This window comes from Thalassospira sp. SM2505 (assembly GCF_054901115.1).
The window spans coordinates 1,735,172-1,792,842 of the sequence record NZ_CM142731.1 but is presented as its reverse complement, the minus strand read 5'-3'; the positions used below and the strand labels follow the sequence as shown (position 1 = coordinate 1,792,842).

The 57,671-nt window shown below is 55.4% G+C and carries 54 protein-coding genes (2 of these 54 running past the window's edge); 26 read left to right on the top strand and 28 right to left on the bottom strand.

The features are described from left to right. Window positions 1-620, top strand: the end of a protein-coding gene (locus tag ACTU44_RS08070; RefSeq protein ID WP_462097160.1) for an MFS transporter. The gene continues 721 nt to the left of window position 1, outside the view; 620 of the gene's 1,341 nt are visible here — the last part of the coding sequence; the start codon falls outside the window, past its left edge; it ends in the stop codon at window positions 618-620. A 93-nt stretch (window positions 621-713) separates the two neighbouring features. Here the strand turns inward: ACTU44_RS08070 and ACTU44_RS08065 are convergent, their stop codons facing one another. Beyond that, complete coding sequence (locus ACTU44_RS08065; RefSeq protein ID WP_462097159.1) at window positions 714-1,637, bottom strand: LysR family transcriptional regulator; 924 nt, start codon at window positions 1,635-1,637, stop codon at window positions 714-716. Window positions 1,638-1,750: 113 nt separating this feature from the next. Between ACTU44_RS08065 and ACTU44_RS08060 the strand changes: the two genes are divergently transcribed. Then, a complete protein-coding gene (locus ACTU44_RS08060) occupies window positions 1,751-2,452 on the top strand; it encodes a hemerythrin domain-containing protein (protein WP_462097158.1) in 702 nt (233 codons plus the stop codon). A gap of 183 nt (window positions 2,453-2,635) precedes the next feature. Here ACTU44_RS08060 and ACTU44_RS08055 read toward each other — a convergent pair whose 3' ends face one another. Continuing rightward, on the bottom strand, window positions 2,636-3,328 hold the full coding sequence (locus tag ACTU44_RS08055; protein ID WP_462097157.1) for a glutathione S-transferase family protein: 693 nt from the start codon (window positions 3,326-3,328) through the stop codon (window positions 2,636-2,638). A 155-nt stretch (window positions 3,329-3,483) separates the two neighbouring features. Here ACTU44_RS08055 and ACTU44_RS08050 point away from each other — a divergent pair, with 155 nt between their 5' ends. The 4 genes from ACTU44_RS08050 to ACTU44_RS08035 all read left to right on the top strand — a co-directional run bounded on the left by ACTU44_RS08050 (window position 3,484) and on the right by ACTU44_RS08035 (window position 7,425). Further along, window positions 3,484-4,185, top strand: coding sequence for a glutathione binding-like protein (locus ACTU44_RS08050; RefSeq protein ID WP_462097156.1), 702 nt, complete (start codon window positions 3,484-3,486; stop codon window positions 4,183-4,185). A gap of 121 nt (window positions 4,186-4,306) precedes the next feature. Next, window positions 4,307-5,518: a zinc metallochaperone GTPase ZigA gene (zigA, locus tag ACTU44_RS08045; RefSeq protein ID WP_462097155.1), complete on the top strand. Its 1,212-nt coding sequence runs from the start codon at window positions 4,307-4,309 to the stop codon at window positions 5,516-5,518. Window positions 5,519-5,736: 218 nt separating this feature from the next. After that, a complete protein-coding gene (locus ACTU44_RS08040) occupies window positions 5,737-6,888 on the top strand; it encodes an alpha/beta hydrolase (protein WP_462097154.1) in 1,152 nt (383 codons plus the stop codon). A 21-nt stretch (window positions 6,889-6,909) separates the two neighbouring features. Next, on the top strand, window positions 6,910-7,425 hold the full coding sequence (locus ACTU44_RS08035; RefSeq protein WP_114099243.1) for a TspO/MBR family protein: 516 nt from the start codon (window positions 6,910-6,912) through the stop codon (window positions 7,423-7,425). Window positions 7,426-7,437: 12 nt separating this feature from the next. Here ACTU44_RS08035 and ACTU44_RS08030 read toward each other — a convergent pair whose 3' ends face one another. Continuing rightward, window positions 7,438-8,280, bottom strand: coding sequence for a DUF3750 domain-containing protein (locus tag ACTU44_RS08030; RefSeq protein ID WP_462097153.1), 843 nt, complete (start codon window positions 8,278-8,280; stop codon window positions 7,438-7,440). 166 nt (window positions 8,281-8,446) lie between these two features. Continuing rightward, entirely contained in the window at window positions 8,447-9,421 is a 975-nt protein-coding gene (locus ACTU44_RS08025) for a helix-turn-helix domain-containing protein (RefSeq protein WP_114099241.1), read from the bottom strand. Between the two features lie 316 nt (window positions 9,422-9,737). Between ACTU44_RS08025 and ACTU44_RS08020 the strand changes: the two genes are divergently transcribed. The 6 genes from ACTU44_RS08020 to ACTU44_RS07995 all read left to right on the top strand — a co-directional run bounded on the left by ACTU44_RS08020 (window position 9,738) and on the right by ACTU44_RS07995 (window position 15,864). Continuing rightward, window positions 9,738-10,955 (top strand): amino acid ABC transporter substrate-binding protein, encoded by a 1,218-nt coding sequence (locus ACTU44_RS08020; RefSeq protein ID WP_462097152.1) that lies wholly within the window; start codon window positions 9,738-9,740, stop codon window positions 10,953-10,955. Between the two features lie 109 nt (window positions 10,956-11,064). Next, window positions 11,065-11,937: a branched-chain amino acid ABC transporter permease gene (locus ACTU44_RS08015; RefSeq protein ID WP_114099239.1), complete on the top strand. Its 873-nt coding sequence runs from the start codon at window positions 11,065-11,067 to the stop codon at window positions 11,935-11,937. Next, window positions 11,934-12,914: a branched-chain amino acid ABC transporter permease gene (locus ACTU44_RS08010; RefSeq protein WP_336083567.1), complete on the top strand. Its 981-nt coding sequence runs from the start codon at window positions 11,934-11,936 to the stop codon at window positions 12,912-12,914. The genes ACTU44_RS08015 and ACTU44_RS08010 overlap by 4 nt, the downstream gene beginning before the upstream one ends. Continuing rightward, complete coding sequence (locus ACTU44_RS08005; protein ID WP_114099237.1) at window positions 12,911-13,645, top strand: ABC transporter ATP-binding protein; 735 nt, start codon at window positions 12,911-12,913, stop codon at window positions 13,643-13,645. Before ACTU44_RS08010 ends, ACTU44_RS08005 begins: the two co-directional genes overlap by 4 nt. Next, window positions 13,638-14,354, top strand: a complete 717-nt coding sequence (locus tag ACTU44_RS08000; RefSeq protein ID WP_114099236.1) for an ABC transporter ATP-binding protein — start codon at window positions 13,638-13,640, stop codon at window positions 14,352-14,354. The genes ACTU44_RS08005 and ACTU44_RS08000 overlap by 8 nt, the downstream gene beginning before the upstream one ends. A 52-nt stretch (window positions 14,355-14,406) precedes the next feature. After that, complete coding sequence (locus ACTU44_RS07995) at window positions 14,407-15,864, top strand: aldehyde dehydrogenase (RefSeq protein WP_114099235.1); 1,458 nt, start codon at window positions 14,407-14,409, stop codon at window positions 15,862-15,864. Between the two features lie 174 nt (window positions 15,865-16,038). On the opposite strand, the gene ACTU44_RS07990 is transcribed toward ACTU44_RS07995, so the two are convergent. From ACTU44_RS07990 to ACTU44_RS07965, 6 genes are all read right to left on the bottom strand, one after another. Then, window positions 16,039-16,512, bottom strand: coding sequence for a YaiI/YqxD family protein (locus ACTU44_RS07990; protein ID WP_336083573.1), 474 nt, complete (start codon window positions 16,510-16,512; stop codon window positions 16,039-16,041). A gap of 41 nt (window positions 16,513-16,553) precedes the next feature. After that, window positions 16,554-17,858 carry an MFS transporter gene (locus ACTU44_RS07985; RefSeq protein WP_462097151.1) on the bottom strand — a complete coding sequence of 435 codons (1,305 nt, stop codon included), beginning with the start codon at window positions 17,856-17,858 and terminating at the stop codon, window positions 16,554-16,556. A 71-nt stretch (window positions 17,859-17,929) separates the two neighbouring features. Further along, the gene (locus tag ACTU44_RS07980; protein ID WP_114099233.1) at window positions 17,930-18,658 is read right to left on the bottom strand and encodes an amino acid ABC transporter ATP-binding protein; all 729 of its coding nucleotides are present in this window, start codon (window positions 18,656-18,658) and stop codon (window positions 17,930-17,932) included. Next, window positions 18,645-19,298, bottom strand: coding sequence for an amino acid ABC transporter permease (locus tag ACTU44_RS07975; RefSeq protein ID WP_114099232.1), 654 nt, complete (start codon window positions 19,296-19,298; stop codon window positions 18,645-18,647). The genes ACTU44_RS07980 and ACTU44_RS07975 overlap by 14 nt, the downstream gene beginning before the upstream one ends. Then, a complete protein-coding gene (locus ACTU44_RS07970; RefSeq protein ID WP_114099231.1) occupies window positions 19,291-19,962 on the bottom strand; it encodes an amino acid ABC transporter permease in 672 nt (223 codons plus the stop codon). Before ACTU44_RS07970 ends, ACTU44_RS07975 begins: the two co-directional genes overlap by 8 nt. Window positions 19,963-20,013: 51 nt before the next feature. Beyond that, window positions 20,014-20,796, bottom strand: coding sequence for a transporter substrate-binding domain-containing protein (locus ACTU44_RS07965; RefSeq protein ID WP_114099230.1), 783 nt, complete (start codon window positions 20,794-20,796; stop codon window positions 20,014-20,016). A 211-nt stretch (window positions 20,797-21,007) separates the two neighbouring features. Between ACTU44_RS07965 and ACTU44_RS07960 the strand changes: the two genes are divergently transcribed. Then, window positions 21,008-21,685, top strand: a complete 678-nt coding sequence (locus tag ACTU44_RS07960; RefSeq protein ID WP_114099229.1) for a FadR/GntR family transcriptional regulator — start codon at window positions 21,008-21,010, stop codon at window positions 21,683-21,685. 103 nt (window positions 21,686-21,788) lie between these two features. On the opposite strand, the gene ACTU44_RS07955 is transcribed toward ACTU44_RS07960, so the two are convergent. The 6 genes from ACTU44_RS07955 to ACTU44_RS07930 form a co-directional block, all read right to left on the bottom strand. Beyond that, on the bottom strand, window positions 21,789-21,998 hold the full coding sequence (locus tag ACTU44_RS07955) for a cold-shock protein (protein WP_008892034.1): 210 nt from the start codon (window positions 21,996-21,998) through the stop codon (window positions 21,789-21,791). A 78-nt stretch (window positions 21,999-22,076) separates the two neighbouring features. Continuing rightward, a complete protein-coding gene (locus tag ACTU44_RS07950) occupies window positions 22,077-23,897 on the bottom strand; it encodes a DEAD/DEAH box helicase (protein ID WP_462097150.1) in 1,821 nt (606 codons plus the stop codon). Between the two features lie 325 nt (window positions 23,898-24,222). Beyond that, a complete protein-coding gene (locus ACTU44_RS07945) occupies window positions 24,223-24,837 on the bottom strand; it encodes a hypothetical protein (protein ID WP_462097149.1) in 615 nt (204 codons plus the stop codon). After that, window positions 24,834-26,045: a YeeE/YedE family protein gene (locus ACTU44_RS07940; protein WP_462097148.1), complete on the bottom strand. Its 1,212-nt coding sequence runs from the start codon at window positions 26,043-26,045 to the stop codon at window positions 24,834-24,836. The genes ACTU44_RS07945 and ACTU44_RS07940 overlap by 4 nt, the downstream gene beginning before the upstream one ends. Window positions 26,046-26,151: 106 nt before the next feature. Then, window positions 26,152-27,075, bottom strand: a complete 924-nt coding sequence (locus ACTU44_RS07935) for a sulfurtransferase (RefSeq protein ID WP_462097147.1) — start codon at window positions 27,073-27,075, stop codon at window positions 26,152-26,154. Between the two features lie 152 nt (window positions 27,076-27,227). Beyond that, window positions 27,228-27,968, bottom strand: coding sequence for a TetR/AcrR family transcriptional regulator (locus ACTU44_RS07930; protein WP_114099350.1), 741 nt, complete (start codon window positions 27,966-27,968; stop codon window positions 27,228-27,230). 207 nt (window positions 27,969-28,175) lie between these two features. Between ACTU44_RS07930 and ACTU44_RS07925 the strand changes: the two genes are divergently transcribed. After that, a complete protein-coding gene (locus ACTU44_RS07925) occupies window positions 28,176-28,943 on the top strand; it encodes an NAD kinase (RefSeq protein ID WP_114099224.1) in 768 nt (255 codons plus the stop codon). Next, window positions 28,940-30,118, top strand: coding sequence for an acetylornithine deacetylase (gene argE, locus ACTU44_RS07920; protein ID WP_462097146.1), 1,179 nt, complete (start codon window positions 28,940-28,942; stop codon window positions 30,116-30,118). Before ACTU44_RS07925 ends, argE begins: the two co-directional genes overlap by 4 nt. Window positions 30,119-30,195: 77 nt before the next feature. Here argE and ACTU44_RS07915 read toward each other — a convergent pair whose 3' ends face one another. The 5 genes from ACTU44_RS07915 to ACTU44_RS07895 form a co-directional block, all read right to left on the bottom strand. Continuing rightward, entirely contained in the window at window positions 30,196-30,888 is a 693-nt protein-coding gene (locus ACTU44_RS07915; protein WP_114099222.1) for a dienelactone hydrolase family protein, read from the bottom strand. A 115-nt stretch (window positions 30,889-31,003) separates the two neighbouring features. Further along, window positions 31,004-31,567 carry a sarcosine oxidase subunit gamma gene (locus tag ACTU44_RS07910; RefSeq protein WP_462097145.1) on the bottom strand — a complete coding sequence of 188 codons (564 nt, stop codon included), beginning with the start codon at window positions 31,565-31,567 and terminating at the stop codon, window positions 31,004-31,006. Beyond that, window positions 31,560-34,535 (bottom strand): sarcosine oxidase subunit alpha family protein, encoded by a 2,976-nt coding sequence (locus ACTU44_RS07905; protein WP_462097144.1) that lies wholly within the window; start codon window positions 34,533-34,535, stop codon window positions 31,560-31,562. The genes ACTU44_RS07910 and ACTU44_RS07905 overlap by 8 nt, the downstream gene beginning before the upstream one ends. Beyond that, complete coding sequence (locus ACTU44_RS07900; RefSeq protein WP_462097143.1) at window positions 34,532-34,810, bottom strand: sarcosine oxidase subunit delta; 279 nt, start codon at window positions 34,808-34,810, stop codon at window positions 34,532-34,534. Before ACTU44_RS07900 ends, ACTU44_RS07905 begins: the two co-directional genes overlap by 4 nt. 22 nt (window positions 34,811-34,832) lie before the next feature. After that, the gene (locus tag ACTU44_RS07895; protein WP_462097142.1) at window positions 34,833-36,083 is read right to left on the bottom strand and encodes a sarcosine oxidase subunit beta family protein; all 1,251 of its coding nucleotides are present in this window, start codon (window positions 36,081-36,083) and stop codon (window positions 34,833-34,835) included. A gap of 142 nt (window positions 36,084-36,225) precedes the next feature. Between ACTU44_RS07895 and ACTU44_RS07890 the strand changes: the two genes are divergently transcribed. From ACTU44_RS07890 to ACTU44_RS07875, 4 genes are all read left to right on the top strand, one after another. Next, a complete protein-coding gene (locus ACTU44_RS07890) occupies window positions 36,226-37,251 on the top strand; it encodes a GlxA family transcriptional regulator (protein ID WP_462097141.1) in 1,026 nt (341 codons plus the stop codon). 305 nt (window positions 37,252-37,556) lie between these two features. After that, window positions 37,557-38,903 carry an ammonium transporter gene (locus tag ACTU44_RS07885; protein WP_336083606.1) on the top strand — a complete coding sequence of 449 codons (1,347 nt, stop codon included), beginning with the start codon at window positions 37,557-37,559 and terminating at the stop codon, window positions 38,901-38,903. A 36-nt stretch (window positions 38,904-38,939) separates the two neighbouring features. Further along, on the top strand, window positions 38,940-39,104 hold the full coding sequence (locus ACTU44_RS07880) for a hypothetical protein (RefSeq protein ID WP_181850417.1): 165 nt from the start codon (window positions 38,940-38,942) through the stop codon (window positions 39,102-39,104). A gap of 245 nt (window positions 39,105-39,349) precedes the next feature. Then, window positions 39,350-41,731, top strand: a complete 2,382-nt coding sequence (locus ACTU44_RS07875; RefSeq protein ID WP_462097140.1) for a DUF1989 domain-containing protein — start codon at window positions 39,350-39,352, stop codon at window positions 41,729-41,731. Window positions 41,732-42,152: 421 nt separating this feature from the next. Here the strand turns inward: ACTU44_RS07875 and ACTU44_RS07870 are convergent, their stop codons facing one another. From ACTU44_RS07870 to ACTU44_RS07850, 5 genes are all read right to left on the bottom strand, one after another. Further along, window positions 42,153-43,517, bottom strand: a complete 1,365-nt coding sequence (locus ACTU44_RS07870) for an NAD(P)-binding domain-containing protein (protein ID WP_462097139.1) — start codon at window positions 43,515-43,517, stop codon at window positions 42,153-42,155. Window positions 43,518-43,594: 77 nt separating this feature from the next. After that, window positions 43,595-44,635 carry a heme-dependent oxidative N-demethylase family protein gene (locus ACTU44_RS07865; protein WP_462097138.1) on the bottom strand — a complete coding sequence of 347 codons (1,041 nt, stop codon included), beginning with the start codon at window positions 44,633-44,635 and terminating at the stop codon, window positions 43,595-43,597. 14 nt (window positions 44,636-44,649) lie between these two features. Beyond that, complete coding sequence (locus ACTU44_RS07860) at window positions 44,650-45,615, bottom strand: PDR/VanB family oxidoreductase (protein WP_462097137.1); 966 nt, start codon at window positions 45,613-45,615, stop codon at window positions 44,650-44,652. Further along, entirely contained in the window at window positions 45,612-46,223 is a 612-nt protein-coding gene (locus ACTU44_RS07855) for a dimethylamine monooxygenase subunit DmmA family protein (RefSeq protein WP_462097136.1), read from the bottom strand. Before ACTU44_RS07855 ends, ACTU44_RS07860 begins: the two co-directional genes overlap by 4 nt. Window positions 46,224-46,304: 81 nt before the next feature. Next, on the bottom strand, window positions 46,305-47,438 hold the full coding sequence (locus ACTU44_RS07850; protein WP_114099927.1) for an aminomethyltransferase family protein: 1,134 nt from the start codon (window positions 47,436-47,438) through the stop codon (window positions 46,305-46,307). A 463-nt stretch (window positions 47,439-47,901) separates the two neighbouring features. On the opposite strand from ACTU44_RS07850, the gene ACTU44_RS07845 reads away from it, so the two are divergent. The 6 genes from ACTU44_RS07845 to purU all read left to right on the top strand — a co-directional run bounded on the left by ACTU44_RS07845 (window position 47,902) and on the right by purU (window position 54,062). After that, window positions 47,902-48,543: a helix-turn-helix domain-containing protein gene (locus ACTU44_RS07845; protein ID WP_462097135.1), complete on the top strand. Its 642-nt coding sequence runs from the start codon at window positions 47,902-47,904 to the stop codon at window positions 48,541-48,543. Between the two features lie 118 nt (window positions 48,544-48,661). Beyond that, entirely contained in the window at window positions 48,662-49,558 is an 897-nt protein-coding gene (locus ACTU44_RS07840) for a class II glutamine amidotransferase (protein ID WP_462097134.1), read from the top strand. A gap of 84 nt (window positions 49,559-49,642) precedes the next feature. Continuing rightward, window positions 49,643-50,329: a GltB/FmdC/FwdC-like GXGXG domain-containing protein gene (locus ACTU44_RS07835; RefSeq protein WP_114099929.1), complete on the top strand. Its 687-nt coding sequence runs from the start codon at window positions 49,643-49,645 to the stop codon at window positions 50,327-50,329. Between the two features lie 46 nt (window positions 50,330-50,375). After that, complete coding sequence (locus ACTU44_RS07830; RefSeq protein ID WP_114099930.1) at window positions 50,376-51,704, top strand: FMN-binding glutamate synthase family protein; 1,329 nt, start codon at window positions 50,376-50,378, stop codon at window positions 51,702-51,704. Window positions 51,705-51,790: 86 nt separating this feature from the next. Continuing rightward, a complete protein-coding gene (gene glnT / locus ACTU44_RS07825; protein WP_462097133.1) occupies window positions 51,791-53,095 on the top strand; it encodes a type III glutamate--ammonia ligase in 1,305 nt (434 codons plus the stop codon). A gap of 82 nt (window positions 53,096-53,177) precedes the next feature. Beyond that, window positions 53,178-54,062, top strand: coding sequence for a formyltetrahydrofolate deformylase (gene purU / locus ACTU44_RS07820; protein WP_114099932.1), 885 nt, complete (start codon window positions 53,178-53,180; stop codon window positions 54,060-54,062). A 68-nt stretch (window positions 54,063-54,130) separates the two neighbouring features. Here purU and ACTU44_RS07815 read toward each other — a convergent pair whose 3' ends face one another. Together ACTU44_RS07815 and ACTU44_RS07810 are read right to left on the bottom strand one after the other, a co-directional pair. Next, on the bottom strand, window positions 54,131-56,293 hold the full coding sequence (locus ACTU44_RS07815; protein WP_462097132.1) for a dihydroxy-acid dehydratase domain-containing protein: 2,163 nt from the start codon (window positions 56,291-56,293) through the stop codon (window positions 54,131-54,133). 78 nt (window positions 56,294-56,371) lie between these two features. After that, the gene (locus ACTU44_RS07810; protein WP_114099937.1) at window positions 56,372-57,133 is read right to left on the bottom strand and encodes an SDR family NAD(P)-dependent oxidoreductase; all 762 of its coding nucleotides are present in this window, start codon (window positions 57,131-57,133) and stop codon (window positions 56,372-56,374) included. Between the two features lie 243 nt (window positions 57,134-57,376). Between ACTU44_RS07810 and xylF the strand changes: the two genes are divergently transcribed. Further along, window positions 57,377-57,671, top strand: the beginning of a protein-coding gene (gene xylF / locus ACTU44_RS07805) for a D-xylose ABC transporter substrate-binding protein (protein ID WP_114099938.1). The gene runs 737 nt beyond the window's last position; 295 of the gene's 1,032 nt are visible here — the first part of the coding sequence; its start codon is at window positions 57,377-57,379; the stop codon falls past the right edge of the window.

Genomic DNA, 57,671 nt, shown 5'->3' with positions numbered 1-57,671 from the left:
AAAAGAACGAACTTGAAGCCGCCCCTGTCATGGACACGCTCAAACATAACGGACGGACCGTTCTGCTTGGCGCTCTGGTGCCAATGGTCAGCTACGCGCTGTTCCATCTGGTGACGGTGTTTGCACTGAGCTGGGTCTATCTGTATGCCAACGGCAATCCGGGTCAGTTCCTGCTGACACAGGGAGTTGGTGCGGTGCTTTGTGCCTTTGGCATCATTGCATCGGGCTTCATTGCCGATCAGCTGGGCCGTCGTCGCCTGCTCGGTTACAGTGCCGGCATCATCCTTCTGGGAGCGATCCTTACCCCGCTTCTCTACAATTATAATGTCATCAATGAAGGCATGATTGTTCTGGGCGGCTTTGCTGTTCTTGGCCTTTGCTTTGGTCAGGCAGCCGGTACACTGGCATCCAACTTCAAGCGTGAATATCGCTATACCGGTTCGGCACTGACATCCGATCTGGCATGGTTGCTTGGGGCCGGTTTTGCGCCGCTGATCGCACTTTATCTGTGCGACAAATACGGACTTCCCGGTGTCGGTGCCTATCTGCTTTCGGGTGCGGTTGTCACCCTTCTGGTCCTGCATTTCAACAAACAGTTCGGATCAAAAAACAGCGATTGATTACGGCCCCGGACTCATGGAAAACACCCCGGTTTCTGACCGGGGTGTTTTCGTTTGATCCAGAATGCATGTTCGGAAACGGCACATCACCAGCTATTGTTTGGTGCCTGCCTGCCACAACCGGCTATAACGGCGCATTGTCTCGCGCAGGAATGTCTCGAACACGCGGACCTTTCTGGGCATTCGGGCCTGTTTGGGATAAATCAGACTGATCATCGCCCCCGGATAAAGCCAATCGTCTAGAACCGGCTTCAATCGCCCGGCTGCGATATCCTCGGCAACCAGAAATGCAATCATCTGCAGCACACCGCCCCCTGCTACTGCTGCGGCGACGGCGGCCTCGCTGCTTTCAAATGCCAGTCGCCCACGGGTGGCGATATGACGCGCAATCCCCTGTTCCTCGAACCGCCAATCCAGATTATTTCCCGTTCCGCTTGAAATAATCCCGATACATTCATGATCGATCAGTTCGTCAGGCGTTTGTGGCACACCGTGTTTTTTCAGGTAGTCCGGAGATGCGCTGGTGATAAACGGAATGCGTCCAAGCGGCCGGGCGATGATGTTCTGTTCAGGCGGTTCACCAATAAAAACTGCCGCATCAATATTATCACCAACAAAATCCGGAAAGCCGTTACGCGATAAAAGCTGCAAGCCAAGTTCGGGGAACGGTTCGATAAAACCCGGAAGTGCCGGGGCCACCACCATGCGCGACAGGCCAACGGGTATCTGCACACGCAATGTGCCACGCGCACGCTTTTCAGACGAACCAACGTCATCTTCAAGTTCGGCAATATCGCCCAGAATGCCGCGCGCTGAGTCAAAATACCGTTGACCGTCTTCGGTCAGGGATAACCGCCGGGTGGTTCTGCGCAAAAGCTCCACCCCAAGATGGCGTTCAAGGTCTTTGACAATCGAACTGGCCATACCGTGGGAATATCCAAGTTCCTCAGCCGCACGCACAAAGCTGTTGCGTTCAACAACCCGTACAAAGACCTGCATTGCCCGCAAACGATCCATTTATCTGATATTTCCAGATAATTATTCCGAATATCTGATAATTATCACAAGCGCACGCTGTGGCACAAGCACGCCTGACTTGCCAACCAACATATTCAGGACGTCAGACAGCCATGACCATCACACAGGAAACCCCGACCAAACCAAAGCCACTGGTGCAGCCCCAGGCACAAGCAGCTCCTTTGCCCCCAACACGACATGACCTTTATTACAGCGTTCACAAAGGCATCCGCTTCATGCATTGCCAGATCATCACTGCCCTTGGCACCACAGACTGGTCAAGCAATGTTGAATCCCTGCGCATGAGTTCGGAACTGCGCCGTCACATGGAAATGTGCGCCGATCATCTGCGTCACGAAGACGAGGTCATCCACAAGGCACTCGAGGCAAAGCTTCCCGGTGCCAGCATGCAGGCCGATGAGGAACATGACGCTCATCAGGTTGCCTTTGACGCGATGACACCGATCCTTGACAGCTTGCAGACGGCAACCGGGCCTGAACGCCAAAGGCTTGGCAAGGTTTTATACAAGACATTCTGCAACTTCGTTGCGGCTGATCTTGCCCATATGGAAGGCGAGGAAACCGTTCTTCAGCGCCATCTGCACGAACTTTATTCCGATGAAGACCTTCAGCAGCTTGAAGGTCAGATCGTCGCAGGAATTGCACCCGACATGATGGTCCGCTTCATGCGCGCAATCGTCAGCGCCCAGAACTGGCAGGAACGCGACAAGATGCTAGGCGCCATGCAGGCCGGAATGCCCAAAGAGGCATTTGATCAACTGATGGCTGCCATCGCAGACACCCTTTCCGTCTGAAAAACAAGACACGAGCAAACAAAAATGCCGGGCAACGACCCGGCATTTCTCTTCTGACAGACAACAGTCTCAGTCGGGGAATTTGGCATTTGCAGGACCGGTTGTCTCCCCCCGGTCAACCGGTCGCGCGATCAGGGCGCGCGTGCAATATCGCCAAACTCCCCGATGAGTGCGCCGTTCCCGTTAAACGTAGTTTGACGGGAACATGGCGCGTTTGGCGTCTTCGTCCATTTCAGTCTTGAAGGTGTGATCCTTGCCGACAGTGCGCGCAGCAATCGCTGCTGGATGACTGTTCATCGCATCAAACCAGCGTTTCAGGTTCGGATAGTTTTCCATCACATCAGGGTTCTTGTGAACATAAGGCGCCTTGTCGATCCAGCCCCAGGCCGAAATATCGACAATCGTCATTTCGTCACCGACGATGAAGTCGCGATCCTTCATATGATCTTCAAGCACCTGATAATGGCGGGCGATCTCGTTGCGGTAACGGTTCACGCCATAGTCGCTGCCTTCGGGCGCGACATACTGGAAATGAACGGCCTGGCCTGAAAACGGACCGATGCCCGTGGCGATGAACATCAACCAGGACAGCAATTCACCGCGATCTTCCGGCTTGCCCAGAAACTTGCCCGATTTTTCCGCCAGATACAGCAAGATCGCGTTTGAATCGAAAACACGAACTTCCTTGCCACCGGCCCCTTCGGTATCGACAATTGCCGGAACCTTGCCATTGGGATTGATCGCCCGAAAATCCGGATCATGTTGCTGACCCTTGCGGGTATCAACCGGCAGCACCTCGTATGCGAGCCCGGTTGCTTCCAGCATCATCGAGATTTTCTGCGGGTTCGGGGTCGGGTGAAAATAGAAGCGGATCATCAAAAGTCTCCTTGCGGGTCATCACATTCACACGAAACTGTGACCCGGCATTGTATTTTGGAACGTTCGTTTTAAATTGACCCATAATGTCTCAGTTGGCAAGCTTGGATTATTGAAGCTGTCACCAGAAAATATGCTCAAGGAGCCCCAATCAGATGATTGAACTTTATTACTGGCCAACCCCGAACGGTCACAAGATCACCCTGTTCCTCGAAGAGGCCGGGCTGGATTACAAGATTTTCCCGATCAATATCGGTGCAGGCGATCAGTTCAAACCGGAATTCCTGGCCTTTTCGCCCAATAATCGCATGCCGGCAATCATTGACCGTGACCCGGCCGACGGAGGCGAGGCGATCACGGTGTTTGAATCCGGTGCAATCTTGCAATATCTGGCCGAGAAAACCGGCAAGTTCCTTCCGACTGACGTCCGCGGCCGCAAGACCGTGATGGAATGGCTGTTCTGGCAGATGGGCGGCCTTGGCCCGATGGCCGGTCAGAACCACCATTTCGGCACCTATGCGCCGGAAAAAATCCCCTATGCCATCACGCGTTATGTCAATGAAACCAACCGCCTCTATGGCGTGCTCAACAAACGTCTCGAAGGACGCAAATTCATTGCTGGCGATGATTACAGCATTGCCGATATGGCGTCCTATCCATGGGTCGTCAGCCATGAAAAACAACAACAGGATCTGAATGAATTCCCGAACCTCAAACGCTGGTTCAAGGACATCGAAGCCCGTCCGGCAACCATTGCAGCCTACAAGGTTGGTGAAGGCATGCGCGAACCCATCATGAGCGACGAGGACAAAAAAGTCCTGTTTGGTCAAACCGCAAAATCGACCCAAAACGCCTGATTACGCGTTGCTCAATCCATCCCGACAAGCCCGGCCAGATCGCCGGGCTTGTTTTTTTGTTGCCCCGCCTTTCCGATCCAATTAAATGTTACGTTATAACATAACATTTATAGGTCCCCTGATGAAACGCCTTCCCGTAACTGTTCTGTCCGGCTTTCTTGGCGCGGGCAAAACCACCCTCCTCAATCATGTTCTTAATAACCGCCGTGGCTTGCGGGTTGCAGTCATCGTCAATGATATGTCCGAGGTTAATATTGATGCCGACCTGATCCGCAACGGCGGGTCCGAGCTTTCCCAGACCGATGAAAAGCTGGTCGAAATGACCAATGGCTGCATTTGCTGCACATTGCGCGATGACTTGCTGGCCGAAGTCCGCCGTCTCGCCGAACAGGGGCGTTTTGACTATTTGCTGATCGAATCAACTGGCATTTCCGAACCCCTTCCGGTTGCTGCCACCTTTGACTTCCGCGATGAAAATGGTCAGTCGCTTGGCGACATTGCCAAACTTGATACCATGGTCACGGTGGTCGATGGCGCGCGCATGATCGCCGATTACAGCTCTACCGAACTGCTGTCGGATCGCGGCGAAAGCCTTGGTGACGGTGATGACCGGTCCATCGTCGATCTTTTGGTTGATCAGATCGAATTTTCCGATGTCATCGTTTTGAACAAGCTTGATCTTATCAATGACGAAGAACGCAAATCCGTGCTGGGGATCATCAAGGCACTGAATGCCGATGCCGAAATCATCGAGACCACACAAAGCATCGTCACCCCCGAACGCATCCTGAATACCGGACGTTTTGACTTCGAACGGGCGCAAAACCATCCGCTGTGGGCCAAGGAACTCTATGGTTTTGCCGACCACATCCCGGAGACCGAGGAATACGGGATCAAAAGCTTTACCTTCCGCACCTCTCTGCCCTTTCACCCTGAACGTTTTCACGCCTTTATCAACAGCGAATGGCCCGGCGTCCTGCGGGCCAAGGGTCATTTCTGGCTGGCGACCCGCCCTGACTGGGTCGGTGAAATCAGTCAGGCCGGAGCCGCGGTCAAGACCGAAGCCCTTGGCACATGGTGGTGCGCGGTGCCACGTGATCAATGGCCGGACAATCCGGCATGGCGCGATCTTGTCTTTTCAAAATGGGATCCGGTCTTTGCCGACCGTCGTCAGGAAATCGTCTTTATCGGTCAGAACATGAACGAAGCCGCCCTGCGCCAACGTCTGTCGGAATGCCTTGTCGATGATAACGACGATGCCCTGACATCATCCTTTGATGCGGCACACTATGCCAACCTGCCCGATCCGTTCCCGCGCTGGTCGCGGAACTGAACCCCGTCTGTCAAAGGCTTTTGACCCGATCAATCAAAACAAGCCCAAAGAAGTGATCCGTCTGGACCAAATTCGGCCTAGATTTTTCAACCATTTGCGCGAAGATAATGTCGCCACTGCAGGACGACCAACAACGCAACGGGGATGGTATGCGTCGACACAAAGCCGGTTCGCCCATATTGAAAGATTGCCTGCACCGGATCACCCGGAAGACACGCATGCTCCTTGCTGTCGTAATTCCGGCAGCCGCCATCGCATCCTGTGCCTTTCCCCCCGATAACGAGCTTTATCAGCAATCCCCCGATATCCCGCCCTACAAACAGGACAGTTTCGAGGAATATGTTACCCAAACCCGTGACTGGGTCGCCGAACATCGCGTCTTTATCACGCAGGACCGTGACACCGAACTGGCGCGCAACATTCCGTTTGAAAAAGGCCCGACGTCACCGGACGACAGAACACCAAAGCGCGGCGTTCTGTTTGTGCATGGTTTGGGGGCAAGCCCATGGTACTTCCACGACATTGCCACCCGGATGGCAAAGAACGGATGGCTGGCGCGCTCCATGCTGTTACCCGGCCACGGAACCCGTCCGGCAGATCTGGGTATTCCGGACTATGCGGACTGGACAGAGGCCGTTGCCCATCAGGTTGCCCTGCTCGAAGGCCAGGTCGATGAAGTCTGGCTTGGCGGGTTTTCCACCGGCGGCAATCTTGTGACCAGTTATGCCGCAGAACATTCCGAAATTGCCGGTTTGTTGCTGTTTTCACCGGGCATTTATCCCGATAACGGCTTCCTTTTCCTGACCCCTGTCATCAAGTATCTTTGGGACTGGATTGACGTTGACTCTGAAGTCAATGCCATCAATTACCAGTCGCTTTCATCTAGGGCATCAGAGCTTTATTACCGAAGCGTTCTGGATGCGCAGGAACATCTGGCTGCAAAGCCGTTCGATCGTCCGGTGGTTCTGGCGATGAGTGCCGATGACAGTGTGCTGGCCCCGATCGAGACACTTCGTACATTTGAGGAACGCTTCACCCATCCCAAATCGCGTTTTGTCTGGTATGATGACATGCCTGCACCGACCCGTGACAAAAGGGTTGAAACCCTTAACAGCAAGTTGCCCGATCAGCAGATCAGTACATTTTCGCATCTGAGCGTGCTGTTTGCGCCAAGCAATCCGTATTATGGTGTGAAGGGCAGTTTTATCTTTGTTGAAAATGGTCAGGAAAACATCGCCCTGCCCGAAGACCTGTCAACGATCTGGCGCAGCAGTTGGGGTTATACAGAGCCCGGCAAATATCATGGCCGCCTGACCTGGAATCCCTATTTCGACGCGTTGATCGGCACAATCGACGATGTCACCAACTAAGCCAAAGGACCAGTCAGCACCATGACCAGCAGCGAACAGGAAACGATGAACCCGCGTCCCAATCATCGCACCCGCGTTTTTGCGCTGATTGCCTTCATGGTGTTGTGCCTGATCATATCGGCATTTGGCGGGGCGGTAACCGCAACCAGTGTCAATGACTGGTACGCGACCTTGCAGAAACCTGCATTCAATCCACCAAACTGGCTGTTTGGTCCGGTCTGGACGGTTATCTATTTCCTGATCGCCCTGAGCGGCTGGCGGGTCTGGCTCAAACGCGGCATTGCCAATGCCAAGGTGCCTTTCACCCTGTATGCCACGCAGCTCACCCTTAATCTTGCATGGTCGTTCCTGTTTTTCGGCGCACAGGCACCATTTTTGGGCCTGATCGATATTGTGATCCTGCTGGTCCTGATCATCATCAATTGCGCGATGTTCATGAAAATTGACCGACTTGCCGGGATGCTTCTTGTGCCCTATGCGCTGTGGGTGGGCTTTGCAACCTTGCTTAACGGTGCGATCTGGCACTTGAACAGCTAGAACGAAGAAACACTAGCCGCTTGGCTCTGCGCGGACATCCATTCCCGTTTCGGTCGTCGAACCGTCATTAACGTCATTCACATTCGCAACGTCCTGATCGACATCATCCATGCCAAGCCGCCCGATGGATGGCAAACGCAGGGCCGGGCGATTGAAGTCGATCCCGAAATTAAGCCCCAGAAGATTAAGCTCGATCCCTTCTTCAAGCCCCACAGAGAACCCGAGAACCCCCAAAAGATTTGCCTGGACTCCCTGCCCGGTGGGCGACATGCCGACCGGATTGGTGAGTGCCCGGTAATCCTTGCCAATCGCATTGGCAGGCATATCAAGTTGAAGCCCCGGCACTTCGCGACCGATATGGGCGATAAAGGTATTGCTGTTCGGGCCGGGATAGCTGCGATATTCACGCGGGTACGGATAACTCGCCACCGCGGCCTCAACCTGATCAATCAGGGCTTCTGCAACTTCGCCTCGCTTGTCGGCAAGGATATCTGGTTTGGAACCGAACCATAACCCGTCAGGGATCGCGTAATTCTTGCGCACCACACTGCCACCGCCCCAGCCAACCACGTCATAGCGGGTATAGCTGGTTTCACCGGCACGCTTGTAGATGATCCACGGATGAACGGCAAAATACCCCCGCCAGCCAAACGTGTCGGCGGCCATCACCATGACAATCGCCTGATTGGCGTGTGCCGCAGCATCCGGAGCAACCCCGGATGAATGGCGCGGCGCTGTGCGCCAGGTATAGCTGTCTTTTTTCTTCTGACTTGGCGGATCTTCCGCAAGACTGATGCCAAATGGCAGGACAAGAACCGCCATAAGTCCAAGAAACAGAGTTTTGCCTTTACCCAAGTTTTCAATCCGTTCTGATTTTGCGTTGCAGTAACATTACGATCAAAGCGGAGAAGTAAGATCAAAAAAAGGCAATGCAACACAGCGTCACAATCAACAAGCTGTGAGACGCTGATACATTTTCGCGACATTTCCTGCCATTTTCCGAGATTTCCTGCAATTTCACCTATGGCCATGCGGCAAAGGTATCATCGCGGACGCGCTCGGCTGCGCGGCGCAGCCGCCGGTATCCACCCGGTGCCTCACCCATATAGCGTTTGAAAAACCGGCTGAAATAGGCCGGATCACGGAACCCCAGACCATAGGCAATCTGCGCGACCCCAAGCGGACTTTGTTCCAGTCGCATACAGGCTTCGCGAAGAACACGTTCATGGATCACGGTCAGGGGCGGCTTGCCCGTCGCCCGCAATACCGCAGATCCAAGGCGACGCTCGCTCACCCCAAGAGCCGTTGCGTAATCGGCAACATTCCAGTGTTCGCGAAAATGCAGCTCCAGTATCTGCAAAAACCGCTGAAACGTGATAGAGCCCGGTCGATGTTTGTCGCGCTGCTCCATGACGCTCTCGGCCAGTCGCAATACCATCGTCAGAATAATCTGCAAATGCGCACCGACAACAAGACTGGCACCAAGGGCATTTTGCATAAGCTCGGCCCGGATCGCTTCAAAGCTTCGGGTTAAAAGCGACAGGTTCTCGCTACCTTCTGACGGGCTGACATTATGTACTGTATCAGCCGCAAGTCTGAGCGGCAGCCCACCACTCGCCGGACTGCCACCAGCCATACCCCCATCGCCGCAATGACGCGCGACAAGGTCGTCGGCAACAGACAACAGATATCCTTCGCTGCCCGCCGTAACCGTAAAACGTTGCGTTTCACCAAGTGGCAACCACACAAGTGCCGGTGCCTTGCACTCAATTACCCCCTGCCGCAATCCTATTTGCGCATGCCCCGAAAGCATAAGCACCGCATAGCACCGGTCGCGCCGCCCCGGATCGTTCATCGCCCAGCTCTGCGAGGATAATGGATGGTCAAACCGGTCAATCATCGCCTGGGCGGTTACCGGCAACAGATCTTCAAACGGATTATCTGTTAACCGGGCCGGACTTGAAACCGGGATATAGCGTGTGGAATGCGCAGGCATGCCTTTTTATGCTCCATCTATTCCAAATCGTTATATGTATAAAAGTACAATTTTTCGTCTTGAAATGTCAATTTCGTCATCTTTACATTGGAACAATTCCATCGCTTACTAGAGTGACGGTCAATGGAACCGCAAAAATAACAATACAGATAAAAAATGCGTTCCCGTTATTTTGCATTTGCGAACTAATGGGCGGGAGGATACGCCGGAGATTTACTTTGAAACCCAAAGTAAATAATAGAATCTCTTTGCCTAAACTCCTGAAATAACGCGCAAACGGGAAAACCGTCTCTGCATAGAGATCAGGAGGAAAAGCATGGAAATTTCAGCAAAACTGCGCTTCGCGACCATTGCTGCGGCAACCACCGCACTGATGAGCTCCGCGACGCTGTTTGGTGCAAACGCACAGGAAACCTACCGCATTGGTTACGCGGTTTCAAAAACCGGCCCGGGCGCACCGGGTGCTGCCACAAGCACCATTCCCAACTACGAAATGTGGGTCAAGGAAGTCAACGATGCCGGTGGCCTGAAGGTTGGCGACAAACAACTGCCGATCGAAGTCGTTGAGTATGATGATCGCTCCAGCTCCGAAGAAGCTGTTCGGGCGGTTGAACGCCTGATCAACCAGGACAAGGTTGATTTCATTCTTTCGCCGTGGGGCACGGGTATCAACCTTGCCGTTGCGCCGATCCTTGATCGCGCGGGCTACGCTCATCTGGCAGGTACCGCAGTCACCGACAAGGCACCGCAACTGGCAAAACGCTGGAAAAATTCATACTGGCTGCTGGGCACGGGTGAACAATATGCTGTTGAAATGGCCGAGTTCCTCAAAGGCCTGAAAGACGCAGGCAAGATCAATGACAAGGTCGCAATGATCGCCGTTGCTGACGGCTTTGGCATCGAACTTTCCAAAGCGGGCCGTGCAGCCCTTGAAGATCGCGATTTCGATCTGGTCTATGACAAGACCTATCCGCTGGGTTCCCAGGATCTTGCAACCATCGTCAATGACATCAAATCCCTTGGTGCCGACACCTTTGTGGCTTTCTCCTACCCGCCGGGTACCCTTGGCCTGACCGAACAATCCCGCGTTCTCGGTTTTAATCCCAAGGTCTTCTATGCCGGCGTTGGTACTGCCTTCCCGCTTTATAAAAATCGCTTTGGCGCCGATGCCGAAGGCGTCGTAAGCCTCGGTGGCGCGAGCGAGAATGATCCGAAAATCGCCGATTACATCAAACGCCACATTGCGTTTGCCGGTCGCGAACCGGACCGTTGGGCGTCCATCGTCAACTGGGCATCGCTTCAGTCCCTGCATCAGGCAATCGAGCGCGCCGGTTCCACCGACCGCGAAGCTGTGAGCGCCGAACTCGCCAAAGGCGGCTTTGATACCATCCTTGGCACCTACAAGCCCGGCGACCAGAATTTCTGGCAGGTCGGTCAGTGGCAGGACGGCAAATTTGTCGGTGTCGCCCCGACCAGCATGGAAGGCGCACATGAACTTGTCTTCCCGAAACCCGCATGGAAGGCCGCGAACTGATCGCGACCTGTAAGGACGACCGGGGGTTCCGTGCACGCACAACGGCACAGAATCCCCGGCACCCTATCCTTGCCCTTTGGGAAGAAACGCCCTTTCTGGGAAAAAGTGAATGTTAAGCTACGCAATCTTTTCCGGGATTACTCTTGGCGGCATGTATGCTCTCGTCGCCATGGGTCTGACCCTGCAATACGGTGTATCGCGCATCATGAACCTCGCCTATGGCGAGCTGGTCATTGTCGCGTCCTTTATTGCCTTTGTTTTCATGACCTCTTTCGGGATTAACCCGATCCTTGGTCTTTTGATCATTATCCCGCTGAGCTTTGTGCTGAACTGGGCCATTTATCGCATTTTGCTGACCCCGCTGGTCGCCCGCGCCAAAAACCGCGGAATGCTTGAAGTTGACAGCATTCTGGCAACATTCGGCCTGCTGTTCATCGTTCAAGGTGTGCTCCTTGTCTGGTTTGGCGGCAATTATTACAGCTATGACTTTATGAATAATGCCGTTGACGTCTTTGGTGCCGTCATCGCGGCCAACCGTCTTGTTGCCCTTGGCTTTGCGGTTGTCATTGGCCTTGGCTTCTATCTGATCCTCACCCGTACGCGTATTGGTACGGCGCTGCGTGCCGTCGCTGTTGATCCGACATCGGCCCGCCTTGTTGCCATTGATGTCAATTTTGCATCCTGCTTTGCCTTTGCTCTTGGCGGTGCTGTTGCAGCCGTCGGTGGTGTTCTGGTCAGCATGTTCCTGACCTTTTCGACCTCGATGGGGGTTGTCTTTACGATGAAGGCCCTGATCGTCGTGATCATGGGCGGGGTGGGCAACCTTCTCGGCGCGCTGGTTGCGGGCCTGATCCTTGGCGTCGCTGAAAGTCTGGTTGCAACCTATATCGATCCGGGCCTGACCATTGCGGTAACCTATGTGATCTTCCTGCTGGTCTTGCTGGTCAAACCGTCCGGCCTGTTCGGGAGGGCCACATCATGAGCATCCTGAAACCCGATTTCATCAAACCGGTTGCCATCGGTGCCGTGATCTTTGCCGCTCTGGCCTTCCTGCCAAGCTTCGCCGACAGCTATTATATGTCTCTGGCCATCAGTGTTGTCAGCTTTGCCGTGCTTGCGACCGCATGGTCGATGTTTTCTGGCCCGACGCGCTATATCTCGCTTGCCACTGTCGTATTCTTTGGCATCGGCGCCTATACAGTGGCCGTACTTGGCGAAATCATGGCTTTCCCGCTGGTGCTTGTCTGTGCCGGTCTTGCCGGAACGGTTGTTGCCCTTCTGGTTGGTTTTTCGACCTTGCGGCTGGCGGGTGTCTATTTCGTGATCTTCACCTTTGGCCTGACCGAACTGGTCCGTCAGGTGGTCAGCTGGTACGAAGTCAACGTTACCCGCGAAATGGGCCGTTATGTCTTCCTTGATATCACCCAGAATGACATTTACTGGCAGTTGCTTGCGCTGTTTGCCGTCTTGCTTCTGACCGGTTTTGTTCTGGGCCGGTCGCGCCTTGGCTTTGCACTGCGCATCATTGGCGAAGACGAAACCGTCGCCAAACATTGCGGCATTGACGTTACCCGCGTCAAAGTGGCCCTGTTTGTTCTGTCTGCCCTATTCATGACACTGACCGGCGCAATCATCGCACCGCGCTGGACCTATATTGATCCGGTGATTGCCTTTAACCCGATGCTGTCTTTCCAGGTTGTCATCATGGCACTTCTGGGCGGTCCGCGTCGCTTGCTGGGTCCGCTTCTGGGCGTCATTCCACTGACCCTTTTGTTTGAAGTCCTGACCGCAAGCTTCCCGAACCATTTCAGCATCCTGCTTGGCTGCGTGTTCATGGTGATTGTCTATCTTCTGCCCGGTGGTGTGGTTGGTCTGTATGAAAAATACCGTGCGCCCAAAAAGCGCACTCTTTCATCCAGCCCCGAAACCACCCAGAAGTCAGAGGAGAAAACAGCATGACCACAGAAGTTCTTCTGTCGATTTCCGGGCTGCACAAGGCCTTTGGCGGACTGATTGCCGTCAACCAGATGCAGTTTGATGTCCATGCGGGTGAAATTGTTGGCCTGCTCGGCCCGAACGGATCGGGCAAGACCACGGTGATGAACCTGATCTCTGGCGCGCTTCAGGCCAATGAAGGCAAGGTCGTGATCAGTGGCAAGGACATCACGAACCTGCCCGCACACAAGATCAGCCATTCTGGCATTGCACGCACCTTCCAGCTCGTGCGCGTCCTGCCTGATCTTGATTGCATCGAAAACATCGAAGCGGGTCTTGCCTATCGTACCAAGCCGCTTTGGGGCGATGCTGCCCATGCGGCTGCACTCGAACTTCTTGACCGGATCGGTCTTGCCAAACAGGCTCATACGCCTGCGGGTGATCTGACCTATATCGATCAGAAACGTCTGGAACTCGGGCGCGCCCTTGCCCTTCAGCCCAAGCTGCTTTTGCTTGATGAATGGCTTGCGGGCCTGAACCCGTCCGAACTTCAGGATGGCATTGCCCTTGTTCGACAACTCAAGGACGAAGGGCTTACCATCATCATGGTTGAACATGTGATGGATGCCATTCGCAGTCTGTGTGACCGGTGCGTCGTCATGAATGCCGGAACCAAGATTGCTGATGGCACGCCTGACGAAGTCCTTTCCGATCCTGAAGTCATTCGCGCCTATCTCGGAGACAGCCATGCTTGATATCAAAAACCTGTCTGTATCCTATGGCAAGCACGCAGCCCTGCGCGACGTATCGCTGACCGTTGATCGCGGCGAGATTGTTGTGATGCTCGGTGCCAATGGCGCGGGTAAAAGCAGCCTGCTCAAGGCCTGCGCTGGCCTGGTTACCGCCCATGACGATACCAGCATCAATCTTTCCGGTGCCGAACTTACCGATCTTTCCGCCCATAAAATCGTCGAGGCCGGATTGGCACTCGTCCCCGAAGGTCGCGGTATTTTCGGTGAACTCACGGTACGAGAAAATCTTGAACTGGGTGCCTTTGCCAAGCGCGCCCGTGCATCGGAAAAGCAAAACCTTGATCGGGTGATCGGCCTGTTCCCCAAACTGGCCGAACGTCTGGGTCAGGCCGCCCGCACCATGAGCGGCGGCGAACAGCAAATGGTCGCCATTGGCCGTGCGCTGATGTCGAACCCCGATATCTTGTTACTTGATGAGCCATCCCTTGGTCTTTCCCCCATTATGACCGGAGATTTGTTCAAGGCGCTTGCCGCCATTCGTACAACCGGGGTTGGTGTTCTTCTGGTCGAACAGAATGCGCACCAGTCCCTCGCCATATCAGATCGGGGATATCTGATTGAAAATGGAGCCATCACCGGGCAGGACACCGCCCGGGCTCTGCAGTCCGACCCTGCTGTGCAAAAAGCATTTCTCGGCCTTGGGGCTGCGTAAAGCAGTCTTTCGCCACCTCACAGCAGATATTGAGAAAGTCAGGAGAAACGCCATGAATAATGCAAAACTTTTGATCGGAAACCAGGATGTAAGCGCCTCGAACAACCGCACGTTTGAGCGCAAAAACCCTGTCACCGGCGAAACTGCAACCATTGCCGCTGCCGCCAACGCCGCCGATGCTCGCAAGGCTGCCGATGCCGCCGCTGCCGCTTTCCCGGAATGGTCCAAGATGGGCCCGGGCGCACGCCGCAAGATCCTGCTGAAGGCTGCCGACATCATGGAATCCAAGGGTGACCAGTTCGGTCAGCTTGTTCTTGATGAAACCGGAAGCACGCGCATGTGGGGTGGTTTTAACGCCCATCTCGCCGCCAACATGCTCCGCGAAGCCGGTGCCATGACCACCCAGATCACCGGCGACATCATTCCGTCTGATCATCCGGGCCTGATGGCGATGGGTGTCCGTCAGCCGGTTGGGGTTGTTCTGGGCATTGCACCGTGGAACGCACCGGTCATTCTGGGCACGCGCGCGATTGCCATGCCGCTTGCATGTGGCAACACCGTCGTTCTCAAGGCGTCCGAACTTTGCCCGGCCCTCCATCGCCTGATCGGGGAATGCCTTGTCGAGGCAGGTGCCCCCGAAGGTGTCGTCAACGTTGTCACCAACGCGCCCGAAGATGCTCCGGAAATCGTTGAAGCCCTGATTGCCCACCCGGCAGTTCGTCGCATCAACTTCACCGGCTCAACCCGCGTTGGTCGCATCATTGCGAAACTGGGTGCAGAGCATCTTAAACCGGTTCTTCTGGAACTGGGTGGCAAGGCTCCGTTCCTCGTTCTTGACGATGCCGACCTTGAAGAAGCCGTCAATGGTGCGGCCTTTGGTGCCTATATGAACCAGGGCCAGATTTGCATGTCGACCGAACGTCTGATCGTTGACAATGCCGTTGCCGATGAATTCGTTGCCAAACTGGCCGCCAAGGCCAAAACGCTGACCGCAGGTGACCCGGCCAAGGCCGAGCACATTCTTGGTGGCGTTGTAAGCGTTGAAGCAATCAACCGCATCGAGGAACTGGTCGAAGACGCCGTTTCCAAGGGTGCAAAACTGGTTGCGGGGACAGGCAAGGCCAAGGACGGCGTTCTGATGGACGCAACCCTTCTTGACCATGTTACCCCGGCGATGAAGATCTATTCCGAGGAAAGCTTTGGCCCGATCTGTGTCGTCATTCGTGCAGGTAACGAAGACGAAGCCGTTCGCATCGCCAATGACAGCGAATATGGCCTGTCGTCTGCGGTCTTCTCGACCAACATCCCGCGTGCGATGGAAGTCGCCAAGCGCATCGAAAGCGGCATCTGCCACATCAACAGCCCGACCGTTCAGGACGAAGCACAGATGCCGTTTGGCGGTGTGAAATCATCGGGTTATGGCCGTTTCGGTTCCCAGGCGTCGATCGACGAATTCACCGAAATGCGCTGGATCACCATCCAGAGCGGCAAACGTCACTACCCGTTCTAAGCCGCCAGGCACGATCAACCGGGTCGCAAGCTGCCCGGTTGATTTCGAGTTACGCAGGGGGGAAGCCTGATTTGTCGTGCGTTCCCTGACAAATCAGGACCTGTGTGCAGGCCGCCGGACACATGTTCGGCGGCCTGCTTTTATTTCGGGATGATGGTGGAATATGGCAGCAGCTCAGCCGCGCAGCACGGCCTGCACCAGAACTTCAAGCGCGCTTGAAAATTTCGACCGGTCTTTCTGGGTAAAGGAGGCATTACGCCCCTGCTCGCCGGTGACTTCACGCATATGGGCGGCTATTTCGCGCCCGGCCAGTGCATTGCCGATATTGGCTTCGGTGAATTCCTGACCATTGGCCTTAAGAACCCGCGCCCCGATCTCAAGCCCGCGTGACGCCAACGGAATATCATTGGTGACGATCACATCGCGCGCGCGTGCATTTTCGGCGATCCAGTCATCAGCAGCATCGGGCTCGGGCGGGACAATCACGATTTTGATCAACGGATTGCGCGACGGGCGTATGCCACCGTTTGACACCAGGATCATCTCGATCCGGTGACGTTCAGCCACACGTTCGCACTCCGCCTTTACCGGACAGGCATCGGCATCCACAAACAAACGCGGGCGTGTATTTTGGCTTTGTTCTGACATGGCGCGATCATCGCCGGGACGCGATGAAAGTCAAGCCATCTTCATGATGCTGCCTTTGCCTTTTCGGAATGGCTGGCATCTCTCATCACCGACAGAACCAGACACCCGATCGCGGCAAAGCCACAGGCAAAAAGCGTTGTCGTCTGAAAATCAAAGGCACTGGCAACAAACCCGGTCATCAGATTGCCGACCAGCCCGCCGACAAACAGCGAACTCATATAGTAGCTGGTGGCAACGCCGGGCTGTTCCGGGGCGAAGTTCTGAACAAATGTCATGCTGATCCCGGCAAATATCCCGTAATAAAGCCCGTCAAGTGCGGCCAGAACCAGCACGTCGGCCAGACTGGTCGCATTGTAGATCGCAGCAAAAAAGACAACTCCCAGCACTGCAGAAATCTGCATTCCCCTGCGCTCCCCCACCTTGCGGATCAGCGACGCACAGAAGTAAATCACCACCACCTCAACAAGGCATTTCACGGTGAATTCAAACCCGGCTGCGGATGGCGACAAATCAAGCTCGGTCGAGAAATAAAGGGGCATGGCCGAGATAAAGACAACATTGGCAGCACCAATGAAAAACACCGGAATACAGGCGATCAAAAGCCCCGGATTGAACGGTATTTTGACATTGGGATCACGGCTTCCGGGATGATGCGTCTTGAAACTTGCCGGCACCACCAAAAGACAGATCGCAAACCAGATCACCGCGATTACGGCAATCGCGTAATAGGTCACCGTAAAGCCATAAGCCCCGAAAACCGTCAGCGACACAGCAGGCCCGACCATCCAGCCCAGCGACGTCTGGATCCGCAAAAGACCGTTAAACTTTGCGATATTGCGCCCGGTCTGTTCGGCAAACAGCCGACCAAACGAATACATTACCGACAACACACCAGCCCCGATGCCAAGCAACACCGACACAATCGCCAGATACACCCAGTAAACCTGAAACGTGCCCAGCATCACCATCCCGATGGCAAAACAGATGATGCTGGGCATCACCAGAAACCTGACCGGCACACCGCGATCAATCGCCCGCCCATAGGCCCGATTGGTCAACAGGGTCACACAGACCTGAACAATGGCGACAAGGCTGGTTTTCCAGGGCGGCTCGCCAAGCCCCTCAACCACATAAAGCCCGGTCAGCGGGGCGACACAGCTGGTGGAAAACGCCCCGATCAGCAACAATCCCAACACCAGAAAAGGATAACGATCCAGCCGGGCAAGCATTGCGCTCATCACCGGCTTGTCTCCATTGTCTTCTGGGTTTGCGATCCCGTCGCGCATCACAGTCACGTCCTTGTCATCGGTGGCGATATCAAAGGACCGTTCTAGCGATTCAACCAAAAATAGCGAAATCTTTCTGCGCATTGCGCCAAAGATGTCACAAAACCATCACAGGAACGCAATTTCCCTGATCAGGCCAGCCCGCCGACAAAGCTTGAAAGTTCGGGTGTTTTGGGATTGGAAAAGACTTCTTCGGGATCGCCGGTTTCATGAATGCGTCCCTGATGCATAAAGACCAGCTTGTCACAAACTTCCCGTGCGAACCGCATCTCATGGGTCACCATGACAAGGGTCATACCTTCTTCGGCCAATTGGCGCACAACCGCCAACACTTCATTGACCAGTTCCGGATCAAGGGCCGATGTCACCTCGTCACACAAAAGAACCTTGGGCTTCATGGCAAGCGCACGCGCAATCGCCACGCGCTGTTGCTGCCCGCCGGAAAGCTGATCGGGGTAATGCATCATCTTGTCGGCAAGCCCGACCTTGGTCAGCATTTCCTCGGCAATGGCCCTGGCCTCGGCCTTTGACTGCTTTTTGACGACCTGCGGGGACAACATCACATTTTCAAGGGCGGTGTAATGCGGGAACAGATTGAACTGCTGAAACACCATGCCGACCTGAAGCCGAAGCGCCAGAAGGTCTGTGTCGCGTTCACTGATCTTCTTGCCATCTACCATGATGACGCCGTCATCAATTACCTCAAGCCCGTTGATCGTGCGCAAAAGCGTGCTCTTTCCCGATCCGCTTTTGCCAATCAGGGCGATGACCTGCCCCTCGTCAATCGCAAGATCAATGCCCTTAAGGACTTCAAGCGCGCCAAAGCTTTTATGGATGGCATGCAATTCAACGAGCGACATTGCGGAACTTTCCTTCCAGATGACGGGCAAACAGCGAAAGCGGATAACAAATCAGGAAATACATCACCGCGACACAGCCATAGACCGTGAACGGCGCATAGGTCGCATTGGTGATCATGGTCCCGGCCTTGGTCAGTTCGACAAACCCGATAATCGACGCCACAGCCGTCCCTTTGACGACCTGTACCGAGAAACCGACCGTTGGCGGAATGGCAATGCGCAAGGCCTGTGGCAACACGATATAGCGCATCTGCTGGGTGAAATTCATGCCAAGGCTGGCGGATGCTTCCCACTGGCCCTTGCCAACCGATTCAACGCATCCGCGCCAGATTTCGGTCAGAAACGCACTGGTAAACAGCGTTAATCCGAGTGTCGCAGCAACCCAGGGCGATACATCAAGCCCGATCAGCGGCAAGCCAAAAAACACGATAAAAAGCTGCATCAAAAGCGGGGTGCCCTGAAACAGCTCGACATAAGCGCGCACCAGTCGCACCACCCACGGATTGCCCGCCGTCCGAACCATCAAAAGCAGCAAGCCAACAAGCCCGCCCAGAACGAATGCGGTCAGCGACAGCAACACCGTCCAGCGCGCCGCAAGCAGCAGGTTATAAACAATATCCCACAGGGTAAATTCAGACATGACGCCGCCGTTCAAACAGGAAGTTGCCCAAAACCTTCAACCCCATCCGAAGCAGAATCGACATCACAAGATACAACCCCGTCACCACGAAATAGACTTCAAAGGCCCGGAAATTGATCGCCTGGATATAGTTCGCGCCAAATGTCAGCTCCTCGGCGGCAATCTGTGAACAGACCGACGATCCCAGCATCACAATCACGATCTGACTCGAAAGGGCTGGCCAGATTTTCTTGAGTGCCGGTAACAACACGACATAGCGGAAAATCTGCACCCGGTTCATCGCAAGACTTTGGGCGGCTTCAATCTGCCCTTGCGGAATGGCCAGAATACCCGCCCGGACGATTTCAGTCGAATAGGCCCCAAGATTGACGATCATCGCCAATACCGCGGCCTGGAATTCTGAAAGCTTCACGCCAAGGGCCGGAAGCCCGAAAAAGATGAAAAACAGCTGCACCAGAAACGGCGTGTTACGGATCAGCTCGACATAGATGCCGACAATCTGGCTGATCACCGGGGCGCGCGACGCACGCGCCCACGCCCCCATGATCCCCAGTCCAACCCCGATCACCGCCCCGATCACAGTCAGTTCCGTGGTCAGGATGACCCCGTCCACCAGAAGTTCCCAATGCGGCACGATGGCGCCGAAGTCGAATTTATAAGCCATTGATCTGCAACGATCCCGTCAGGTTAGCCAACCGAATTCCGAACCGGAAGCTCAGAGCTTTTCCGGAAGCGGAATGCCAAGCCACTTTTCGGCAATCGCATTCAGACGGCCATCGGTCATGGACGCAGCAATGATCTCGTTGACCTTGGCCATGAATTCCGGTTCTTCCTTGTTCAGGCCGACATAGCATGGCGAATTCTTGATCAGGAATTTCGGCTCCGGCTTGCGCGGCGGGTTGCGTTCAATGATCGCAGCTGCCGTGACGTTACCGGTCGCAATCAGGTCAACCTGACCGGACAGAAACGCGGAAATCGTGCCGTTATTGTCTTCATAGCGTTTGATATCGACATCTGCCGGCGCAATCTTGGTCAGTTCAAGATCTTCAATCGCACCACGGGTCACACCAACCGACATTCCCGCAAGATCCGCAGCCTTCTCGACCGAGAAATCTGCCGGGCCAAAAACGCCGTTATAGAACGGGGCATAAGGCGCACTGAAATCAATCACCTTTTCACGGTCCGGGTTTTTGCCCAGACTTGAAATCACAAGATCAACCTTGCCGGTGGTCAGATACGGAATACGGTTGGCAGAGGTCACCGGAACCAGTTCGAGCTTCACACCAAGCTCCTCGGCAATCAGGGCCGCCATATCGATGTCATAACCCTTTGGCTGCATATCGGTGCCGACCGAACCAAATGGCGGGAAGTCCTGCGGAACAGCAACCTTGAGAACACCTGCCTCGGCAATGGTATCAAGCGCACCAGCCGATGCTGCACCAAGCGGTGCGGCAAGCATAGCGACGGCCGCAATCGCCGTTTTGAAGAATTGTTTCATGAGCCTCTACCCGTCTGTCTGAGAGTTTTCTGAATTTTTAATGCACGATTTTTAACCTGAATTTGACGCTGCACATTTTTTGAACTTTTGTCTATGAATATTTTTTTCCTCAGCGTAACCTCAGCCGAGGAACAACGACAAACCGCTAAGAATCCGCACTTTTTGAATATAAGAATCAGTTAAACTGGTCTGACCAGAGACAGGGAAATTCATGGCACGCAGCGAAACAGCCCCGGAACGCGCGGCGCGAGACATTCGAAATCTGATTAAAAACAAAGGTCTAAAAGCCGGTGACTCGCTCCCGGCCCAGCGCAGCCTTGCATCCGAGCTCGGCATCAGCCGCACCAGCCTGCGCGAAGCCCTTGCAACCCTCGAAGCGCTGGGCATGATCCATATTCATGCTGGCAAGGGCGTATACATCACCGACCGCCAGAACCAGCCTCCGATGGGACAGGACCGCAACCGTCAGGCCGGGCAGGTCTATCAGTTCCGACTGGCGATCGAACCCTATGTCGCGGGCCTTGCCGCCCAGATGCGCAGCAAGGACCACCTGAACGCGCTTGAGGCCAGCATTGCCGATATGCGCACTGCCCTTTCGGCGGATGACCTGATTGCTGCGGCCACTGCCGATACGGAATTTCATGAAATCCTGCTTGTGGCGTCAGGCAATCCGATGTTCGCCAGGGCCATGCACCCGGCAGCCCAGATCATCCATGAAAACCAGATGCTGCCCTTTGCCAATGCCAAGGCCATTGCCGCCCCGCTTGCCGAACATGAACAGGTTTTGCGCTATGTGCGCGAACACAACCCGTCAGGCGCGCGCGACGCCATGCATTTCCATGTTCTAAGTGCCGCGACCCGCGCCAAGATCGCCTTTTTGCGCCCGTAAATTGCCGGACATTCTGCCATCTGGCCAAAACAAAACCCCCACCTGCTTGCGCAGATGGGGGCTTCGTTAATACGGTGCCAATCACAAGGAATGGCAAGCCGAATTAGGCAGCGGTCAGATCATCAGCCGAAACGCGACCCGAACGGGAATCGGTGCGCAGTTCGTAGTTGATTTTGTCGCCTTCCTGCGGGTGACCCATGCCAGCGCGTTCAACAGCGCTGATGTGCAGGAATACGTCATTTCCGCCTTCGTCCGGCTGAATGAAACCAAAACCTTTAGTTGCGTTGAACCATTTAACGGTACCAGTTGCCATCTTTAAATCTCCTATCGAGTATTGATTGGCGTTACGACACACCCCGCGTGGGTGCGCCTATAAGAGTTCGGAAAACAATCAGGCGCGTTCACGCCGCAACTGTTTTCCAGAAGAGTTGGCGCGACCTGCACCGCCCGGCTGCCCGCCAGACTGTGGGCCACGTTGATTGCGGTTGCGGTTTTCACCGCCGCGCTTGCCTTGCGGTCTGGCGTTCCGGGCGCCATTGCCCCCGTTGCCATTCGCGCGGCGTTCCTCGGTGCTGCCCATAAAGGACAGACCGGAAGAAATTGAATTGTCACCCTGCGCACGGTCACGACGGTTCCCATTGGAATCCACACGTTTGACCGGACGCTTGCGACCGTCATTCTGGCCAGCTGCATTTTCTGCGCTGTTGCCACGACCGTTTGCAGGTTTGGACTTGAGCCCGCCCTTGTAACGGCTTTTGGATTTTTCCAGTGCCGGATTTACCGGGGCCTTTTCAGCACCCCCGGTCGGACCGGCATTGGTATTTCTGTTGCCTTCAGCATCACGACGCTGGGCAGATTTCTGGGCATCGTCACGATCACGACGCGGCGCTGCTGCGCGCGCGCCCTCACGATCATTGCGACCGCCACGACCATTGGCGGGGCGACCACCACGACCGTTGCCGCCTGACGCACCGCGACCACCGTTTCCACGCGACTGACCGCCACCATTGCCTCCGTTACCACGACGGCCACGGTTGCTTTCGCGCGCCTCTTCGGATTCTGCTTCCATCTCGGCAGCAGCCTTGGCATCACGGCGATCAATCACAGGGATCGACTGACGCGTGGTTTTTTCGATATCGCGCAGCAAACCGCGCTCTTCGGCATCACAGAACGCAATTGCGGTTCCGCTTGCACCACCACGGGCCGTACGGCCGATACGGTGAACATAGCTTTCCGGCACGTTCGGGAGTTCGAAGTTCACGACATGGGTCACGCCATCAACATCAATACCGCGTGCGGCGATATCGGTTGCGACAAGCACACCAATCTGACCGTCCTTGAAAGCATTCAGGGCACGTTCACGCTGGTTCTGGCTTTTATTGCCATGAATGGCTGCAGCACTGATTTTGTTGGCTTCAAGATGACGCGCCACACGATCAGCCCCGCGCTTGGTGCGGGTAAAGACCAGGGTACGCTTGAAAGCCGGATTATCAAGAAGCTCTGCCAGAAGCTGACGCTTGCGGGTACGCTCGATCAGATAAACAGACTGCTCAACGCGTTCCTGCGTGGTCGCAACCGGGGTCACGGAAACCTTGACCGGATCTGAAAGCATATCACCGGCAAGCTGACCGATCTGGGTCGGCATGGTGGCCGAGAAAAACAGGTTCTGACGCTCACGCGGCAACATCTTGATGATGCGCTTGATCGGCGGCAAGAAGCCAAGATCAAGCATATGGTCGGCTTCATCAAGCACGACAACATCAACATGTTTCAGGCTGAGCTTGCCGCTATCGACATGGTCAAGCAAACGACCAGGCGTCGCCACAAGCACTTCTACGCCGGGCGTAATGGCCTTGATCTGCGGGCCATGCGCAACACCACCAACGACCACGGCAACGCGGACATTGAGGAAACGGCCATAGGCACGGAAACTGTCACCGATCTGCGCAGCAAGTTCGCGCGTCGGGGCCAGCACGAGCACACGGCAAGCACCTTTGGGTGTACGACCTTCGGTTTTGGAAAGACGATCAAGAATCGGCAACGCGAAAGCTGCCGTCTTGCCGGTACCAGTCTGAGCGATACCAAGCAGGTCCTTACCTTGAAGTAGGGACGGAATGGACTGCGCCTGAATAGGGGTCGGCGCGTCATAGCCTTCTTGCGCTAATGCGCGAAGGACCGGCTCGGCCAAGCCGAGTTCGGAAAACTGGGTCAAATAAGGGTAACTCGTAAATTGGAGGCTGCAGACAGCTGGGACAATGCCCGGTGAAATTTAGTAATCAGGTCTGCGCCTTGCAGTTCTGGAAGTACCCGCGTAGCTGGACACTTCAATGCGTTCTTAGGTCAATCACTCAACAGTGGGGGACTTTCATCCCCTCTACGCTTCTGGAGCGATCAAATATCTGCGACACCATGCGCAGAGTTTTACCAGCTTGTCAAACGCCATATTTGTTACAGCCCCGCGTTTTACGCAAACAGGCCCGGCAGATTTGCGCGCCGGGCCTGTAAAACTCAACCATAAAAAAGCCAGCACACGCTGATTAATATGCCGAACAAGGGTTCGCTGCCCCGCACGGATTATAGGCCGCACAAGGGTTTGAAGCGGCACATGGATTAGCAGCCGGTGCTGGCGCACAAGGCGATGCGGCGCACGGGTTATAAGCCGCACACGGATTGGCAGCACCACAAGGATTATAGGCCGCACAGGGATTTGCCGAGCAAGGGTTCAGTGCCCCTGCCCCGCATGGATTGCCAGCACTGCACGGACTACATGGACTGCACGGGTTGTACGCAGCGCAGGGATTGGCGGCCGCACAAGGATTCCCGAGATTGCGCGGATTGAGACGCGCCGCACAGGGATTTGCCGCCCCGCACGGGTTATAGGCCGCACACGGGTTGGCAGCACAGGGATTATATCCCGCCGCACAGGGGTTGTAACCCGCGCCGCATGGATTGGCGCCACACGGGTTCGCAGAACAAGGATTGGCTGCGCACGGATTTGCGCCTGCTGCCGGAAGCCTTGCCGGTGCGGGGTTAGAGATTTCCGGGTTGGAGATTGCCGGGATATTGGCGGTATGGCTGTAGTGATCAAGCGCGACACCACCGGTCGCAGCTAGGAATACCGCACCAAACAGAAATGTGTTTTTCTCGCTCATTTCCGGAACCCATCCATTCCAAAGGCCGGACGCAGGGCGATACCGATCCAGCTGCCTGCGAAGGCCAGCACAAACCACAGCCAGCCATGCACGCTGCCCGATGCGATGCCGCTAAAGAACGCACCGATATTGCAGCCAAAGGCCAGACGCGCGCCATAGCCCATCAAAATCCCGCCGATTGCCGCCGCCACAAGCGATGCCATCGGCACGGAAACCTTGGGCGCGAATTTACCGGCAAGGGCAGCAGCAAAGGCCGCACCAATCACGATGCCGAAATTCATCACCGACGTATTGTCTTCAAGAACCGAATTGCCAAGCGCCTTGGCCGGACCGGCCCAGTTCCAGAATTCCCAGGTCTCGACCGGAATGCCGATGCCCTGGGCGATTTTCGCGCCCCAAAGACCAAAACCGAACGTAATCGACCATGGATGACCGGCGATCAGAAGTGTCGCGATGTTAAGACCTGCCAACAGCAAACCGGTCCAGACCAGCGGCCAGGGGCCATGGAACAGGCGCGCCAAACCGGCACGCGGCGCCTTGGGCGTTGCTTCAAGTGATCCATGCGCACGCTTTTCAACAATCACCGTAATCAGCGCAACCAATGCCAGACCACCAAAGGTCACGGCAAGTCCGCCGCCAACACCAAATTCACGTCCCAAGCTCATCGGCGGCAGGGCTGGCAATTCAAGCCACATCGGCAAATGCGCCGTACCGATCACCGCCCCGATGATGAAGAACACAAGGGTCAGCAACATGCGCGTACTGCCGCCGCCCACTGTAAACAGCGTGCCGGACCCGCATCCGCCGCCAAGCTGCATGCCAAGGCCAAACAAAAAGGCCCCCACCAGAACCGATGTCCCGACCGGCGCCACCGCCCCGACAATCGGATTGCCCAGCGGACTGCCAAGGGCGAGCATCGGAATAAAGGCCGCCGCCGCGACCGCGATCATCAAAAGCTGCGCGCGCATGGCGCGTCCACGCTTCTCGACCGAGAAACGCCGCCAGCCACCGGTGAAACCGAATGATGCATGATAAAGGGAAATGCCCAGCAATCCGCCAAGGCCATAAAGAACGGCCTGATGCAGATCCACGGCCTGCGCAATTGCGATGCCGACAATGACAAACAAGACCGCCGTAATCGCGGCCGGCCCCTTGTCAAAGTCAAAACCCGAAGCATCCGGGCGAACTTTAAGTGTCGTTTCTGACATGGTGACGCTCAGTAACGTTAAATGAAATCTTCAAACACGAACGGAACCGGGATCACCCCGGTTCCGTCCGAATGATTTTGCCTGAAAGGCCGATAGACGTCCGGGCTTACTGCGGAATGACCATCTCGCGGCTCGGATCAGCGGCCCATTCGGTCATGGAACCATCATACATCGCAGTGTTTTTGTTGCCCATCACTTCGGACAGGCCAAACCACGCGACCGATGCCCAGTGACCGGTATTGCAATAGGTGATTTCCTTGGCATCCTTGGCGACACCGGCATCAGCAACCAGCTCTTCAATCACGTCAGACGCGACAAAGGCACCGTCCTGATCGCTATAGAATTCCGACTGCGCGATATTCTTGGCACCGGGAACCGCACCGGCACGGGCAACCACACCGCTTTTGGTTTCACCTTTATACTGTGATACCGGGCGGGCATCGATCAGGGCAACACCATTATCGCGCGCCTTCGCCACATCATCGGCGGTCGCCAGAAGTTCCGGGCGGAAATTGGCATTAAAGGCCACAGTTGCCGGTGCAACCGCATCGGTCGAAACAGCCTTGCCTGCGGCAAGCCATGCACGCTGGCCACCATCAAGAATGGTCACGGCGTCATGCCCCAGAACCTTGAATGTCCAGTAGACACGGGTCGCCGCACCGAAATCCGAGCTGTTCTCACCGGCCGGGACCACAACAACCTGTTTGTCATTGTCGATGCCAAGCGATCCGATACGGTTTGAGATCACATCAAGCGGCGGCAACATGCCGACAACATTGTCGACCTTTGCACGCCAGCCGAACTTGCCATAAGGCGCATAGACCGACCCCGGAATATGACCGGCATCATAGGGGCTGCCTTCTTTGGTCAGCGAACGGATATCGACAACAACCAGTGACGGGTTATCAAGATTTGCCTCAACCCAGTTGGCATCAACCAGGGGCTTTTCCGTCAGGCGTTCAGCCTGGGCTGCGCTGCCGGCAAAGGCAAATGCCACAACCGCAACAGCAGAAACGATAAGAGAGCGCATGGGGCCTGTCTCCATAATTCACTATATTCGAATAACTGTGAAACAGATGTAATCACCCCCAGAAAAATGTCAATAATTCTTTTACAACACAATTAATTTGTTTAATGAGGATATCTCAAAATATTTACCAATGTGAACAACCACTACGCGCCCTAGGCAACCGGCCGCAAATTATTCAGATAACGGGCAAATTCGCGGGCAAAGGCATCCTGGGTTTCGCGATTGCGCAAGGCAGGCGGACGCGTCAGGAACCCGTGCAGGGATGCGATCATGAATTCCGCCACCGCCGAGGGCTCGACATCGGTGCGGACCGTCTTGTTAAATTGCGCCTTGCCAAGATGGGATGCCAGGCCGCGCCGCCAGTACCGGTAAACCCCGTCAATGCGTTTGCGCAGCCCTTCATCAAGCTCCCCCGCCCCTGATGCCAGCCGCGCAAGCGGACAGCCACCTTCAAGCAGTTCGGGGGCATCTTCGCGGCCCAGCCGGTCAACCTGTGCCATCATGACGGGCAGGATATCGTCGACATCTTCAAGTTCGGCAAGCCAGACCGCGTCGACATAACCGGGCAGGCATTCCTCGATCACGGCATTGACCAGCTTGGCCTTTCCCGCGAAATGATGATAAAGCGCGCCCTTGGTACAGCCACTGACATCAAGGATATTGGCAATCGATGCGCCGCCAAATCCGGCCCGGCGAACCTCGCCAAAGGCGGCATCCAGAAGCTTCTGTCGCGTCAGATCGGGATCGCGGACCCGCTTGGGCACAAGCGCGCCGTTTGCCAGCTCTTCAAGCTCCATGCTTTCATCGACTTCAAGCGTGCCCTCATCATAATGATCATCCGGGCGGGTGATCCGCGAAAGGGCAGCAGAGATACTGAAAGGTTCTTTGGACATTGCGCCGATCTGATGTGAAATGCTGTTATGTTTCAGGTTCCTCTCTTTTCCGGCCAAGGTCAACCTGACTGCCTGTATATTGCCAGTATATTGAATGCTTTGTGTGATCATATCGATGACGCAGCCCCTTGCAATTCAATGCAAAGCATACTCTATTGTTGGAAATGCCCGAACGCGGGCGCGCCCCAATGACACGTCGGATAGCAGATGCAGCTTGATTCCATCGCCTTCGTCGCGGCCGAAACCAAAATCGCACAGGATGCGATGTACCGGCTGAAACATCGATATGGCCACATTGCGCCCGACAAGGCCGATGTGATTGTCGCCCTTGGTGGCGATGGTTTCATGCTTGAAACCCTGCACCGCTATATGGGCCGCAAGGTGCCGATCTATGGCATGAACCGCGGCACGGTCGGGTTCCTGATGAATGAATTCCGCGAGATGGACCTGACCGATCGCATTGCCGAGGCCCAGACTGTCGAACTTCACCCCCTTCAGATGGAAGCCCACACCGTTTCTGGCGAAAGCCTGTGTGCGCTTGCCATTAACGAGGTTTCACTTCTGCGCGAAACCCGTCAGGCTGCCAAGCTTCGCATCAAGGTCGACGGGGTGGAACGTCTGGCCGAACTGGTTTGCGATGGCGCGCTTGTTTGCACACCTGCGGGCAGCACGGCCTATAACCTGTCGGCCCATGGCCCGATCCTGCCGATGGGAAGTGGATTGCTGGCCTTAACCCCGATCAGCCCGTTTCGCCCACGCCGCTGGCGTGGCGCGTTGCTGCCGCACGGGGCCGAAGTTGTGTTTACCATCGAAAACCCGGAAAAGCGCCCGGTATCCGCCGTCGCCGACTATACCGAGGTTCGCGATGTGTCCCATGTCAAGATCCGCGAAGATCGCAACATGAAGATCAAGCTTCTGTTTGATCCCGAACATAATCTTGAAGAGCGTATCCTTAAGGAACAATTCGTCGAATGACCACCGCCGCACTTGCACCGTCACAAGACACCATCGACTGGTGCCGCAAACTGATTGCCCACCCGTCTGTCAGCATGACCCCGAACATGGCCCTGATCGAAGAGGTCAAAGCCTTTCTTGACGGGCTTGGCTATGAAACCCTTGTTGTGCGTGACGAAAGCAACAGCAAGGCCAATCTCTATGCCACCATCGGGCCAGCAGTGAGTGGCGGCGTGATCCTGTCCGGGCACAGCGACGTGGTCCCGACCGAGGGACAGAACTGGGCGTCTGATCCCTATGAGATCGACATTCGCGATGGCAAGCTTTATGGCCGCGGATCCTGCGACATGAAGGGCTTCCTCGCCTGCCTTCTGGCCAAGGCCGAGACGTTCAAAAATGCCGATCTGCGCGTGCCGATCCATCTGGCCTTCACCTATGACGAGGAAGTCGGCTGTCTGGGTGTGCCAAGTCTGGTTGAGGCAATCAACAATCTGCCCCGCAAGCCCGCCATGTGCATTGTCGGTGAACCGACCGAGATGAAGGTCATCACCCAGCATAAGGGCAAATATTCCGCCCGCGCGCATTTCACCGGTCGGTCCGGGCATTCATCGCTTCCGGGCGAAGGTGTTAACGCTGTTGAATTCGCCTCGGAATTTGTGGTCTTCCTGCGCAAGCTTGGCCGCAAATGCCGCGACGAAGGCCCGCATGATGACGAGTTTGTCCCCAATCACACCACCTTCCATACCGGGGTGATCAAGGGCGGCACGCAGCTTAATATCATTCCGCAGAATTGCTTTGTCGATTTCGAGTTCCGCAATCTGCCCAATGATGACCGCGATGCGCTGAAGGCGCAGATTTTTGACTATCTCGACACGGTCCTGATCCCGGAAATGCGCGAGACCTATGACGATGTCGGGGTCGAGATCGAAGTGGTTTCCGATATGCCCGGTCTTGCCACCGGCGATGACGAGGAAGTCACCAAACTGGTCATGGCGCTTACCGGTGCCAACACCACCGGCAAGGTCAGCTTTGGCACCGAAGCCGGGGTCTTTTCCGCGATGGGCGATATTCCGACCGTGGTTTGCGGTCCGGGCAATATCGAACAGGCCCACAAGCCCGACGAGTTCATCGAACTTGATCAGCTGGGGCGCTGCGAAGTGTTTCTTGATAAATTGCTTGCCGTTCTCGTCAAGTAACCGGCACAGACCTTGCGCATATAAAAAGGGCTGCGAATATCGCAGCCCTTTGTCGTTTCAGCCCGTTGGTCTTGCGATCAGACCAGATTGGCCTCAAAGAATTCCGCCGTGCGGCCATTGGCGGTTTCGGCATCGGCCGCGTCATAATGCGCCCCGCCCTTGCGCGCAAAGGCATGATCACGGCCCGGATAGATATGAAGCTCGGTCAATGGATGATCACCAAGCGCTTCCTTGATGACCTCCTGTGCCTCGGCCGGGATATATTCATCATTGCCTGCCAGATGCACGATCAGCGGCTTTTTGATGTTATCGGCTTCAGCCATGTAATTATTCATGCCGCCCCCGTAATAGGCCGCAAAGGCATCACCGTCGGTCCGCGTTGCCGACAGGAAGGTCAGCAAACCGCCAAGGCAGAAGCCAACAACCCCGACCTTGCCATTGGCCCCCTCAATACCGCGTGCGGCCTTCATGGTTGCCGCAATATCTTCAACACCCTTATCGACATTGAATGCCTGATAATAGCCAAAGGCCTGCTTCCATTCGGCCTCGGACTTGTCGGTAATATCGATGCCCGGCTCGATCCGCCAGAACAGATCCGGACAAACCGCAATATAGCCCTGCTTGGCATAATCATCAGCAATGCCGCGCATCACCGCATTCACACCAAAGATTTCCTGAATAACCACAACAACCGGTGCCGGAAGCGTGGCAGGCATGGCCACATAGGCCTCAAACGAACCGTCCGGTGTGGTCACATTCAGCTTTGTCATCGCAATCGTCCTCCTTGTTTTGATCTTTATGTCCAATCAGTTATGCCCTGAATACGACATCACAAGGGTTCATGGTCAAAAAACGTAACCACCCATCACGACAAGACCGCTCTCCCTAGCCTGCATGCGGTCCGTTAAACTCGGCAGCCATCTGATGAAGCTCATGCCACAGGCTGACCGCAAAGCTGCGCAGCACCATGATTTCAAAGCAATCATCATCGGTCCGCGTGATCATCGCCCCGATATGCCCGATCTGGGTCATCGCCGATGCGCCGACCGCAAAGACCCCATCAGCAAGATCAATCATCGCCCCCTTTGCCAGAACATCGCGCACCTGCGGGCCGGAAATCATGATCCGTACACGCCCGTGGGTCTGATCCGAAATCGCATATTCACCGGGCATCTGGCCGCTGATTTCGGCAAAGCGGTCCTGGGATACATCACAATCCCCGACCCAGAACCATTGCCCCGGCGATGACGACCGAAGTGTCGCGCCAAGTTCCGGTGCAATATCTGAAATCAGCTTGGTCAGATGCGCCGCATCTGCCTTGGCATTGCCCTTACCCAGAACATGAATGACAAATCCCCCGGCAATCGGTGCGATATGCACCGCTGCATGGCCGTTGGCATCGGCCTTGGCCGGAAAGGGCGAGACATTATTAAGCAAAAAATCACGCATGGAGCTTCTCATTCTCTGGATCGACAAAGGCCGGATTGCAAAGGATGCCGGTGATGCTGGCCCCGGCAAGCCCGTTCCAGATCACGACTTCCTCGCCATATCGTTCAGGCCCGCCCTTTACCAAGGCAAGACCAATGACATGACCAAGGCTTGGCGAATAACACATCGACGTCACATAGCCCTGATCATTGGCAAGGCTGACCGCATCCCCGATTTTCAGGATATGCGATCCGGTCGCGAATTGATCGCTTGGGGATTTCGGCTTGATCCCGACCAGTGCCGGGCGCCTCGGATCAACAAGCCCTTCGCGCATATTCATCACCCGGCCGATGAAATCATCCTTCTTGGCTGAAACCATCCGCCCCATGCCCAGATCGGCTGGCGTGACCGTGCCGTTGATTTCGGCATGGGTGACATGGCCCTTTTCAATCCGCATCACGCCAAGTGCCTCGGTACCATAAGGCGCAATACCGAATGCCTCGCCCGCCACCATGATGGCATCGGCAACGCTTTCGCCATATCCGGCCGGAACCGCGATTTCATAGGCAAGCTCGCCCGAGAACGAAATACGGAACAACCGGCCCCTAAGCCGCCCACCAAACATCGACACTTCACGCGCCGCAAGGAACGGGAATGCCTCGTTGGAAATGTCGTCATCAATGATTTGCGCCAGAACATCACGCGCCTTTGGTCCGGCAACCGCCATCTGCGCCCACTGATCGGTGGCAGAAGCCAAACGCACATCAAGGTCGGGCCACAAAACTTGCGCACAAAACTCAAGATGGGTCAGAACACCGGCGGCAAGGGCTGTTGTCGTGGTCATGAAGTAATGATTTTCGGCCAAACAACTCGTCGTGCCGTCATCATACACAAAGCCATCCTCGCGCAGCATGATGCCATAGCGCGCCTTGCCGACCGGTAATTTCAGGAACGCATTGCAATAAACCCGGTTCAGGAATTCTGCCGCATCCGCGCCAAAAATCTCGATCTTGCCAAGGGTCGAAACATCACAAATACCGACATTTCCGCGCACATTAAGGACTTCACGATCCACACTGTCGCGCCAGAATGTCTCGCCGTCTTTCGGGAACCAGCTTGATCTGTACCAAAGCCCGGTTTCAACAAATTTTGCCCCGTTGCGCTCAGCCCAGCCATGCAGCGGCGATTTGCGTACCGGCTGGAATTCAAACCCCTTGGACGCACCAACAAGCGCACCGAACGACACCGGCGTATAGAACGGGCGGAATGTGGTGGTGCCGATGTCGCCGGGCGTAACCCCCTTGTTTTGCGCAAGAATACCAATCGCATTCACATTCGATGTCTTGCCCTGATCGGTCGCCATACCGTTTGTCGTATAACGCTTGGCAAGCTCGACATGATCATATCCCTCGCGCATCGCAAGATTGATATCACCCGCCGTCACATCGTTCTGGTAATCAACAAATGCCTTACCCTTGCTCGATGGTACGGACCAGATCGCCATCGTATTGAGCACACTGGTCGTAACGTCTTCCACCCCGGCAAGACGGGCTGGTTCCCCACCAAATCCAAGCCCGTCCAGAACCGGCAGCACGGCCTTTGCCCCGGCATCGAAACAGGCGACAACACCTTCACACCCCGCCACCGCACCGGCGGGCACCATGCCGTCGCACTGTTCCGGCGGCATGAAACCGGCATGCTCATCCGACCAGACCGGCCTTGCCCCGCGATGACAGGCCAGATGAACAATCGGGCTATAGCCCCCCGAAACTGCGAGCGCATCCACCGCAATCACCTCATCGCGGCCATCGTCATGGCGGACCGTAATGGCCTTGATCGCACGGCGCCCGGCAGTATCACGAACCATGGCCCCGGCAATCAGCCGCGCCTTGCCATTAAAATCAATATCCGGGCAACTGCGCGGATCAATGATCGCGGCAACCTCGATCCCGCGCGCTTCAAGATCAATTGCGGTCTGATAGGCCTGATTGTTATTGGCAAAAAGCGCCACCCGTTTGCCCGGTGCAACACCAAAGGCATTCAGGTATGTGCGCATCGCACCTGCCGTCATCACGCCGGGGCGATCATTACCGCCAAACACAATCGGGCGTTCTTCTGCCCCGGTTGCCAGAATGACATGCCCGGCGACAATACGCCAAAGCCGTTCCATCGCCCGATCCGGATTGATCGCCTGTTCTGGCAGATGCTTTTGCACGCGTTCGACCGCGGCAAAGACCTGATCGTCATAGGCACCGAACACGGTGGTGCGTTTCCTGATTTCGACATTGGGCAGGGCATGAAGCTCGCCAACAATATCGGCCAGAACCGCATCGGCTGCTTTATCCCCGATCAAACCGCCCTCGGCCAGCATCCCGCCGCCAAGCTGAGCACCCTCATCGGCAATGATCACGCGTGCTCCGGCCCGACCGGCCGTAAGGGCAGCGGCAAGTCCGGCAGCCCCGGCCCCGATGACCAGCACATCGCAATGCGCCCAGCATTTCTCGTAATAGCCGGGATCGGGATCATAGCTTGCCCGACCAAGACCCGCTGCCTTGCGGATCAGGGGTTCATAAACCTTTTCCCAGAATGCCGCAGGCCACATGAATGTCTTGTAATAGAACCCCGCCCCCAAAAGCGGCCCCAAAAGACCATTCATCGCGCCGATATCAAAATTCACATTCGGCCAGCAATTCTGCGATCTGGCTTCCAGCCCGTCAAACAGTTCGGCCATGGTCGCACGGGTATTGGGATCACGCCGCCCGTCACGCCCGATGGTCAAAAGCGCGTTGGGTTCCGCCGCCCCGGCCGTCAGAATGCCGCGCGGACGATGATATTTGAAACTGCGCCCGACCAGCTGTTTGCCATTGGCAAGCAGCGCGGACGCAACCGTATCGCCGCCAAAGCCAGCAAGCTTTTCACCATTAAATGTAAAGCTGCGCACATCATCACGATCGATCAAAGTGCCGCTATCAATCCGGAAACTGGTCATGCCTGCCCCTCCGTCTTCAGGGTACTGGCATCAATGACGTCGCGTGTTTCATGGGTCACGGTGTTTCGATCCAGAACCAGCCAGCGACGGCACCCGCCGGAATGGTGCCAGTATTCCCGATGCTGGCCGCGCGGATTGTCGCGCAGATAGACATGATCAAACCAGGTGCTTTCATCCGCGCCAGCTTGCGGTCGCGGGGTTGCGACTTCACCACGGATGGTAAATTCCTCACGGGGGCGACGGCCGCAATGGGGACATTTGACAAGACTGCTCATTTCCAAATTCCTTTTGCGACAATCAGTGCAGGTTGGCCTGGGCACCGACGCCCTTTTCATCAAGCAGATATCCGCGCGCAAACCGGTCCATCCGGAATGCGGTTGCGGTTTCATGCGGCGTGTCCGTTGCCAGCAAATGGGCATAGCAATATCCCGATGCCGGGGTTGCCTTGAACCCGCCATAGCACCAGCCACCATTGAAGTAGAGATTGGAAAGATGGGTACGATCCATGATCGGGGATCCATCCATGCTCATATCCATGATCCCGCCCCAACTGCGCAGGACGCGCACCCGCGACAGGGCCGGGATCATCGCCATTCCGGCCTCGGCCACATGTTCGACACAGGCAAGGTTCCCGCGCTGGGCATAGGAATTATAGCCTTCGATATCGCCGCCAAATACCAGCCCGCCCTTATCGGACTGCGACACGTAAAAATGCCCGGCCCCGAATGTGACGACCGTATCGATAAACGGTTTCAGCCCCTCGGACACAAAGGCCTGAAGCGCGTGGCTTTCAATGGGAAGGCGCATATCGACCATCCGCGCCACATGACTTGAACTGCCTGCCACCGCCATGGCGAGCTTGTTGCATTTGATCGCCCCGCGCGTGGTCTGAACACCGGTGACCTGATCGCCATCGCGGTCAATCGCGGTAACTTCGCAATTCTGGATGATATCGACACCGTTCTGATCGGCGCCGCGCGCAAAACCCCATGCCACCGCATCATGGCGCACCGTGCCACCACGGGCCTGCATCAGCCCGCCCATGATCGGAAAGCGCGCATTTTCATAATCCAGAAATGGCAGCTTTTCACGCAGCTGGTCACGGTTAAGAAGCTCGGCATCGACCCCGTGCAGGCGCATGGCATTGCCGCGCCGGGTATAGGCATCTCGCTGGGCATCGGAATGATAAAGATTGATCACCCCGCGCTGGGACACCATGGCATTGAAGTTGAAATCCTGTTCCAGCCCTTCCCACAGCTTCATCGAGAATTCGTAAAACGGGTTGTTGCCTTCAAGCAGGTAGTTCGACCGGATAATTGTGGTATTGCGCCCGATATTGCCTGATCCGAGATAGCCTTTTTCAAGGACCGCCACATTCCGCACGCCAAACACCTTTGACAGGTAATAGGCCGTTGCCAATCCATGTCCGCCACCCCCGATGATGATCACATCATAATGGGATTTGGGATCAGGATTACGCCATGCGGGCTTCCAGTTCTTGTTCTTGGAAAAAGCATTGCCAAGCAATGACAGGGCTGAATAACGCATCTTTGATCTTTCGCTGTTGCCCGCTTCGGGTACCAGCTGATCTTGACATAGGCGTAATTTGCGGCTTGTCTAAAAAGGACATCTAATAACAAATTTGGGACATTCATTCAGATGCCCCGAAATGCAGGATCAGAGGCACAAGATGACGTCCGCACACAAACCCGGAACCCGCCAGACATCGACCAGCCCGTCTGCTGCCCTGATCCATTCCGGTCCCTCTGCCTTTCCGGCCCCGCAACATATCGGCTTTTTCCTGCTGCCTGATTACGCCCTGATGTCCTATGCCTCGGCGATTGAACCCTTGCGCGCGGCAAATCTTCTGGCCGGACGACCGGTTTACAAGGTCCTGAACTATTCAGCCACAGGCGGGAATGTATTTTCATCATCGGGAACGATGGTGCCAACCACCCCGCTGTCACAGGCCCCGACCAACCTGCATAGTCTATTTGTCTGTGCGGGCGGCCATCCATCCCAGTGGCAGGCACCGGGCATGCTGCCGGGCTTGCGCAGGCTTGCACGATGGGGCGTTCGGATGGGCGGTATTTCAAGCGGGGCCTATATCCTCGCCGCAGCAGGACTGCTGGGACAACGGCAATTCACCATCCATTGGGAACATGCCCCGGCCTTGATAGAGGCATTCCCCGATCTTGAACCAATGCGCGCACGCTTTGTCATTGATGGTGACCGGATCACATGCGGCGGCGGGGTGGCACCGCTTGATATGATGCATGCGATGATTGCTGAACATCTGGGATCGGATTTCGCCACCCGCGTGTCGGACTGGTATCTGCATACCCAGGTCGGTGTTTCCAGCGGGTCACAGCGCGCATCTCTTGCCGAACGCTATAACGTTCATCATGCCGGGTTGCTTCGGGTTCTCGAAAAAATGGAAACCACCATCGAAGATCCGAAATCCCGCGAAGAAATGGCACGCTTTGCCCGGCTTTCCACCCGCCAGCTTGACCGCCTGTTTGACCAGCATCTGGGAAAATCGTTCCTTGAAACCTATCGGCAGGTACGTCTTGACCATGCCAATCGGCTCCTGACCCAAAGCGCACTGACCATTTCCGAGATTGCCTTTGCCACCGGATTTTCCAATAGCAGCCACTTCTCGCGCAGCTACAAGGCAACCTACGGTGTCACACCAAGCGTCGCACGCGGCGACTAGGCAAAGCTTCCTCCACCTCCCCCGACAGGACAAAGCATCCAACCAAGGGGTGCATTCCACAAACAAAGATTTCGACAGAATCGGCACGATTCAACGAGTCTGCATATTTGATATGCATCGATTCTTATCGACTATTTTTTCATCAACACGCTTATATCTAGACGTATAATACTATTAATTTATTGATTTTATTATATTTTTTGCATCGCACAATAAAAAACACATTTGAACTTGTTCACTATGGGGAATTGATTTTTAATAAAAGGAATGTCCATCGGGGGGCATTTTGTGATGGAGAGACTAAAATGGAACAATCCGTACCGGAGTTGATGGCAAGGCTTGATAGCCTTGAGGCATCACTCAGCATGGCAACGACCATCAATTCCGAAGTTTTCTATTGGTGGTGTACAGCACTGATGCTGGCCATCCATGCAGGCTTCCTTGCTTATGAAATGGGTGCGTCGCGCGCAAAGAACGCGCTGGCATCGGGCATGAAAAACCTGATCGCATTCGCATTCCTTATTCCGGCCTTCTATTATATCGGCTGGTGGATTTATCTTGCGTTCCCAACCGGCTTTACCATCTCTGACGGATCAGAGGCAGGTCTGCCCTGGAGCGCGAATATGGGCCCGAACCTGACCGATAACGCATCGGGCATTTTCTATGCGGCCTTCACCCTGTTCGCAGCAACCACCGCCTCGATCATGTCGGGTTCGGTGATCGAACGTATCCGCATTTCCGGCTTTACCATCCTTGCCCTTTTCCTTGGCTCCGTTGTCTGGGTATTTGGCGCATCCTGGGGCTGGCATCCGGATGGCTGGCTCACCACCGAGTGGGGCCTTCACGATGTCGGCGCAGCTGGTGCCGTTCACACCATTGCCGGTTTCTTCACCCTTGGTGTTCTGATCAACCTTGGCCCGCGCATCGGTCGCTTCAATGCTGATGGCTCGGTCAACAATATCGACGGCCATAACATGCCGATGTCGCTGATTGGCCTGATGCTGATCGTTATGGGCTTCTTTGGCTTCCTTGGCGGCTGCATCATCTATACCGGCGACACCTGGATGACCATTTACAACACCCCGGCAACCCTGTCGGCATTCGCATTCAACACCCTGATGGGCGTTGCTGGCGGTATGATCGGTGCGTATCTCGTAACCCGCGATCCGTTCTGGATGATGTCTGGTGCCCTGATCGGCGTTATCTCGTCGGCTCCGGCACTTGATCTTTACTATCCGGGTCTTGCCTTCCTGATCAGCTTCGGCGGCGGTTGCATCATGCCGAAACTCAACGACATCCTCGTCGGCAAATTCAAGATCGATGATGCCGTTGGCGCAGTCGCTGTTCATGGCTTTGGCGGTGTATGGGGTCTGATCATGGCAGGCGTCTTCGCATCGGGTTATCCGAACGTTGCCGGTCCGGAGATCTCCTTCGTCGGCCAGCTTTCAAGTGCTGTCGTCTTCATGATCCTCGGTTTCGCACCGGGCTATGTCCTGTCCCTGATCCTCAAGGTTGTCGGCCTGCTTCGCGTTACCGACAAAGCTGAACTTGCAGGTCTCGACAAGGCAGAAGTCCCGGTCAGCGCATATCCGGAAAGCACTGTTCCGGCTGCATTCACCAACGACCCTGCTTCGCCGACCCCGGCTGAGTAATCTCGTTACCGGTTTTTCAAGACAAGGAAACTGAAAATGAACACAGCTCCAATTACCAGTTGGGAAGGTGCAGAGGCCTATTTCACCTTTGCCGACAAACCGGCCCTTCTTGTGCTGTTTACGCTGATTGGTATTGGCGTATGCGTCTGGACCATCGCATCGATGGCCAGCCATGAGAACAAAGCTTACAAAGACATGTAATCTTTGGGACTGACGGGATGTATTGCCAGCCTGCCCTGAACCCAAACGGCAATCCATCCCTTCAAGAACACGGCGAAAGGCCAGCGTCAAAACTGGCCTTTCGGTCTTTCTTCTGATGATCACACCGGACAGATCATCGCCGCGCACAGACACTCGCATCTCCCGCCCGGTTGACCTGACAATCAACCGCACACAGCGATCAGATTGGCCTGTGCCCGCATAGATCATTCACCGTAGAGGCCACAATGATCGACCTTTCCCAGTCCCTTCCTGATCCTCATGCCGTGCGCGCCGCCCGCCCCAGCCGCATTATCAATGCTGGCCGAACCGCCATGGCACGCAACACCGAACGCTATGAAATTCCCGGACGGGGCGCAGCCCTTATTGCGCTGCGCGAAGGCGATCAACTGACCCTGACCAATAGCGAAGGCATGCAGACGGTTGAACTGATTGGTCTTGATCCGTCGGGCGGGTCGCTGCCATCGATCTTTGAACATCTGCCGCATGGCAAGCCGCGCGGCCTGATTGACCTTTTATCCGATCCCTATGACACAAGCCTTGTGCGCTTTGCCCAGACACTTAAACGTCGCGATGTCACCCTTGAAAACTGTCTTGCGCTGCGCGTGTTTGGCAATGCCAGCCCGGCGGGCGACCGGATCGACCTGACGGTGCAATTTGATGGCTTTGTGATTATCGCCACCCCGGCACCGGTCATGCAGATTGACGCCCATAATACCGCAAGTCCGGTAAGCGTTGCGATCACACGCGCCCATCATCACGACACCTACAGCTTTGCCCTGCCCGATCCGCTGGCTGATCCGGTCCTTGATCTGCGCGTCAATGCTGCAACCGCACGCGCCTATGAAATCAAGGCTGGCGACTATATCCAGATTCTCGATGTCGACGGGCGGCAATGCACCGATTTTCAGTGCTTTGATGCCCGCAAGCTGGATCGTGGCATTCAAAACCCGCTTGACGTCACCACCACCCGCACCCTGATGGGCCACGCCTATCCGATGCCTGGTCTTCATGCCAAATATTACGATCAGGATATGGACCCGCTGGTCGAGGTCATTCAGGACACCTGCGGGCGACATGACGCCTTTGCCATGGCCTGTGCCGCCAAATATTACGACGATATCGGCTATCCGGGACATGTGAACTGCACGGATAACTTCAACGGGGCGCTTGCCGCACACGGGGTTGATCCGCGCGCTGGCTGGATGGCGATCAATTTCTTTTTCAATACCGGGATTGATGATCACGGCGTGATGTATGCCGATCAGCCATGGTCGCGTCCGGGCGATTATGTACTTTTGCGCGCCATGACCGATCTTGTTTGCGTGTCTTCGGCCTGCCCGGATGACACCACGGCGGCCAATGGCTGGAAACCGACCGATATTCACATCCGCGCCTATGACAGCGCGGAAAAGTTCACCCATGCCGTTGCCTGGCGACCGACTGCAGAGGCCGAAGCAAAAATGACCAAGGAAACTGCCTTTCACCCGCGCTTTGCCGAACTGACCCGCAACTTCGTCGAATATAAGGGCTTCTGGCTGGCGCATGAATATACCGGCTTTGGCATGATCGAAGAATACTATGCCTGCCGGGAAAAGGCCGTCGTGATCGACCTTTCGGCTTTGCGTAAATTCGAAATCACCGGCCCCGATAGCGAAACCCTGATGCAGCATTGTCTGACCCGCAATGTCAAAAAGCTCGGCATTGGTCAGGTTGTCTATTCCGCCATGTGCTATCCCCATGGCGGGATGATGGATGACGGCACATTGCTGCGTCTGGGGCAGGACAATTTCCGCTGGATCTGTGGTGATGATTATAGCGGTGTCTGGCTGCGCGAACAGGCAACCAAACTGGGGCTTCAGGTCCTGATCCGGTCCTCGACCGATCAGATGCACAATATCGCCGTTCAGGGCCCCAAAAGCCGCGATATCCTGCGCGAGGTGATCTGGACACCACCCCATCAGCCCAAACTTGATGAAGTTGGCTGGTTCAAATTCACTATTGGCCGGATCGGTGATGCCAAGGGCGCACCGGTTGTCGTGTCGCGCACCGGCTATACCGGCGAACTGGGCTACGAAGTCTGGTGCCATCCCAAGGATGCCATCACGGTCTTTGATGCGATCTGGGAAGCAGGCGAATCCCATGGCCTGACCCCGATGGGGCTGGCGGCCCTTGATATGGTGCGCATCGAAGCAGGCCTGATCTTTGCCAATTACGAATTTTCCGATCAGACCGACCCGTTCGAAGCCGGGATCGGCTTTACGGTGCCGCTGAAATCCAAGGAAGATGACTTTATCGGCCGCGATGCCCTGATCCGGCGCAAGGAACATCCGTCCCACAAACTGGTCGGGATCGAGATTGATGGCAATGTCGCCGCCAGCCACGGCGATTGCATCCATATCGGGCGCGCCCAGATCGGGGTAATCACCAGCGCCATGCGATCCCCCATATTGGGCAAAAACATCGCCCTTGCACGCATCGACATCGCCCATGCCGATATCGGCACCGAGGTCGAAATTGGCAAACTTGACGGTCACATGATGCGTCTTCCGGCCAAAATCACCGCCTTCCCGCATTACGACCCGGAAAAAACCAAGCCGCGCTCATAATGTGAGCAACCCTCACGTTCCTGCAAACCACGCAAAACACGCCCGACTTTTCCGGTCAGGCGTGTTTTCCCTGCGTCCGACCAGTCGATCTCCATGCCGAAAAAAGGCGCCTTCCCCGATCATCCCGACCTCCTCCAAACCTACAACGACCTTGCTACGATCTTGCCGCATCCTGCCCAGACCCTGTTCTGGCCTTGCCCCAAGCCCCCTGTTCTGGGCCTGCCTAACCCTGCTCTGACCCCGCTCTGGCCCTTCCACGCCCCTGCCTCGATCCCACGCCGCGATGGCTCAGGCATCATGCCCCGCGAAAACAATCAATCCTCATACAAAAGAAAACCCCGCGCCTTGGCGCGGGGGTGACTGCGAGTTTTTCTGTCAGGAGATGACAGTAGGATTATGAGTTTCTATTTAATAATAAGCGTTATTCTGCAGCGCTGCTTTTTAATCCGGTCTGCAAATAGGCTTCCAGACTGTCATCCAGTTCTTCCAGCCAGGGGGTATGATGGGCCGGTGACATATTGCCGGTCATAAGCGATCTGTATGACTTGTTGCGATAGCCCATAATGTCATGGGCCTTGTCATGTTCCCATTCCTCAAAGGTCTTGTTGACCCCTTCGATATCGAACATCGGATAGTCTGTCATTTCAATGAGATGGGCGGTGTAATCGCCCTGGAACCAGATCATGTCATGATCGTCTTTCAGACCCTCTTCACGATCCCGCCAGGCCTGGCTATCGGCCTTCATTTCGTCCTTTGATGGCAGATCAAGACGGCCCATGATGACATCACGGGCATACCATGCCTGTGCATCAAACATGTTGAAGGTATAGAACTGGTCCTGCATGCCCAGATACATCAGCCTGGGGTTTTCTTCCCACACCACCCCGTTATAAAGACCCAATGGCCACAAACGGTTAGCGGTTTTCAAACGCAGATCATCGGTCAGGAACGGGAAGTGATGCTGATAGCCGGTACACAGGATGATCGCATCGACATCACGCGATGATCCGTCCTTGAACCAAGCTGTGTTGCCCTCGACCTTGGTCAGAAGCGGTACTTCCGCCCAGTTGTCGGGCCAGTCAAAGCCGATCGGATTGGTGCGGTGACTGACAGTGACCGATTTGCAGCCATATTTATAGCATTGCGACCCGATATCCTCGGCCGAATAGGATGTGCCGATGATCAGGATATCCTTGTCCTTGAATTCAAGGGCATCACGGAAATCATGGGCATGAAGCACGCGCCCGCCAAAGGTCTCAAAGCCCGGGAATTCCGGCACATTTGGTGTCGAGAAATGCCCGTTTGCCACGATCACATAGTCAAATTCCTCGGTCGAAACCACATCATTTTTCAGATCGTGCGCGGTCACCAAAAACGTTTGGCTTTCTTCATCAAACTCAACACTGCGAACCGGGGTTCTGAACCGCACCCACGGGCGCACATTGGCCTTTTCCACCCGGCCCTTGATATAGTCCCAGATCACCGCACGCGGCGGATAGGATGCAATCGGTTTGCCGAAATGTTCCTCGAAGGTGTAATCGGCAAATTCAAGGCATTCCTTGGGCCCGTTTGACCACAGATAGCGATACATCGACCCGTGGATCGGTTCGCCATATTCGTCAAGACCGGTACGCCATGTATAGTTCCACAAACCACCCCAGTCTTCCTGACGTTCAAAACAGACGATTTCGGGGATTTCGGCCCCTTTGGCTGCTGCTGACTGGAATGCACGCATTTGCGCCATGCCCGACGGGCCGGCTCCGATGATCGCAACACGAAGTGTCATTGCCTTTGATCCCCTGATAAACCATTTTCCTTGTCCTCCCTTCGGCTGTTTTTTGTGCCGTTTTCGTGCCTTTAGGCTTAGTCGGGGAAAATCCCCGGCGATGTCGGCGCACCGTCGTCAAATTGCGAAAGCCACTCGACCAGCATCGGGTGATAGCGCGACAAACCCTTGTATTCGACCAGTTCCGGACGCAGATCACGCATCACACGATGCAGGCGACGGCCCCATTTCGGCTGGGTGACGACTTCGTTCATCGCCATCAGATAGGTACGGATCGGAAACAGGATCGCGTTCGAACGCGGCAACCGCCAGAAGGTCTGAAGTTCGACCCGAAGATGGACCTTTTCCCCGATATTTCCAGGCGTCACCGTGGTGCGATCCGGGCCCCATTTCGGGTAGTTTTCCGGGCTGGTATCGAGTCTGGGATTGACCGTCAGCGTCCAGTTCAGACGTCGGGACGGTTGGCCTTGCGGCAGGGAAAGCAGGAATTTCAAAGCACGCTGAAACACGCCAAGTTCATGGGCCAGCGGCACAGGTGCATGCCATTCAAAAAAGTTCATGCCGATATCAAAATCAAGCGACCAGTCGGCCTGTGCGGTAATGATCCCGGCATCAAGCCACAGATTGCCATCGCGCTGATCAAGGATGGCGTGATCACCCTGCACCTGACGACCGATATATTCCATCGGATGGCATGGCAGGGTAGAACTGTCACCAAAGATAAAGCTGTCATCAATCTGAAGCGGCTTGTTGATCCAGTGCCAGCGATCCCCGTCAATGGTCAGCTCGAACAGATCGGGATAGTCGCGCGCCTTGGACACCATCACCAGTTCGACAAAATCCCAACCGGCTGTTTCCATATGCGGCAAGGCCTGACAACGTCCGGGATCCTCGGCCAGAACCAATGCCCGATCCTTCATTTCCGCGACATAATGTTCGTCCACGTCAAAGGCATTTTCAAACGGACTTCCGGCCCGTGTGGCGTGATGCGGTTCCACATTGGTGGAATACATATAGACGTCTTCCGGGAACGGGAACGGAAAGCGCGGAATATTGCCCGGACTGTTGGCATAGGTGAAATCGTTGCGGAATGTCTCGTTTCTGAACTGGATGGTCATGTTGCCAATCCCCCTTACAGATCAAGCTCAAGGCGTTCACCGCGAAAACGCGAAACGCAGGGCATGATGAATTGCTTTGAGGCACGCTGTTCGTCGTCAAGCCAATGGTCGTTATGGGCAATATCGCCTTCACAACTGACGACCTTTGTTTCGCACTGACCGCACGCCCCGCCACGACACAGGCAATTGACCGGGGTCCCGGATGCCTCGATGGCTTCAAGCAGGCTTTGTTCCGGCCCGACCGTGATATCAATTCCGGCCTTTGCCAGATGGACCGAGAATGCCTGTCCGACAGGCGGGGAAAGGAAATGTTCGAAATGGATGTGGGCAGCAGGCCAGCCAAGACCGGTTGCGGTTTGCACCACGGCTTCAATCATGCCCCTGGGTCCGCAAACATAGACATGGGTGCCAAGCGGCTGATCAGATAAAAGGCCCACCAAATCGGGGCCACCGCCCGCATCATCGCAATAGCAACGGACATTATCGCCAAAGCGATCCTGCAGGCTGTCCATATAGGCCGCCTGCGAGGCGCTGCGTGCGGCGTAATGCAGTTCGAACGGCACCCCAAGCTCGGTCGCCTGCGTCATCTGGGCAATGAACGGCGTGATGCCGATACCACCGGCAATCATCAGATGTTTTTTGGCCCGCAGATCAAGCGCAAACAGGTTTACCGGGGGCGAGATTTTCATCTTCATCCCGGCTTTGACCTTTTCATGCATGAATTTTGAACCACCGCGCCCCTCATCATCCCGCCGGACCGAGATGGCATATTGCTCACGGTCAAAGGGCGAGCTCATCAGCGAATAGGCATTTTTGCGTTTGGTCGGACCATCAAGCATTTCAACAACGATATGCGCCCCGCCCGAAAAGGCCGGAAGTTCGTTGCCGTCGACATGCTTGAATTCAAAGCGTTTGATGATCGAATTGACTTCGACAACCTTGCTGACCACCACCGGAATCAGATGATCGGATGCACTCATTTGAACATCTCCCTGATTTCGATGTCTTCGGTCGGGTCTTCGGCATTGATGCAAACGCCCTGAAAGGCAGCAAGGCGACGTGAATAATGATCGCGCACCAAAAGCAGCAGGTCACAGGACGGGCATTTGACCGGCTGGGTGGTGACTTTTTCGATCATGGTTTTGCAGTGAACGCATTGAACCCGCCGGGCCAGACTGCCGCGATGCTCACACTGGACCGCACTATGATCCAGACCGCATTCCTCAGCCACAGCCACAGCCTTGCCAATCAGGGTTTCTGTCCCGGCAAGGTAAAGCTGACTGCCCATTCTGGCATCGGACAACCAGTCACCAAGCCTGGCAACGGCGTCATCAATGGTCGGGAAATGTTCGAACCGTTTTGCACCCAATGCATAAAGGGCGGTGATCAGGGAATTTTCACCGGGCGTTGGCACATAAAGAATATGTACCTTTTCCATGAAGTCCTTGGGGGCGGCTTCGGCCACACGAATAACGCATTCTGCGCCCGAAGCATCGGCGACGAAATAATGCGCAAGGCCCGGCGCGATGGCCAAAGTGCCATAGGTCGGGCGTGAAAGAATGCTTTCTTCTATCAAACTCTCAGACATGGTAGCGGGGTCCCGTTCTGTCAGAAACCAAAGGATCTGCTTGGCGATCCGGGGGCCTCTGACGGCCCCCGGCGCGGCGCATCAACCCTTGGCAGTTCTTTTGGACTTGGTCGGATCATCGAACGGCATGGTATGGGCCATGCCACCCAGCATGCCATCGGCACCAGCGATTTCCAGACGCACACCCTGTTCGGCACACTCAACGGCCAGTCGGGCAATTGCCATGGTCTGATCCTTAAGCGGGCTATACATCGCACAGGTCACAACGCCGACCTTCTCGCCGTCCCTGAAGACAGCAGCCCCCTCGGCCGGGACTTCCTTGCCATCAAACAGGATGCCGAAAATCTTGAAGCGTTCCTTGCCCTTCAGACGGTAATGTTCCTCGGCCCCGCGGAAACCGGTCTTGCCGGGACTGACCGTGAAATCAAGGCCAAGCTCCCAAAGGGTGTCGCCCGGACCTTCGTTTTCGAACGGATACATCTGCGAGTTATCATAAGGGTAAAACAGCAGGTAGCTTTCAACACGCAGCATATCAAGCGTGGTAAAGCGGGTCGGAATGATGCCCATATCAGCACCCTCGGCAACGATACGGTCCCAGATCATTCCGGCATCCTGTCCGCGACAGAAAATCTCGTAACCGCGTTCACCGGTATAGCCGGTGCGCGAAATCATTACCGGTGCACCAAACAGCTGGGTTTGCATGTGATGAAAATAGGGAAGATCGCGAATGCCCGGCACATATTCGGCCAGATAATCCACCGCAAGCGGCCCCTGCAATGACAGGTCATGCAGATTGTCATCAAAGCGCACCGACACATCGCGTCCCATGGCCGCACGGGTCAGTTCTTCGTGGCCGGTGCCCGACCCATGAACCACCATCCATGAATTCGGCCCCATGCGGTAAATCACGCAATCATCGGTAAATTTACCCTGATCATTGAGCATGCAGGCATAGACCGACTTGCCGGGATAGATTTTTTCGACATTGCGCGTGGTGGCGTAGTCAATGACATGCGATGCATGGGGACCGGTGATGTGAACCTTTTTCAGGCCCGAAACATCCATGATTCCGGCCTTGGTACGGATGGCGATATATTCCTCGTCCCAATCCTTGTCATAGGTCCATGCCGTTCCCATTCCGCTCCAGTCTTCAAGATTGGAACCGAGCGCCCGGTGACGGTCGGCAAGTGCGGAAAATCTCCAGCTTGCAGTCATTGTGATGGCCTCCTGATTTTGATCGCCCTTTCGCGCAATCAGCGCGCAATTATTGGCTTTTTATGTTCTCCATTCTGGCGGCAAGTTGTTCGCGAACGCAATAATTATTTTTCATCTAGTTAAATATTTATTCCTCAAGTGCTATTTTCTGCGGCATCGCAATAATTTATTTGCCCTGCGGGAAACCCGCGAAGTCGGAAAATGATTTTCCCTGTAGTTGATAAATCTTTCCTGGCAGTTTAAATGAATCAGCAAGGCATGATTGTCGTTCGACAGCACAATTCGTTGCGACGCAATGGCCAAAAATAAAAGACAGCCGCAAAAGCGGTCCGACAGGAAACGATCAGGAAATGCACCGGCCCGCCTGACTGCGGCCCCGGTGGCGAAGGAAGCCGCCACGATGGCAGATACGAATTCGAAGACGCCGAAACACAGCAATTCAAATAGCGAGCAAGGACACAGCATGGACCCCATGAACAAACCGGCCGCCCTCACCCAGGACCCGCATGCTCTTCGTGAGCCGAAGGAGAACAATCTGGAAATCGCGATCGGGCATGAAGTTCGCGCCTTGCGCAAGAAACTTGGCATCACCATCGCCGATCTGGCATCGGCAACCGGCATCTCGATGGGGATGCTGTCAAAGATTGAAAATGGTGTGACATCGCCGTCGCTGACATCGCTTCAGGCGCTGGCAAGTGCGCTGGGCGTGCCGCTGACCGATTTCTTCCGCCGCTATGAGGAACCGCGCAATGCGGTGTTTGTCAAATCGGGCGAAGGCATTGCCATTGAACGGCGCGGCACGCGCGCGGGCCATGAATATAACCTGCTTGGGCATATTGATAACAATACCAGCGGTGTTGTGGTCGAACCCTATTTGCTGACACTGACCGAGGAGTCGAGCAGCTTCCCCGCCTTCCAGCATGAAGGCATGGAATTCATCTATATGCTTGAGGGTGAAGTGCGCTATCGCCACGGGGACCAGCTTTATTACATGCAAGCCGGTGACAGCCTGTTTTTTGACGCAGATGCACGCCACGGACCGGAAGAGCTTCTTTCATTTCCAATCCGTTACCTGTCGATCATCTGCTATCCTGCACGGGCGTAAACTTTCTTCACGGTGAAGAATATAATTCACCCTGATGAAATTTTTATTCTTAAGAGTTGATTCCGCAATCGCGAGCAGTTAGTCTCCATTCCAGCAACAGAATGGAGACTGTCCTGCCATGTGCGGCATTGTTGGTTTATTCCTTAAAGATAAAAGTCTGGAACCGCAGCTCGGCACTTTGCTGTCGGAAATGCTGGTGACCATGACCGATCGCGGCCCTGATAGTGCGGGGATCGCCATTTATGGTGCAGATCAGAACAATCTGGCCAAACTCACAATTCAGTCCCCGGACCCTGAAACCGACTTCGCCGGTCTGACCGATGAATTGCGCGCAGCCGGGATTTCAAATGCATCCATCCTGCCCAAAAGCACGCATGCGGTCATCACGGTTGCCGCCGACCAGATCGATGCCACCCGCAAGGCGCTTGGCGAATTGCGCCCGAATGTCCGGGTGATGGGCACGGGCAGTGTCATGGAAATCTATAAGGAAGTCGGCCTTCCCAAGGATGTGCTCGAACGGTTCAAGATTTCCGACATGTCGGGTACGCACGGCATTGGACATACCCGTATGGCAACCGAAAGTGCGGTGACCACCCTTGGCGCGCATCCGTTTTCGACCGGACTGGACCAGTGCCTTGTCCATAACGGGTCGCTTTCCAACCACAACAACCTGCGCCGTGAACTGTCCCATCAGGGCATTCACATGGAAACCGAAAACGATTCCGAGGTTGCCGCAGCCTATCTGACCGGTGAAATGGCCAAGGGCAAGAACCTTGGCGAAGCACTGACCAGCGCGCTTGATGACCTTGACGGGTTTTTCACCTTTGTCGTTGGCACCAAGTCGGGCTTTGGCGTCGTGCGCGATCCGATTGCCTGCAAGCCCGCCGTGATGGCCGAAACCGATGCCTATGTCGCGTTCGGGTCGGAATATCGCGCGCTTGTGAGCCTGCCTGGCATCGAGGATGCCCGGGTTTGGGAACCGGAACCGGCCACGGTTTATTTCTGGGAACACTGATTATCAAGAACCCTGTCGGGTGCAGCGATAGCGCGCCCCGACCCGACCGCCCGATTGGTGCGGTCGCTTAAGGAAGGAACACACATGCCAGTGTTTGATCTTGCAACCACCGAACTGCGCGCGCTGAATGCGTCACTTCATGCGCTTGATAAAAATGGTGAGAACGCGGAATTCGAAGTCATCAATCCGCGTGGCGCCCATGCGGTTGCTGTCGGGATTGATGCCCCGGTCGATGTCCATATCAAGGGCAGTGTCGGCTATTACTGTGCGGGCATGAATGAAACCGCCAATATCACGGTCCACGGCCATGCCGGTCCGGGTGTGGCGGAAAACATGATGTCCGGCAAGGTCGTAATCAAGGGCGATGCCAGCCAGTATGCCGGGGCAACCGCCCATGGGGGCTTGCTGGTGATCGAAGGCAATGCCTCGTCACGGTGCGGCATTTCGATGAAAGGCATCGACATCGTGGTCAAAGGCAATATCGGCCATATGTCGGCCTTCATGGCGCAATCGGGCAATCTTGTTGTTCTTGGCGATGCCGGGGACGCGCTGGGCGATTCACTTTATGAGGCGCGGCTTTTCGTGCGCGGCAAGGTCAAATCGCTGGGTGCTGACTGCATCAAAAAGGACATGCGCCCCGAACATATCGAGCTTCTGGGCAAGCTTCTGTCCGATGCGGGCATTACCGATGTGAAACCCGAAGAGTTCACGCGATATGGCTCTGCCCGCCAGCTTTACAACTTCAATATCGACAATGCCGACGCTTATTGACGCGCAGCGCTGAAACATCGTTTCAGCCCAGAAACAGGATCAGACCATGAGCCACAAACATCCCGTTACCACGCCGCGCAAATCGGCAACCTTTGATGATTACACCCTTTCGGAAATCCGTCGTGCGGCTGCCACGGGCATCTATGACATTCGCGGAAGCGGCACCAAACGCAAGGTCCCGCATTTTGACGATCTTCTGTTCCTTGGTGCATCGATGTCGCGTTATCCGCTCGAAGGATATCGCGAGAAATGTGAAACCTCGGTCACGCTCGGCACACGCTTTGCCAAGAAACCGATTGAGCTGAAAATTCCGATTACCATCGCGGGGATGAGTTTTGGCTCTCTTTCCGGTCCGGCCAAAGAGGCACTTGGGCGCGGGGCCACCCTTGCGGGCACGTCGACCACGACGGGCGATGGCGGCATGACCGAAGAAGAACGCGGTCATTCCGAAACCCTTGTATATCAGTATCTGCCGTCACGTTACGGCATGAACCCGCGCGATTTGAAACGCGCCGATGCGATTGAAATCGTCATTGGTCAGGGTGCAAAGCCGGGCGGCGGCGGCATGTTGCTGGGTCAGAAAATCTCGGATCGTGTCGCCCATATGCGCAACCTGCCCAAGGGCATTGACCAGCGTTCCGCCTGCCGTCATCCGGACTGGACCGGCCCGGATGATCTTGAGATTAAAATTCAGGAACTGCGCGAGATTACCGACTGGGAAAAGCCGATCTTTATCAAGGTTGGCGGGGCACGCCCCTATTACGATGTTGCCCTTGCGGTCAAGGCCGGTGCCGATGTCATCGTACTTGACGGGATGCAGGGCGGCACGGCCGCGACCCAGGAAGTGTTTATTGAACATGTCGGTCAGCCGACCCTTGCCTGCATCCGCCCGGCGGTAAAAGCGTTGCAAGACATGGGAATGCATCGCAAAGTACAATTGATCGTATCTGGCGGCATTCGCAATGGCGCAGACGTGGCAAAGGCATTGGCCCTTGGCGCGGACGCTGTTTCCATCGGCACCGCCGCACTGGTCGCCATCGGGGACAATGACCCCAAATGGGAAGAAGACTATAACGCGCTTGGCACCACTGCCGGTGCGTATGACGATTGGCATGAAGGCCGTGATCCCGCAGGCATCACGACCCAGGATGCCGACCTGATGAAACGGGTTGACCCGATTGCCGCCGGTCGGCGTCTGGCCAACTACCTGAAGGTCATGACACTTGAAGCGCAAACAATTGCGCGCGCCTGCGGCAAAAATCATGTGCACAACCTCGAACCCGAGGATCTGTGCGCACTGAATATCGAAGCGGCGGCCATGGCCGGTGTACCGCTTGCCGGGACCAGTTGGATTCCCGGTCAGGGAGGATTCTAGAACATTAACGCACCACCGGAACCGGTGTGCCTTTTGGCACGCCGGGATAACCGTTGGCACTGCATAAAATTCGTCAGGGGACTTCAATGACCAAGGATCTATCAGCCTTTGCCCGGGAACGCGGCATAAAGTATTTCATGATCAGCTATACCGACCTGTTTGGTGGACAGCGCGCCAAACTTGTTCCCACCCAGGCGATTGCTGACATGCAGGAAGACGGCGCAGGATTTGCAGGATTTGCCACATGGCTTGACCTCAGCCCGGCCCATCCGGACATGTTTGCTGTGCCCGACCCTGATTCTGTCATTCAATTGCCGTGGAAACCCGATGTTGCCTGGGTAGCCGCCGATTGCGTGATGGAAGGCCAGCCTCTTGAACAGGCTCCGCGCAATGTCCTTAAGGCCCAGATTGCCAAGGCCGCCAAGCTTGGCCTGAATGTCAAAACCGGCGTCGAGGCGGAATTCTTCCTGATCACCGAGGACGGCGCATCGATTTCCGATGCTGCAGATACCGCGGAAAAGCCCTGTTATGACCAGCAGGCGGTCATGCGCCGCTATGACGTGATTGCAGAAATCTGTGATTACATGCTGGAACTGGGCTGGGGTGCGTATCAGAACGACCATGAAGACGCCAATGGCCAGTTTGAAATGAACTGGGAATTTGATGATGCGCTTAAAACCGCAGACAAACATTCCTTCTTCAAGTTCATGGTCAAGTCGATTGCCGAAAAGCATGGCCTGCGTGCGACCTTCATGCCCAAGCCCTTTGCCGGGCAGACCGGCAATGGTTGCCACTGCCATGTGTCGGTCTGGAACGATGTCGGGGAAAATGCCTTTTCCGACAAAAATGCGCCGTTCGGCCTGTCGGCCAAGGGCAAGCACTTCCTTGGCGGCATCATGAACCATGCATCCGCCATGGCGGCAATTACCAACCCCACGGTCAACTCATACAAGCGCATCAATGCACCACGGACCATCTCGGGCGCAACATGGGCCCCGAATTCCGTGACCTGGACTGGCAATAACCGCACCCATATGGTGCGCGTACCGGGACCGGGACGTTTTGAATTGCGCCTGCCAGACGGGGCTGTAAACCCCTATTTGTTGCAGGCCGTGATCATCGCAGCCGGACTGGATGGCATGGCCAATGCCGCCGATCCGGGACCGCATTACGACATCGACATGTATGAAGAAGGTCATCTGGTCAAGGACGCGCCGCGTTTGCCGCTTAACCTTCTTGATGCCGTGCGTGAATTTGGCCGCAACGAGGCGCTTCAGGCCGAATTGGGCATGGCGTTTTCCAAGGCGTTTCTCAAGCTCAAGCAAAAAGAATGGAACTCATACGTATCGCATTTCTCGCAATGGGAACGCGAAAACACGCTTGATATCTGATGCTTCTGCCCGGCCCCAAGACATTCCCCGATGGACGGGGCCGGGTTATTTTCAATCACTGCCAATTTGAAAGCCAGACGAGATGAAAAGCTACGTTCTGACAGTCACCTGTGACTCCCAGCGCGGGGTTGTTGCCGCCATTTCAACCTATCTGGCGGAACAGGGTTGCAACATTACCGACAGTTCCCAGTTCGACGACATGGAGACCGGCCTGTTCTTTATGCGGGTTGCGTTTGTCAGCGAAGAAGGCGTGGATCAGGAAACCCTGTCACGTGGCTTTGATGGTCCGGCAACCCAGTTTGGCATGAATTACCAGTTCCACGACAGTGCCGAGAAGATGAAGGTTCTTCTGATGGTGTCGCGGTTTGGCCATTGCCTGAATGACCTTTTATATCGCTGGAAGATCGGGGCCTTGCCGATTGATATCGTCGGTGTGGTTTCAAACCACTTTGATTACCAGAAAGTGGTGGTCAATCACGACATCCCGTTCCACCACATTCCGGTGACCAAGGACAACAAGCCCGAAGCCGAGAAAAAGCTTCTTGATGTGGTTGCCAGCAGCGAGGTCGAGCTGATTGTTCTGGCGCGCTATATGCAGGTTCTTTCGGATAATCTTTGCAAGAAAATGAGCGGCAAGATCATTAATATCCACCATTCCTTCCTGCCAAGCTTCAAGGGGGCCAATCCCTATCGTCAGGCCTATGAACGGGGCGTGAAACTGATCGGGGCGACGGCGCATTATGTGACCGCCGATCTTGATGAAGGCCCGATCATTGAACAGGACATTGCGCGCATCACCCACGCCCAGAATTCGGCCGATTATGTTTCAATCGGGCGTGATGTTGAAAGTCAGGTTCTTGCGCGTGCGGTCCACGCCCACATTCACCACCGATCCTTTATCAACGGCAATCGCACGATTGTCTTCCCGCCGAGCCCGGGAAGCTATGCGTCCGAACGCATGGGGTAAGCTGCATCCCGAACATAAAAAAACGCCCCGGCCTTTCGCAAGCCGGGGCGTTTTGCTTTACCTGTGCATTAACGCCAGGACTTGATTGCACGGCGGTCAACTGCGCGTGGGACGATGCCGCGCGCCGCATTTCCAATCGCATCAAGGACGTTACTTGCCGCGATATCACATTGCCGGGCTTCCATCCGCCGCATCCGCCCTTCGAACAGTTCGGCCCGTTCTTTCATATCCCGTGGATCGGCAGCACGTTCTTCGCCACTCAGGAAGGCCACCGGATCAAGCCAGTCGAGTTTCAGGGTCGTCAGGTTAAGGCGCAACACATCCCCGTCACGCAAATATCCGATCCCGCCACCGGCAAAGGCTTCGGGCACCATATGGCCGATACAGGCCCCCTTGGTCACCCCGGAATAGCGCCCGTCGGTGATCAGCATTGAGGATGCTTCAAGAATGCGGTGATGGCGCAAATTCTGGGATGGGGAAAACATTTCAGGCATGCCATAGGCTTCGGGCCCCTGCCCGCCAATCACAAAGGCAAAGGACAAGTGCCCCTGTGCCAGCATGTCTTTGGGGGCATCCATATCCACATTATTGCCGCCATTGCGGCGCACGACCGCAGCAATCAGGTCTTCATCCACCCCATCGGTTTCAATCAGGCGCGTGACCAGATCAGGTGATGCAAAATCACCGTTACAGACATGTTCGTTCTCGTAATAGCGAACGATGAAAACATGGTCGTCGAAATGCGACAGCAAATGGTCGCTCATACCCGACGTCTTGACCGCGCAATTTTCGAAGAAACTGCCGGTGATCACATCCACCCCGGACCGACTGCGAACCGGGGTCGCACGAATAACCGATGCATCACCAAGGGCCAAATCAACCGGATTTTCCAGACCGGCAATCCGTTCGGCCCAGGATTTTCCAAGAACCGTTGGTGCATCCAGATCCATCGCCACACCCAGATCAGCCAGAATGCGATAGATGCTTTCCATGCCGCGATTTTTACCCTCGGCCATTTGCCGGGCCAGGACAAAGGTATCGCGATTTTCAGTCAGGCTATGGGCGAAGATTTCCGGTACCGGCGTATTCGTGCGGACATCCTGATAATCATCAATCGATACATCGAACCCGGCATAGCGCATCATGAAGGGCAGATGCAAAAGCATGTTACTGCTTGATCCCGTCGCATTATGGATGCGCACGAAATTGGCAAAGTTGGATTTCAACAAATTGCCAATCGCATATTCCGGCTTGTTGAAAACATTAAACAGCGCATCAACACCCACCGCCACGGCACTAAAGGGTGGCACATCGGTCAGAAGTTCGAGTTCCGGCGGGGTCAGACCAAAGGCCGCCAACATGGTGCGCGACGAATTGCCCGTGCCGTTAAAGGCACAAATTCCGCCCTTTGAATCGCATGTTGCCGCCGCAAGCTGATCAAGTACACGGCGCTCAAGACCGGCGTCAATCAGCCCCAGCAATCTTGCGCGTTCAAGCAACCCGGCAAAAGCCTCGTCCGAGGTGCATTGCAGGATATAGCGCATGTTTTCGCGAATATCGGAGCCCAGATCATCATGTCCGGCCTGATCGGCGTCTGACGCGATTTGATCAAGCATCCGTCGCGTGCCTTCGGGAATTTCCCCGCCCTTGAGAACATGTGACGGCGCAAAGACCGCCCAGACCGGGGCCTGATCCCCGCGATAGGCACGCGCATGATCGGCTGCGGCCAGTCCGGCAACAACCGCAGCGGGGGATTTGTCGCAGCCTGCAATCACATAGGCCGCGTGATAACTGTGGCCTTCAAACGTGATATTGACGGCAGCAGCCGTGTGGTTGCGTGATGCCAGCGAGTAGCTTTGCCCGATATTGTTTTGCGCCGTGCCATCACAGATGACCGGCACATGAAACAGAAACGGCACCCCGCCCATTTCCCATATGCGGATTGCCGCCATCAGGGCCTGAGGCCGATCCAGAAGATGAGCCGGATGATCGGGTGCCCCGCCAATGATTGCGATGCGCGGCCGGTTTTCGACCAGTCGCCCGACCACATCCTTTATTTCCGGCACAGCGAAACTGCGGTCGCGCGCAACCACCGGATTTTCATTGACCGCATCGCGCAGCAGCTTGACAACCGTGATCGGCTGATTGGCGAGACCCTGAATACAATCGCGATACGGGTTGGCTTTTTCATCAATGATGATCGGAGATGCGGGCAGGTTCGTGGGCGACATAATGGATGTTTCTCAATCGAAGCGAAAACGGACGTGAAAGGTGAAACGGCAGGGCTATCTGTCTGACTTTGCCATTAATCAGACAATGCCGCCATCCACAATGAAGTTTTGCGAAGAACAGGCCGATGACACATCAGAGGCCAGAAACAACACCATCTGCGCAACATCATCACCAACCAGTCGACGCTTGACGCATTGCTGTTGCTGAATGCGTTCCTCGTCCTCGGGCGAAATCCAAAGATCCAGCTGTCGCTGCGTCATGATACAGCCCGGCGTCACGGCATTTACGCGAATACCGTCATGCCCCCAATCACGCGCCAAAGCACGGGTCAGACCAATGATCCCGGCCTTTGCGGTTTCATAGGTCACAAGGTCAGGCAGCCCCATCATATAACTTACGGAACTGAAATTAATGATGCTGCCAGCCCCCTTTTCCTTCATGCCGGGCGCCACGGCCTGCGCACAGAAGAAATGATGGTTCAGGTTGACATCGAGCCCGTCGCGCCATTGATCCGGTCCGACATCTTCGGGGGAGTGACGATCATCGCGGGCCGCGTTATTGACCAGAACATCAATGGTTCCAATGGCGGAAGATATTTCGCGAACGGCGCCGGGAATCGCCGTTTGCATGCGCAAATCAAGCGATTTGTAGACAGGTGCGACACCTGTTTCGTCGCGGATCGAGTCAATCAGCTTTTGCGCTGCATCGTCATCAATATCGAAGAATCCGACACGTGCCCCCTGGGCACAGAATGCACGGACAATAGAAGCCCCGATCCCCGACGCACCGCCGGTTACAAGCACGGATTTCCCGTCAATGTCGTGATAACTCGCTGTCATAACGTTCCCTGTCATCTCTTTGTTTTATTTTAGGCAACCAAATTAAATGATGCGGTGCATCATGAACAAAACAGCCAAAAATCAACTGAAGATACCCGGTTTGGGGTCAATTTGATCGTCTAAAGGTCAGTTTTTAATTTATTCACTAAAAAAAATTTGACAGGACGCTCACTTCGCGTCAACATTTTTTCGACAACAAAAATAAATGTCATCACAAGACACACTCATTCAGGGAAGAAACCGATGAAAAAACTCCTTTCAACGGCCATGCTGGCCGGTACCGTACTGCTGTCTGCCAATGCCTTTGCCGCTGACCTGACGGTTGGTGTCAGCTGGTCAAACTTCCAGGAAGAACGCTGGAAAACCGATGAAGGCGCAATCAAGGCTGCTCTCGAAGCTGCTGGCGCGGAATACATCAGTGCCGACGCACAGAGCAATCCGTCCAAACAGCTTGCCGATATTGAAAGCCTGATTGCACGCGGTGCTGATGCACTGATCGTTCTGGCACAGGATTCCGCATCGATCGGCCCGGCCGTCG

Coding starts and splice junctions, on each gene's coding strand:
- ACTU44_RS07830 (WP_114099930.1), top strand. CDS start 50,376: ATGAGCCACAAACATCCCGTTACCACGCCGCGCAAATCGGCAACCTTT.
- ACTU44_RS07980 (WP_114099233.1), bottom strand. CDS start 18,658: ATGTCGCTCGTTGAATTGCATGCCATCCATAAAAGCTTTGGCGCGCTT.
- ACTU44_RS07860 (WP_462097137.1), bottom strand. CDS start 45,615: ATGAGTGCATCCGATCATCTGATTCCGGTGGTGGTCAGCAAGGTTGTC.
- ACTU44_RS07855 (WP_462097136.1), bottom strand. CDS start 46,223: ATGTCTGAGAGTTTGATAGAAGAAAGCATTCTTTCACGCCCGACCTAT.
- ACTU44_RS07915 (WP_114099222.1), bottom strand. CDS start 30,888: ATGACAAAGCTGAATGTGACCACACCGGACGGTTCGTTTGAGGCCTAT.
- ACTU44_RS07905 (WP_462097144.1), bottom strand. CDS start 34,535: ATGACCAGTTTCCGGATTGATAGCGGCACTTTGATCGATCGTGATGAT.
- ACTU44_RS07970 (WP_114099231.1), bottom strand. CDS start 19,962: ATGGCTTATAAATTCGACTTCGGCGCCATCGTGCCGCATTGGGAACTT.
- ACTU44_RS08000 (WP_114099236.1), top strand. CDS start 13,638: ATGCTTGATATCAAAAACCTGTCTGTATCCTATGGCAAGCACGCAGCC.
- glnT (WP_462097133.1), top strand. CDS start 51,791: ATGACCAAGGATCTATCAGCCTTTGCCCGGGAACGCGGCATAAAGTAT.
- ACTU44_RS07880 (WP_181850417.1), top strand. CDS start 38,940: ATGAACACAGCTCCAATTACCAGTTGGGAAGGTGCAGAGGCCTATTTC.
- ACTU44_RS07835 (WP_114099929.1), top strand. CDS start 49,643: ATGCCAGTGTTTGATCTTGCAACCACCGAACTGCGCGCGCTGAATGCG.
- ACTU44_RS08060 (WP_462097158.1), top strand. CDS start 1,751: ATGACCATCACACAGGAAACCCCGACCAAACCAAAGCCACTGGTGCAG.
- ACTU44_RS07845 (WP_462097135.1), top strand. CDS start 47,902: ATGGACCCCATGAACAAACCGGCCGCCCTCACCCAGGACCCGCATGCT.
- ACTU44_RS07910 (WP_462097145.1), bottom strand. CDS start 31,567: ATGCGTGATTTTTTGCTTAATAATGTCTCGCCCTTTCCGGCCAAGGCC.
- ACTU44_RS07895 (WP_462097142.1), bottom strand. CDS start 36,083: ATGCGTTATTCAGCCCTGTCATTGCTTGGCAATGCTTTTTCCAAGAAC.
- purU (WP_114099932.1), top strand. CDS start 53,178: ATGAAAAGCTACGTTCTGACAGTCACCTGTGACTCCCAGCGCGGGGTT.
- ACTU44_RS07990 (WP_336083573.1), bottom strand. CDS start 16,512: ATGTCAGAACAAAGCCAAAATACACGCCCGCGTTTGTTTGTGGATGCC.
- ACTU44_RS08040 (WP_462097154.1), top strand. CDS start 5,737: ATGCTCCTTGCTGTCGTAATTCCGGCAGCCGCCATCGCATCCTGTGCC.
- ACTU44_RS08025 (WP_114099241.1), bottom strand. CDS start 9,421: ATGCCTGCGCATTCCACACGCTATATCCCGGTTTCAAGTCCGGCCCGG.
- ACTU44_RS07900 (WP_462097143.1), bottom strand. CDS start 34,810: ATGAGCAGTCTTGTCAAATGTCCCCATTGCGGCCGTCGCCCCCGTGAG.
- ACTU44_RS07975 (WP_114099232.1), bottom strand. CDS start 19,298: ATGTCTGAATTTACCCTGTGGGATATTGTTTATAACCTGCTGCTTGCG.
- zigA (WP_462097155.1), top strand. CDS start 4,307: ATGAAACGCCTTCCCGTAACTGTTCTGTCCGGCTTTCTTGGCGCGGGC.
- ACTU44_RS08050 (WP_462097156.1), top strand. CDS start 3,484: ATGATTGAACTTTATTACTGGCCAACCCCGAACGGTCACAAGATCACC.
- ACTU44_RS07930 (WP_114099350.1), bottom strand. CDS start 27,968: ATGTCCAAAGAACCTTTCAGTATCTCTGCTGCCCTTTCGCGGATCACC.
- ACTU44_RS07840 (WP_462097134.1), top strand. CDS start 48,662: ATGTGCGGCATTGTTGGTTTATTCCTTAAAGATAAAAGTCTGGAACCG.
- ACTU44_RS07935 (WP_462097147.1), bottom strand. CDS start 27,075: ATGCGCTCTCTTATCGTTTCTGCTGTTGCGGTTGTGGCATTTGCCTTT.
- ACTU44_RS08010 (WP_336083567.1), top strand. CDS start 11,934: ATGAGCATCCTGAAACCCGATTTCATCAAACCGGTTGCCATCGGTGCC.
- ACTU44_RS07995 (WP_114099235.1), top strand. CDS start 14,407: ATGAATAATGCAAAACTTTTGATCGGAAACCAGGATGTAAGCGCCTCG.
- ACTU44_RS08055 (WP_462097157.1), bottom strand. CDS start 3,328: ATGATCCGCTTCTATTTTCACCCGACCCCGAACCCGCAGAAAATCTCG.
- ACTU44_RS07885 (WP_336083606.1), top strand. CDS start 37,557: ATGGAACAATCCGTACCGGAGTTGATGGCAAGGCTTGATAGCCTTGAG.
- ACTU44_RS07960 (WP_114099229.1), top strand. CDS start 21,008: ATGGCACGCAGCGAAACAGCCCCGGAACGCGCGGCGCGAGACATTCGA.
- ACTU44_RS07965 (WP_114099230.1), bottom strand. CDS start 20,796: ATGAAACAATTCTTCAAAACGGCGATTGCGGCCGTCGCTATGCTTGCC.
- ACTU44_RS07810 (WP_114099937.1), bottom strand. CDS start 57,133: ATGACAGCGAGTTATCACGACATTGACGGGAAATCCGTGCTTGTAACC.
- ACTU44_RS07940 (WP_462097148.1), bottom strand. CDS start 26,045: ATGTCAGAAACGACACTTAAAGTTCGCCCGGATGCTTCGGGTTTTGAC.
- ACTU44_RS08005 (WP_114099237.1), top strand. CDS start 12,911: ATGACCACAGAAGTTCTTCTGTCGATTTCCGGGCTGCACAAGGCCTTT.
- ACTU44_RS08035 (WP_114099243.1), top strand. CDS start 6,910: ATGACCAGCAGCGAACAGGAAACGATGAACCCGCGTCCCAATCATCGC.
- ACTU44_RS08015 (WP_114099239.1), top strand. CDS start 11,065: ATGTTAAGCTACGCAATCTTTTCCGGGATTACTCTTGGCGGCATGTAT.
- ACTU44_RS07945 (WP_462097149.1), bottom strand. CDS start 24,837: ATGAGCGAGAAAAACACATTTCTGTTTGGTGCGGTATTCCTAGCTGCG.
- ACTU44_RS07955 (WP_008892034.1), bottom strand. CDS start 21,998: ATGGCAACTGGTACCGTTAAATGGTTCAACGCAACTAAAGGTTTTGGT.
- ACTU44_RS07890 (WP_462097141.1), top strand. CDS start 36,226: ATGACGTCCGCACACAAACCCGGAACCCGCCAGACATCGACCAGCCCG.
- ACTU44_RS07870 (WP_462097139.1), bottom strand. CDS start 43,517: ATGACACTTCGTGTTGCGATCATCGGAGCCGGCCCGTCGGGCATGGCG.
- ACTU44_RS08020 (WP_462097152.1), top strand. CDS start 9,738: ATGGAAATTTCAGCAAAACTGCGCTTCGCGACCATTGCTGCGGCAACC.
- ACTU44_RS07865 (WP_462097138.1), bottom strand. CDS start 44,635: ATGACCATCCAGTTCAGAAACGAGACATTCCGCAACGATTTCACCTAT.
- ACTU44_RS07815 (WP_462097132.1), bottom strand. CDS start 56,293: ATGTCGCCCACGAACCTGCCCGCATCTCCGATCATCATTGATGAAAAA.
- ACTU44_RS07850 (WP_114099927.1), bottom strand. CDS start 47,438: ATGACTGCAAGCTGGAGATTTTCCGCACTTGCCGACCGTCACCGGGCG.
- ACTU44_RS07875 (WP_462097140.1), top strand. CDS start 39,350: ATGATCGACCTTTCCCAGTCCCTTCCTGATCCTCATGCCGTGCGCGCC.
- ACTU44_RS08065 (WP_462097159.1), bottom strand. CDS start 1,637: ATGGATCGTTTGCGGGCAATGCAGGTCTTTGTACGGGTTGTTGAACGC.
- ACTU44_RS07925 (WP_114099224.1), top strand. CDS start 28,176: ATGCAGCTTGATTCCATCGCCTTCGTCGCGGCCGAAACCAAAATCGCA.
- argE (WP_462097146.1), top strand. CDS start 28,940: ATGACCACCGCCGCACTTGCACCGTCACAAGACACCATCGACTGGTGC.